The organism is Stenotrophomonas sp. KH_036_B (genome assembly GCF_057839485.1).
The window spans coordinates 3,883,134-3,940,804 of the sequence record NZ_CM174491.1; the positions used below are offsets into that span (position 1 = coordinate 3,883,134).

Sequence of the window (57,671 nt, forward strand, 5' to 3'; positions counted from 1 at the left end):
AAGAAGGAAGCCGCTGAACCGGTGAAGAAGGCCGCGGCGAAAAAGGCACCGGCCAAGAAAGCCACCAAGAAGGCGGCGGCCAAGAAGACCACCAAGAAAGCCGCCAAGAAGACCGTGGCGAAGAAAGCCTGAGGATTGCCGGCCCGCGGCCCGCAGTAGCGGTGCCGTGCGGCGCGGGCGGATAATGCAGGCCCATGCTGGACCGGCTGCCGTCATGAACGAACTCACCCTGGACACCGCCCTGCCCGCGCTGCGCGCCGGCGGGGTGATCGCGTATCCCACCGAAGCGGTCTGGGGCCTGGGCTGCGATCCCGGCCATGAGGCGGCGGTGATGAAGCTGCTGCGGCTCAAGCAGCGCCCGATCGAGAAAGGCATGATCCTGGTCGCCGCCGACCTGTCCCAGCTGGACGACTGGGTGCGGCTGCACGCGTTGCCGCCCGAGCGCCAGACCGATGTGCTGGCCAGTTGGCCGGGCGCGCATACCTGGATCCTGCCGGCCGGCCCGCGCGCGCCGCGCTGGATCACCGGCGAACACAGCGGCATCGCGGTGCGGATCAGTGCCCACCCGCTGGTGGCCGCACTCTGCCGCGCGTGGGGCGGCCCACTGGTCTCCACCAGTGCCAACCTGGCAGGCAAGCCACCGGCACGCACCCGTGCCGAACTCGACCCGGCGCTGCTGCCCCTGCTGGACGGCCTGATCGATGGAGCCACCGGCGGCCTGGCGCAGCCCACGCCGATCCGCGATGCGCTGAGCGGCCAGGTCCTGCGTACCTGAGCGGCAGCGCGCGCTGCTTTTGCGCGCGCGCCGGCAAAGCCGCACACTGGCCCCATGCGCCGACCCACTGCTCCCTGGCTGATCCTGTTGCTGCTGTGTGGCAGCGCGCCGCTCGCTGCCCAGGACACAGGCAGCGTGCGCATCTATCGCTGCGTAGGCAGCACTGGCACCGTGTCGCTGCAGGACGCCCCCTGCCGCGACGGACGCCAGGAAGTGCGCGAGATGCAACGCCCGCGCGATCCTGCGCCGCGGGTCGTGCGCAGCGACCGCGACCCGGCCACGCCCGCGGCGGCACCGGCCGAACGTGAGGTGCGCTACGTCCACGTGCAACCGCCGCAACCCATCTACGAGTGCATCCGCGACGATGGGAGCCGCTATACCAGCGATACCAGCGAAGGCAATCCACGCTGGGTATCGGTGTGGACCAGCGCCTGGCTGCCCGGACGCGGGGCCGGCGGCGGTCACGGCGGCGGTCATTCCGGGCCACGCCCGCTGCCGCCGATCATGCCGATGGGCAGCGGCAGTGGCTCGGTGGCGTCCAGCGGCGGCTCGCTCACGGTCTCCGGCGGCGGCTCGCGGGTGGGCGGCAGCCTGACGGTCGGCGGTGGCAGCTCGCAGTGGCAGAGCGAGGGCTCTGCATATCCAGGCACCTACCAGGACGTGGTGATTCCCGCCGGCAACGTGCTGGTCCGCGACCAGTGCCACGCGCTGCCGGCCAACGAGGTCTGTTCGATCCTGCGCGACCGCCGCTGGGAACTCGGTCGTCGCTACAACAACGCGCTGCAGGGCGAGCGCGACGCCATCAACCGCGAGCAGCGCGGCATCGATGCACGGCTGGATCGCGACTGCCGGTAGCGGTCCCGTTGTATCCTGCGCCAATGAAACCCTGGTGGCTCCTGTTGCTGTGCGTGGCGTTCCCGGCGATGGCCGACGACGCGATCGTGTTCCGCTGCACCGATGCGGACGACAACGTGACGGTGCAGGGCAAGCCCTGTCCGGCCGGCAGCCACCAGGTCATCCAGCGCATGGATGCAGCCCCTTCGCGCACGGAAGTGTCGGTGTCCACCAGCGCCACGCCCACGCCACCCGCAGCGCCGGCACCGCCAGTGCAGCGCCCCGCGCCGGCCGCGCTGCCGCCGCAGGTGCCGGGCAAGGCGCAGCCGATGGAACGCATGATCTCCGAGGCCTACCAGACTCCCGCCGGCACCGCGATCCTCGACAGTGCCACCCTGCCCAAGCCTGGCGATGTCAGCACGACCGGTGCGTCGGACAAGCCCCCGTTGCCGGACATCTACCAGTGCCAGGGCCGCGATGGCGGCCGCTACCTGCACGAGCGTGAGCCGGCGCCGCCGCATTGCGAGCTGATGTCGGTCACCGGGTTGGGGGGCGTGACGCCGGTCAATGCGGCCAGCTGCGAAGTGATCCGCGACGATTGCCAACCGCTGCCCGAGGATCAGCGCTGCAGCGCCTGGCAGCAACGCTTCCGCGACGCCCGCGGCCGCGAGCGCTTCGCATCGCCGGACAGCCTGGCCGCCGCCAGCACCGAGCGTACGCGCCTGCAGGCGGTACTGTCGGACAGCAATTGCGCGGTACCGCAGTAGCGCGTGCGGACCAACGATCCGCACCTACCCGTTACGGGTTAGAACCCGTACCTTAGAAACCCGCCGTCCACGGCGATGCATTCGCCGGTGACGTAGCTGGCCGCCGGCAGGCACAGGAAGCCCACGGCGGCAGCCACTTCCTCGGGCTCACCAATACGGCGCATCGGCGTGCGATCGATCACCTGCTCGTAGTAGTCCGGGTCCGACAAGGGACCAGAGGTCCGCCGGGTACGGATGTACCACGGTGCTACCGCGTTGACGCGGATGCCGTCCTCGGCCCACTCCACCGCCAGGTTGCGGGTCATCTGGTGCATGGCCGCCTTGGTCATGCCGTAGACCGCGCCACTGCGCACATGGGTCAGGCCGGACACGCTGCCTACGTTGACGATGGCCGACGCGGCGTGCCGCGCCAGCAGCGGATGCGCGTAACGCGACAGTTCAAAGGCCGAGAACAGGTTGGTCTCGAAGATTCCGCGCCATTCGTCTTCGGTGTATTCGGTGGCCGGCTTGCTGATGTTGCCGCCGGCATTGTTGATCAGCAGGTGCAGCCCGTCGCTGTGGTCTTCCACCCAATCCAGGATCTCGCGGCGGTCCTCGTCATCGGACACGTCCGCCGACAGCCCATGGATCTCGCGGTCGGGGAAGGCGTCGGCCAGCTCATCGCGGGCCACCTCCAGTGCGTCGGCATCGCGGCCGACGATCAGCAGGTCGGCACCGAAGCCCAACAGTTCGCGGGCGATCGCAAGGCCAATCCCGGCACTGGCACCGGTGATCAATGCGGTCTGTCCATCCAGTCGCCAACGCTGCGCGCTCACCTGTTTCTCCTGCCGTGGGGCACTGCCCCGTCACCGTGTGCAGGGCACCGTGCCCTGCGCTGCGGGCAGGATAGCCCGCATGCGAGTGTGGCGCACGCCATCACACATCGGGTGGAGCAGCGGTGCGACACTGCGCTTCCCTTGGGCTGTGCCTGCGAGGTTGCCATGTTCATTCGTATTGCCCTGCCATTGGTGGGCCTGCTCGCGTTGAGCGGCTGCAGCCGCCCCGTGCCCCCGGCCCCGGACAAACCGCCGGAGCCGCAGGCCACCGCGCTGCGCGACGCCATGCAGCAGCCGCTGGACAAAGCCAAGGCTGCCCGCGACACGCTGGAGAAGGCGCCGGATACCAGTGCTGTGGACGACGCCGAATCGGGCCGGTAGATCACGCCGTAACCAGTCAGCATGTCGCGACGTCGACTTGAGAAGCGAGTGGCGCGGCCCGGTGGTGGCAAGCGCGACGGCTACCGAACCCTGCTTTCGGCCCGGATCGGTAAGCGCTATGTGTTTCTGCACGGATTCTCCAAGAGCGACAAGGCGAACATCACGCAGGAAGAGAAGCAAGCGCTTCAGTTCGCCGGCACAACGTTACTGGAGCTAAGTCCAGCAGCGCTGGCGAAGGCGCTTCGGGTTGGCGTTCTATTGGAGGTGCGATGTGAGCAAGATTATTCAATCACTGCGTGACGACTTTGCTGCTCTTTACGAGGCGGGAGCGATCAACAAAGTCACGATGCGTGAATTCGATTCCCTGTGCCCCCCCTCCGTTCGTGAGTTCAGTGCAACTGACATCAAGCGCCTGCGCGAAGGCCTGAGGTTCAGCCAGCCCGTATTTGCACTTCATCTGCACACCTCAGCGTCGACGGTTCGCAAGTGGGAACAGGGTGAGACGCACCCCACCGGTCCGGCACTCAAGCTTCTGAACATCATCGCTGACAAGGGGCTCCAGGCAATTCTCTGACCCGGCGCGCAGCGCAACAAAAAAACCCGGCCTTGGCCGGGTTCTTTGTTGAAGCGCGTCACCACCCACGGTGGTGACCTACCGGGCCGGATGTGCGGTAGATCACCACCGTTGGTGGTGATCGTGCGTCATCAGAAGCCGCAGAAGCAGTACGCCAGCGCCTTTACGGGCGCGCTGCCGCGCGGATCGCGGGCGGCGTCTTCGACGAAGCGCAGCTGGGTGTCCACTTCCGGCATCGAGCGGGCCAGCATCATCCGCGCCATGCCCGATTCGCCCAGCATCCACGCACCGGCATGGGAGCCGGCGAAGCCGCTGAGGAACTGTGCGAACGGCGTGGCGGGCTTCTCGATGTAGCGCACGCGCACCTTGTCCGGGCCGCCCAGCTTGGCGCGGTTGGCGGCGTCGGCAACGGCGGCCTTCAGCCCACCGAACGCATCGACCAGACCGCGCTCCTTGGCCTGCGCGCCACTCCAGACGCGGCCACGCGCCACTTCGTCCACGGCCTCGACCGGCTTGTTGCGTGCATCGGCGACCTTGCCGGTGAAGTCGGCGTAGCCCTTGTTGATCACCGACTGGATGACCTGGCCCACGGCCGGGTCCATCGGACGGGTGATGTCGAAGGCACCGGCGAAGCGGGTGGTGCCCACGCCATCGGTGTGCACGCCGATCTTGTCCAGCGAACGCGAGAGGTTGGGGATCATGCCGAAGATGCCGATCGACCCGGTGATGGTCGACGGGTCGGCGTAGATGCGATCGGCGTTCATGCTGATCCAGTAACCACCGGAGGCGGCCAGGTCGCCCATCGACACCACCACCGGCTTGCCGGCGGCCTTCAGCGCGACCACTTCGCGACGGATCTGCTCGGAGGCGAACACTTCACCGCCGGGCGAATCCACACGCAGCACCACCGCCTTCACGTCCTTGTCGTCGCGCGCTTCGCGCAGCAGCGCAGAGGTCGATTCGCCGCCCACGCGGCCGGCCGGCAGGTCACCACCGGCGATTTCGCCGGACGCCACCACCACCGCCACCTGCGGACGCGAATCCACCGGCGAACGACGGCCGTCGAGCTGGGACAGGTAACCGTCCAGGTTGATGCTGCGGAAACCGCCGTCGGCGTCTTCGTCCGCCACGCCGCGATCGGCCAGCAGGTCCTCGACTTCCTCGCGGGTCTTCAGGCCGTCCACCAGCTTCTGCTGCAGCGCGAACTTGGCCAGGTCGCCACCGGCAGCGGCGATGCCTTCAGGCAGGGTGTCGATGCCGGCGGCCAGCTGCGCGGCGTCGAGCTTGCGTGCCTTGGCGATATCGCCCAGGTAGCGCTGCCACACATCGTTCATCCAGAACAGGTCCGCTTCCTTGGCCTGGGGCGACGCCGCGTCCAGCACGTACGGCTCGGCCGCGGACTTGTACTCGCCCACCTTGAACAGGTGCACGTCAACGCCCAGCTTGTCCTGCAGGCCGGTGCGGAAATACTGGCGGTAACGGCCCAGGCCTTCCAGCACCACGCCCCCCATCGGGTCCAGGTAGATCTCGTTGGCCTGCGCGGCCAGCAGGTACTGCCACTGGCTCATGTTGTCGCTGTAGGCCACGATCTGCTTGCCCGACGCGCGCAGCTCCTGCAGCGACGCCGCCACTTCACGCATCGAAGCGAAGCCACTGGGCTGCAGCTTGTCCAGCTGCAGCACCACGCGCTCGATCTTCTTGTCCTGACGTGCCGCCTCCAGCGCGCGCACCAGATCGCGCAGCTGCACTTCATCGGCGCTGTTGTCGCCCACGGCCTTGGCCAGCGCGCGGCTGACCGGGTCGGCACTGAACTGTTCGACCAGCCGGCCTTCCGGCGCAATGACCAGCGTGGTGCGGTCCTCCAGCGCCTTGCCGGCACTGGCGCCCTTGCCCATCGCAATGACGAACAGCACCAGCACCAGGAACAGGAAGCCGAAGAACAGCAGGTTGAGGATCAGCCTGCGGGTAAAGTTCATCACATCCCACAGCCCGGTGAAGAAGCTGGCCACGGGGTTGCGACGCGCGGGTTGGTTCATGGGGAAAACTCCAGTTGGCATCTTGCCGTGGTACCAGCATAGCCGGTGCCGGAGGCCCCGGCATCGGACACAAGTCAGGGGGTCGTCAGGCAGCCGTGGTGAGGCTGTTTCCGACACGTCGGCTGCTGACATGCAGCCGCCATGCCATCAGGATCGCCGCGGCGGTCAGACCGAGGATGAGGCCCAGCCACATGCCCTGCGGGCCCATGCCCAGGCCCAGGCCGAGCCCGGCGCCGAGCGGCATGCCCAGGCCCCAGTACGAGAACATGGCGATGAACATGGGCACGCGGGTGTCCTTCAGCCCGCGCAGTGCGCCGGCCGACAACACCTGGATACCGTCGGGGAACTGGAAGGCGGCCGCATACAGCAGCAGGGTCGATGCCAGCGCGGCCACGCCCATGTCGGCGGTGTAGACCCCCACGATGGCGTCGTGCCCGAACAGCAGCACTGCGGCAGACAGCGTCTGCGTGCCCAGGATGATCACCAGCCCGGCGATGGCCGCTCGGCGCACGCCAAGCCCATTGCCGCGACCCACCGCATGACCCACGCGCACGGTGGTGGCCTCGGCCACGCCCATCGGGATCATGAAGCACAGCTGGGCCACGTTGATGGCGATCTGGTGCGACGCCGCTTCGGTCGCGCCCAGGCGGCCGATCAGCAGCGCGGTCACGATGAACAGACCGCCTTCCATCAGTACGGTGATGCCGATCGGCAGGCCGGTGCGCAGCAGGTCCCAGATGGCCGACCAGCGCGGCAGCTCCAGGTGCGAGAACAGCTCCAGATGCGCGAACCGCTTGGTCTTCCACAGGTAGCCCGCGAAACACAGCGCCTGGATCCACATCATGGTGGCCGAGGCGATACCCAGGCCTTCGGCGCCCATTTCAGGGAAGCCCAGCCTGCCGTAGCACAGCACATAGCCGAGCGGCGCCAGCACCAGCAGGCCGCCGAAGCCCAGCAGCATGGTCGGCAGCGTCCAGTGCATGCCTTCGCTGAGATAGCGCATGCAGAAGTACAGGGTCAGCGCCGGGCCGCCCCAGCGCACCGCGTGCAGGAACCCGGTCGCGCCCGGCACGATGTCCGGGGCGATGCCGAACGCCGGCAGCAGCGGCGGCACCACCGTGAGGAAGGTGAACATGATCAGCCCAAGCCCCAGCGCCAGCCACAGGGCCTGGCGGAACAGCGGGCCGATCTCGCGCTCGCGGCCCGCGCCGTGCAGCTGCGACACCGAGGCGGTGAGCGAGATCAACGTGCCGATCGGGATCAGCATCGGCAGCCACAGCAGCGCGGTGCCGATGGTGACGGCCGCCAGCGTCTGGGTGCCGTGGTGGCCCGCGATGACGTTGTCGACGAAGGAGATCAGGCCGGTGGAGATATGGCCCAGGACCAGCGGCAGCGCGAGCAGGCCGGTGGCGCGCACTTCCCGGGAGAGGCGCGGCGTGGAGGTAGCGGTAGACATGGGATCACGGACGGCAACTACGGCAGCGCGCGGAGGGCACAGGCACCGGGTTGCGGCCGGTCATCTTACGCGCGCGGCGTGGCAAAACCCACGACCGCGGGTAAATGCGCGGTCGCGCCTGTACTCAGTGCCCCACGTGCTCGCGCAACCACGCATCACGCCCGGCGGGGGCCAACGCCAGGAACTGGTTGCGCACCTGGTCGCGTTCCTGCGGTGGGGTGCGCTGGGCCACCAGCGTGAGCTGGGCCAGCTGGTCCACGTTGAGTTGGCGCAGCACCGCCAGGGCCGGCTCACGCTGCTCGGCGGGCAGGAAGCCGAACAGGCCCTGCAGCTTGGGGAACAGCTGGCCAAGCTGCGGCCCCAGCAGCCAGCCGTCGCGGAAGCGCTGGTCCTGTTCGTTGAAGGTGGCGCGCAGGGTCTGCTGCTGCGCGGCCGGCAGCGCGGCCACACGGCGGGCCGCCTCGCGGATGCGGGCGCGCTCGGACTCGGGCAGCGCCTGCCACTGCGCATAGCGGCTGCGCAGCTCGCGCAGCTGCGCCGGGTCGAGCGCGGCGGCAGTGGCGGGAATCGCCGGCGCGGTGGTCGGGGTCGGGACGGACACCGGTGCGGGCAGCGGCTGTGGCGCGGCCTGCGCGGCGCCGGCCAGGCCCAAGGCAAGCAACAGGATCGACTTATTCATCGGCGGCAGCCGTCTCCAGGCCGGCGGTGGCGGGTTCGGGGCGGCTGGGCTGCGGCTGCGACTCGTCGACCGGCACCGGGCCACCGGCGGCGAACCAGGCATACAGATCGGCATCGCGGGCCAGGGTCAGCTCGGGGTCGGCCAGCATCGCCGCATCGCTGGCCGCATGGACCGGGTCGGCGGGCGCCGCCACGGGCACATCGTCATCCGACAACGCCTCGACCTGGACCGGATTGTCGGTGGACACCGCCCCGTCGGGCACGCTGGCCGCCGGATCCGGTGCCTGACGCTGGTGTTTCCACCATGCCGCGCCGCCCAGCAGCACGCCCGTGGTGACGACCAGGATGAGCAGGCCGCGCCACAGCGGGCGGCGACTGCGGCCACGGGCCGCGCTGCGCCGCGCCGCGGCCTCGGGTGCCGCAGGCGCCCGCCAGGAGGTCGCGTCCTTGCCCGGGGCCGGCGCGGGGGCCGGCTGGTGCAGGCGTTGCAGGCGCGCCGCAGGCAGGTCGCGCAGGCGCTGCTGCACCTGTTCGGCCAGCGCCCGCCAGCCGGCCGCATCCGGCTGGCCATGGGCGTCGCGCGGGCAGGCCTCGGCCAGCGCCTGCTGGTACTCGGCCACCGGCATGTCGAGGATCTGCGCGGCAGCCGCTTCGTCCAAGCCACCACCGATGCGCAGCAACAGGGCCAGCCGGGCCGGCGGTGACAGCGTGGGCAGGTGCGCCAGGCCGGGGGACCACACACCGCCGGCCGCCGGCACCCGGATCGGATTGCGGTGGGCCAGCAGGATCCAGAACCGGTCCGGCCACTGGGCCATCGGCACATCGCTGGCGATCCCGGCAAAGGCACGCATCACCGCCACCAGCGCCTGCTCGGCAAGGGTGGGGTCGCCGCATTGCAGCTCGGCCACGACCAGGGCACGGCGTTCAACGCCGCGCAGGAAGGCGGACAGCGCGCCGGCTGCGGTAGTGGAAACAGGGGCGTTCGCAGCCGTCATAGCAACTCCATCATTTGCAGAAATGATAGCGATTGCGCCATCAGTCGGGCGTGCCAATGTGGGTGGTCCGTGAAGACGATCCACCCGTCAACCGTATGGCCGCCGCGCAGGTTGTGCACAGCACCAACAAAAACGGCAGAAAACCGGGTGTGAAGCAGGGGTCATGCATGTGTCAGCTTTGTTTCACAGCCATCTAGTTGATTTATATCATTTTTATTGTGTGGCTATTTTTTGACCAACCCAGCCTCCAGTACGGAATGCCCTGACAAACAGCTCAGAGTTCGACACTGGCACACAGACTTATCCACAGAAGATGTGGATAAGACTGAATCTCCCTTCCACACAGATATTTAGCCGCTATTTAGGTTCCGTCTGCCGGCCCGGCGATAGATTCCATGCGCTGAACAGGCGGGTGCCCGACCGCTACACTGGACCGATGCTGCCCCCCGATCCAGCCCCCCCGCTGACCCTGGAAACCGCTCCGGCCCCATTTCCGGATGCCGCCAGCCTGCAGGTCGCCCTGCCCCTCCCGCTGCCGCAGTGGTTCGACTATGCGCCGCCCCCGGGCGAACCGCCGCATGCCGGCATGGTGGGCCGCCGGGTGCGGGTGCCGTTCGGGTCGCGCGAGCTGGTCGGGGTAGTTGCCGGTATCGGCACGGTAGCCGACGGCAACGCCCTGCGCGCCGCGCTGGCCTGGCTGGACGACGCACCGCTGCTGGCCGGCGAGCTGTGGCGTTCGCTGCAGTGGCTGGCGCGCTACACACACGCGCCGCTGGGTGAGGTGGTCAGCACCGCCCTGCCCGGTCCGCTGCGCCGCGGCGAACCGGTGGCCGACACCCACCGCTGGGGGTGGCAGCTGACCGCCGCCGGGCACGAGCAGCGTGCGCGCCTTCGGGCAGGCACGCGGCCGCAGCGCGTTGCCGGGCTGCTGGTGGACGGCGGGCTGGACGAGGACGCCCTGGACGAGGTCATGGAGGACTGGCGCAGCGCCGCCCGTGCCCTGGCCAAACGCGGGCTGGTCGAGCGCATCGCGCTGGCGCACAGCGCCGCGGTGCCCGGCATCCGTCCCGGTCCCACGCCCAACCCCGAACAATCGGCTGCCATTGCAGCGATCACGGCCAGCCCCGGCTTCGGTGCGTTCCTGCTCGACGGCGTCACCGGCAGCGGCAAGACCGAGGTGTACCTGCAGGCCATCGTGGCCTGCCTGGCACGCGGGCGGCAGGCGCTGGTGCTGGTGCCCGAGATCGGCCTGACACCGCAGACGCTGGCGCGCTTCCGCACCCGTCTCGGCATACCGGTGCATGTGCTGCATTCGGGCCTCAACGACAACGAGCGCGCGCGGGTATGGGCGGCCGCCGCGCGGGGCGAGGCACAGGTGATCGTCGGCACCCGCTCGGCGGTGTTCACCCCCTTGCCCAACGCCGGGCTGATCGTCATCGACGAAGAGCACGACGGCAGTTACAAGCAGCAGGACGGCATCCGCTACCACGCACGTGACTTCGCGCTGGTGCGCGCCAAGGCACTGGACGTGCCGGTGGTGCTGGGCAGCGCCACGCCGTCGCTCGAGTCGCTGCACAATGCGCGCGCTGGCCGTTACACGCACCTGCGCCTGAAGCAGCGCGCGGGCGAGGCGCGGCCGCCGCAGGTGCGGGTGCTGGATGTGCGCAAGCGCCCGTTGAAGGACGGGTTGTCGCCCGAGGTGATGGACGGCATCGCCCAGCATCTGCAGGCAGGCCACCAGGTCCTGGTGTTCAAGAACCGCCGGGGCTACGCACCGGTGCTGTTGTGCCACGACTGCGGCTGGACCGCGCCGTGCAGGCGCTGCGACGCGCCGATGACCGTGCACGCCGGCGGGCGGCGCCTGCAGTGCCACCACTGCGGCGCACGCCAGCCGGCGCCCATGGCCTGCCCGGACTGCGCCAGCCTGGCGCTGCAGCCACAGGGCATCGGTACCGAACGGCTGGAAGAGCGCCTGGCGGAGGCCTTCGCCGACTACCCGGTGATCCGCATCGACCGGGGCACCACCCAACGCCGCGACGCGCTGGAAACCCAGTTGGCCACGCTTGGCGATCGCGCCGGCATCCTGGTCGGCACGCAGATCCTGGCCAAGGGCCACGACCTGCCCAAGCTGACCCTGGTGGTGGTGGTGGGCATCGACGAGGGCCTGTTCTCGGCGGATTTCCGTGCCAGCGAGAAGCTCGCCCAGCAGTTGATCCAGGTGGCCGGCCGCGCCGGCCGCGCCACCGATGCCGGCGAGGTCTGGCTGCAGACCCACCATCCGGGTCACCCATTGCTGGACACCCTGGTCAACGGCGGCTACCACGCCTTCGCCGACGCCGAACTGCAGCAGCGCGAGGCCGCCGGCTTCCCGCCGTTCGCGCACCTGGCGCTGCTGCGTGCCGAGGCGCAGCAGGTGGAGCATGCCAACGCCATGCTGACCGCGGTGCGTGAGCTGATCGTCGATGACATCGCGGTGGAACGCTATGGCCCGATGCCGGCCCCGATGCCGCGCCGTGCCGGCTACCAGCGCACCCAGCTGCTGCTGTCTGCCCCGTCGCGACGGCCGCTGCACGCGGTACTGGACCTGGTCACACCGCAGATCCACGCGTTGCCGCAGGCGCGCAAGGTGCGCTGGTCGCTGGATGTGGATCCGACGGATCTTTATTGACGGCGTGCGGACCCACGGTCCGCACCTGCCTCGCATGGATACCGCCCCGGCAGGTATGGACCGTTGGTCCATACACGTGAGGCACGCGGATCAGGTCAACGCGGTCATGACACCACGCTGGTACGCAGGGCGCTGCTTCAGCCGTTCGTACCACGCCGCCAGGTGCGGCAGGTCCGGCCGCTGGATCGGCATTTCGAACCACGCGTAGGCGAATGCGCCGAGCGGAATATCGCCCATCGCGAAGTCATCGCCGGACAGCCATGGCTGCTGCGCGAGCGCGTCGTTCGCCAACGCCAGCAATTCGCCCGACCGCACCAGCGCCGCAGCGATGCGGGCCTCGTCGCGGTCGGACGGTGCCGTGCGCAGCGTGCCCCAGAACAGGTCGCGGAACGTGCCGGCGAACGTCGAGGTGGTCCAGTCCATCCACTTCTCCGACTGCGCGCGTGCCACCACGTCTTCCGGGTACAGCGTGCCCAGCGCATAGCGCGCGGCCAGGTAGCGCACGATGGTGTTGGACTCCCACAGCGGCAGGCCGTGGTCTTCGATCACCGGCACCAGCCCGTTGGGGTTCATGGCGCGGTACTCCGGCGACTGGGTGCCGCCGAACGCGCCGCCCACTTCGATGGACGCATACGGCAGGCCGATCTCCTCCGCGCACCACAGTACTTTGCGCACGTTGCTGGAATTGTGCCGGCCCCAGATCTTCAGCATGGTGGTGTTTCCTGTGTTAGGAGAGCGGCGATTACGATACGCCTCTGTGGTGGGTTCGGCGCTACCGCGCCTTCTTGGGGAGTGCGCGCACGTAGGTGGACTTGCCGTCCTTCTTCATTTCGAACAGTCCCGTGGCGGCCAGCAGTTCGCTGAGTTTGCTGTAGCCGTAGTTGCGCGAGTCGAACGAGGCCTGGTTGCCGATCTGGCTGCCCACCGGGCCCAGATGCGACCAGCCATCTTCGCCTTCGGCCGAGGTCACCGCACGGCGCAGCATCTGCACCAGGCGGGTGTCGTTGCGCAGTTCCGGGCCGCTCTTGCGCGGGCGGGTCTCCTCGCTGTCCTGCTCCACCTCCGGATCGGTGGCGTGCCCCTGGCCCAGCGCTTCCAGATAGGTGAACTTCGAGCAGGCATTGACGAACGGCTCGGGCGTCTTCTTCTCGCCGAACCCGTATACCTTCACCCCGTCGGTCAGCAGGCGCATCACCAGCGGGGTGAAGTCGGCATCGCTGGAGACGATCGCAAAGCCGTCCAGGTTGCGCGCGTACAACATGTCCATCGCGTCGATGACCATCGCCATGTCAGACGCGTTCTTGCCGCGGCTGTAGGCGAACTGCTGGATCGGTCGGATCGCGTATGCGTGCAGCACCGATTCCCAGCCCTTCAGGCGCGGACTCTTCCAGTTGCCATAGGCGCGGCGCACGTTGGCCACGCCGTAGCGCGCCACTTCGGCCAGCACCACGTCGATCTTCGACGACGGCGCGTTGTCGGCATCGATCAGCAACGCGATGCGCTTTTCCGGTTCGGTCATGTCAGCCTCCAGAGCGGTAACGGGACGCCGCCGGGCAAGCGCGACGGCTGCTGAACCCAGTATCTGTCATCCGCGTGAACATCGTGCTTCACGTGCGACGATAGGTCGCGTCGACCATGTTCCCATGGGGTCGGAAGGCCGACCCCCGCCAAGGAGTCATTGCATGACCCGCGATTCCCTGCCCCACCTGGTCATCATCGGTGGTGGTTTTGCCGGCCTCTGGGCCACCCGCGCACTGACCAGCGCGCGCGTCCGCATCACCCTGGTGGACCGTCGCAACCACCATCTGTTCCAACCGCTGCTGTACCAGGTCGCTACGGCGGGGCTGTCCGCGCCCGACATCGCCGCCCCCCTGCGGCACATCCTCGGCCACCAGCGCAATGTCGAAGTGCGCCTGGGCGAAGTGACCTCCATCGACAAGCACACGCACCAGATCACCCTGGCAGACGGCAGCCAGCTCGGCTACGACACGCTGATGCTGTGTACCGGCGCCACCCACGCCTATTTCGGCCACGACGAATGGGCCGCCGATGCGCCCGGCCTGAAAACCCTGGACGATGCCATCGCGCTGCGCCGCAAACTGCTGCTGGCGTTCGAGCGCGCCGAGGCCGAGCCCGATCCCGTGCGCAAGGCCGCCTGGCTCAGCTTCGCCGTGGTCGGCGGCGGTCCCACCGGGGTTGAACTGGCCGGCACGCTGGCCGAAATCGCCCGTCACACGCTGCGCAACGAATTCCGCCATATCGACCCGGCCAGCGCCAAGGTGCGGCTGGTGGAGGCCGGCCCGCGGGTGCTGTCCAGTTTCCCCGACGTGCTCTCGCTGAAGGCGCGCCGCCAACTGGAGAAGCTGGGCGTGGAAGTACTCACCGGCACGCCGGTAAGCAACATCAACGGCGAGGGTTTCCAGCTCGGCGACCAGTTCATGGCCGCGCGCACCGTGGTGTGGGCCGCCGGCGTGGCCGCCTCACCGCTGGCGCGCACGCTGGACGTGCCGCTGGACCGTGCCGGCCGCGTACCGGTGCAGCCGGACCTGACCCTCGACGGCCACCCCGAGATCTTCGTCGCCGGCGACCTGGCCGCACTCAGCCAGGCCGACGGCAAGCCGGTGCCCGGCGTGGCACCGGCGGCCAAGCAGATGGGCAAGCACGTGGCAGCCATCATCCGCGCGCGGCTGGACGGCAAACCGGCACCGGGGGCGTTCAAGTACCAGGACTTCGGGAATCTGGCCACGATCGGGCGCATGGCCGCCATCGTCCATCTGGGCCGGCTGCAGCTGTCGGGCGTGCTGGCCTGGTGGTTCTGGCTGGCGGCGCACGTATTCTTCCTGATCGGCTTCCGCAACCGCCTCGTGGTACTGCTCAACTGGGCCGTGGCGTACTGGAGCTACCAGCGCAGCGCGCGGATCATCTTTGGGGATGACCGCGAGGATAGGCGACCCGGGCGCTGACGGAGGCAGCGACGCATGGCGTCGCGCTACCGGTCATGGGTCGTTGCCGCGGGCCAGGTGCACGTCCCAGGTACACAGGTAGTCCGGGTTGGTGATGGTCAGTTCCATCGAACGCAGGGTGTAGTCACCGGGTGCGGCCGGCGTGTAATGGTCCAGCGTGGGCGGCAGGAACAGCTCCTCGCCGTCGACCGCGCTGGCCAGCACCACGCCTTCGTCGTCGTTGATGCGCAGCACCTCGCCGGCGAACTGGCGATGCTCCAGCGCGTTGCCGTCAGCATCGAGGTAGGTGATGCCCGCCAGCACGGTCTTACCCAGCATGGCCTGGGCTTTGTCGCTGCCGTCCAGGGTCATGGCACGCTGTCCGGGCTCAGTCCTGCACCATGCAGCCCCAACCGTCGATGCGCCCTTCGAACCTGGCCGCCTCTGATTCCAGCAGCGCTTCGAAGCCCGAAATGTTGCCGTGGGTCGGCACCATCAACGGATGTGCCAGGACCTGCCAAGGGAAGTCGTCATTGCCTTCGTAGGCGGAGAACGAAACCTTCTGCTCGTTCCGGAGCAGGTGCACCGAGAAACGGAGGGCGGCGTCCTCGTCCGGGAAGATGACCGCGAAATCCACCTCCCGCGCCACCGAGAGATCATCGCCGTCCTGCAGCATCTTCCACAGCACATCGCCGTTCTCGTCATCGGGGTACAGCGCGGGATCGCGTGACATGGCAGTCCGGTGGTCGCAGGGGATGGGGCAATCTTCCCACGCCGCCGCGCTCAGCGGGTGATGCGCCGGCGCCGTGAGTGCCCTGCCGGGCACGTTCACCCGGCAGGCTCCATAGGCGCCTGCAGCCACGCCAGCTTGCGCGCGCGCGGCTGGCGCTTTAGCGCGCATTCGGCCTTCAGTGCCGCCGAGCGGTCGGGGTAGGCGCGCATGGCCAGCACCCGCAGCGGCGGATTGGCGCGGGTGTAGCGGGCACCCTTGCCGGCCAGGTGGGCCTGGAAGCGGGCGTCCACGTCGTTGCTGATGCCGGCGTAATAGCTGCCGTTGCGGCATTCCAGCAGATAGACGTACCAAAGGGCGGGTTCAGCGGGCATACCGGGATTATCCACCGCCACGGGCGTGCTGGCTGCTAGAATCCGCCCCGGATGCAGGAGAGAGGCGCCGCGCTGGCGCCCGCCGAAGGCGCAGGCTCCCATAATCGCTCAGGCCGGTGGCTCGATACGCCACCAACCATGCATCCAACACGCCGATCTGGAGAGAGGTCTTCAATGACCCGCCGAAGGGGCACGTGGCCTGGCCACTGAACTCTCAGGCAAAAGGACAGCGGGAGCGGCAACGGAATCCCACCCTGCGACAGTGCTGCGGCGCTGGCGTGGTCCGTGCGTGTTTCCGTCCCCGCCTGTGCCCTGCCCGGAGCCGCCCCATGCTGCTGTCCCTGATCTACCTCATCGCCATTTCCGCCGAAGCCATGACCGGGGCGCTGTCCGCCGGGCGGCGGCGCATGGACCTGTTCGGCGTGGTGATCATCGCCTGCGTCACCGCACTGGGCGGCGGTTCGCTGCGCGACATCGTGCTGGGCCACTACCCGCTGGGCTGGGTGAAGCACCCGGAGTACCTGGGCTTCACCATCTGCGCGGCGTTGATCGCCACCTGGGTGGCACGCTGGATGCACCACTTCCGCCGCACCTTCCTGGTGCTGGATGGACTGGGACTGATCTGCTTCACCCTGATCGGCTGCGCGGTGGCGCGCGATGGTGGCCATTCGGTGCCGATCGTGCTGATCGCCGGCATGCTGACCGGCGCATTCGGTGGCGTGCTGCGCGATGTGCTGTGCAACGAAGTGCCGCTGATCTTCCAGAAGGAGCTGTACGCGGTGATCACCCTGCTCACCGGTGCGGCCTGGCTGGGCCTGCTGGAACTGGGCGTATCGCTCAATGCCGCCACCCTGTGGTGCCTGGGCGGCGGCTTCGCGTTCCGCCTGATGGCCATCCACTTCAAGTGGGAAATGCCGAAATTCGTGTACCGCGACGAGGTGCATTGAACGGTACGTTCAATGCACCGGTAGCGACCAACCGTTGGTCGGGCGACCTTCGTTACCGACCAACGGTCGGTACCTACCGCAGAGAACCGTGGTCGTTACCTGCCGCAGTTGGCGCGCGAACGCGCCGATCAGGTGCCGTTGAGCGACAACATCACCGTCATGTCGTTGATGGGCGATGCGATGAAACCGTGCTTCAGATAGAACGACTTGGCGGCGTCGTCGACGGCATGGCACAGCATTGCGCGAGCGCCGATCTGACCACTCGCTTGAACTGCGCGCATTACGGCGTCTTTCAGCAGACCTTTACCGATCCCCTGGCCCATCCACTCCACGTGTACCGCCAAGCGTCCCAACACGATGACCGGGATCGGATTCGGCATATTGCGGCGCACCCTTCCCGGTGCAGTCTCGTGTGACATCGCACCCGCTGCCAGCGCGTAGTACCCCACGACGTTGCCATGCTCATCGCAGCAGACGAAGCACCTGGACGCCCCGGACAACTGATTCTGGTATGCACGATCGATCAACCATCGGGTCAAACCCGGCGCGCTGCACTGAAAGCCATCCAGTCGGTGCAGAGCAGTGAGCGCGGCCGGTGCTGTGAGCCGCAACGCTCAGCGCTCCCAGGGTGCCGGGGTGTTCAACAGGCGGCGAATGGCCGCGTTGTCTTCCAGGGGCGCTTCAAGGGCGGCGTTGAAGCGCCGCAGATTCTCTGCGCTGAGCAGGAACTGGGTCTGGTCCGCGAGCACTTCGCGCGCCCTCTCGCAGGCCGCATCGAGAATGAACTCGGTGCGGTTCACGCCACTGATCTCAACGGCACGATCGATGAGCGCCTGCTTGTCAGCGGGCGCGCGGAAATTAATGACTTTGCTGGGCGTGCTCATGGGAAGGTCTCGCAGCACAATTGCATGTGTATACATTGTACATACACCCCGTCGAGCACTCAAGGAAGGTCGACAGAGCGCGTGAGAACTGCGGATTCAACCAATTGATTTTATTGGCCAAGTTGGTCGTATCCGGTAGGCGCGGCGTTGTGAAGCGGGGCAGAGCCCCGCTCTATCGGCGACCCGGGTCAGGCCGCTTCGCTCAGCCGATGCGCGCGGCGGGCGCGCACCGCTTCGGCCAGCGATTGGAGCACGGCCAGGGAACTGTCCCAGCCGATGCAGCCGTCGGTGATGCTCTGCCCGTAGACCAGCGGTTGGCCGTCCACCAGCTCCTGCCGGCCAGCCACCAGATGGCTTTCCACCATCACGCCCACGATGCGGTCTTCGCCCGCGGCGAGCTGCGCATTGATGTCGGCGATGACCTTGGGCTGGTTCTCCGGGTTCTTGCTGCTGTTGGCATGGCTGGCATCGATCATCAACCGCGCCGGCAGATGCGATTTGACCAGCGTCTGGCTGGCCGCCTCCACGCTGGCCGCGTCGAAGTTCGGCACCTTGCCGCCCCGCAGGATCACGTGGCAATCCGGGTTGCCAGCGGTGGCGACGATGGCGGTGTCGCCCTGCTTGGTCACCGACAGGAAGTGATGCGGGTTGGAGGCGGCGCCCACCGCATCGGCGGCGATCTTGATGTTGCCGTCCGTGCCGTTCTTGAACCCCACCGGGCACGACAGGCCCGACGCCAGTTCGCGGTGCACCTGGCTCTCGGTGGTACGTGCACCGATCGCGCCCCAGGCCACCAGGTCGGCGATGTACTGCGGCGAGATGACATCGAGGAATTCCACGCCGGCCGGCAGGCCGAGCTTGTTGATGTCGCGCAGCAGGCCGCGCGCAACACGCAGGCCCTTGTTGATCTGGAAGCTGCCATCCAGGTCCGGATCATTGATCAGGCCCTTCCAGCCCACGGTGGTGCGTGGCTTCTCGAAGTACACGCGCATGACGATTTCCAGCTCGTCCGCGTAGGCATCACGCAGCGGCTTGAGGCGCTGCGCGTACTCGATCGCGGCGACCGGATCGTGGATCGAACAAGGGCCGATCACCACGGCAAGGCGGTCGTCGCGACCGTGCAGGATCTCGTGCAGTGCCGCGCGGGACGCGCTGACCGTGGCCGATGCTTCATCGTCGCAGGGCAGCATGGAGAGCAGCTGCGCCGGCGGCGTGAGCGGCTCGATGTTTCGGATGCGAAGGTCGTCGGTGTGGGGGGGCATGGGGGGGTGTCTCCTGGAAGGTAGGGGTCCCCAGCGCGGCGGCAACAAAAAAGCCGCCAGGTGCGCTGGCGGCTTTCGGGAATGCGTCTGAAGGTTTCTTCAGGGTGAACGCATGCCTTCCTCCGCCGGTGGCTTCGGAAAGTAATACCAAAAGTAGGAATTGGCGTGGCGTGCGTTCATTGGAGAGTATTGATAACACAGGGGTTTGGGACTGCCAACTGTTTCATTCGCAACTGCGCAACAAAAAACCCCGCCTTTCAGCGGGGTTCTTCGTTTGCAGTGCGACAGGTGCGGGGACTTAGAAGTCCATGCCGCCCATGCCACCCATACCGCCCATGCCGCCGCCTGCTGCGCCGGCGCCGTCATCCTTCTTCGGCGCTTCAGCCACCATCGCTTCGGTGGTGATCATCAGGCCGGCGATCGAGGCCGCGTTCTGCAGTGCCGAACGGGTGACCTTGGTCGGGTCCAGGATGCCGAAGGCCAGCATGTCGCCGAACTCGCCGGTGGCGGCGTTGTAGCCGAAGCTGCCGGTGCCTTCCTTGACCTTGTTGACGATCACGGACGGCTCTTCGCCGGCATTGGCGACGATTTCGCGCAGCGGAGCTTCCATCGCGCGCAGGGCGATCTGGATGCCATGGTTCTGGTCTTCGTTGTTGCCCTTCAGGTCACCCAGCGCGCTGACGGCACGCACCAGCGCGACGCCGCCGCCCGGAACCACGCCTTCTTCAACGGCCGCACGGGTAGCGTGCAGGGCGTCGTCGACGCGGTCCTTCTTTTCCTTCATTTCGATTTCGGTCGAAGCACCGACCTTGATCACGGCAACACCGCCGGCCAGCTTGGCCACGCGTTCCTGCAGCTTCTCACGGTCGTAATCGGACGAGGTCTCTTCGATCTGCGCCTTGATCTGGGTGACGCGCGATGCGATGGCATCCTGCTCGCCGGCACCGTCGATGATGATGGTGTTTTCCTTCGAGACCTGGACCTTCTTCGCACGACCCAGGTCGGTCAGGGTGGCCTTTTCCAGCGACAGGCCGACTTCTTCGGAAATCACGGTGCCGCTGGTCAGCACGGCCATGTCCTGCAGCATCGCCTTGCGACGATCGCCGAAGCCCGGTGCCTTGACCGCCACGACCTTCACGATGCCACGGATGGTGTTGACCACCAGGGTGGCCAGCGCTTCGCCTTCGACTTCTTCAGCGACGATCAGCAGCGGCTTGCCGGCCTTGGCCACGCCTTCCAGCACGGGCAGCAGGTCGCGGACGTTGGAGATCTTCTTGTCGTACAGCAGGATGAACGGGTCATCCAGGTCGGCGGTCTGCGCCTGCTGGTTGTTGACGAAGTACGGCGAGAGGTAGCCGCGGTCGAACTGCATGCCCTCCACGACGTCCAGCTCGTTTTCCAGGCCCGAGCCTTCTTCAACGGTGATGACGCCTTCCTTGCCAACCTTCTTCATCGCTTCGGCGATGATGTTGCCGATCGACTCGTCCGAGTTGGCCGAGATCGTGCCGACCTGGGCAATGGCCTTGTCGTCAGCGGTGGGCTGGGAGATGTTCTTCAGCTCGGCAACGGCGGCCACGACGGCCTTGTCGATACCACGCTTGAGGTCCATCGGGTTCATGCCGGCAGCAACGGCCTTGGCGCCTTCGCGGATCAGGGCCTGGGCCAGCACGGTGGCGGTGGTGGTGCCGTCGCCGGCGTCGTCGTTGGTACGCGACGCGACTTCCTTCACCATTTGCGCGCCCATGTTCTCGAACTTGTCAGCCAGCTCGATTTCCTTGGCGACGGACACGCCGTCCTTGGTGATGGTCGGGGCGCCGAAGCTCTTTTCGAGCACGACGTTGCGGCCCTTCGGGCCCAGGGTAGCCTTGACGGCATTGGCGAGAATGTTGACGCCGCGCACCATGCGCGAACGTGCGTCTTCACCGAAACGAATTTCCTTGGCAGCCATTAGCGTTTACCTTTTCTGTAGAGCCGGACGATGCCCGGCTGATCAATGTTGGGGACACGAAACGCCGGGCCAGGCCCGGCGGCGCCAAACTCAGCCGACGATGGCGAGGATGTCGTCTTCGCGCAGGACCTTGTATTCCACGCCTTCGCTCTTGTAGCTGCTGCCGGCGTACTGGCCGTAGATGACCTTGTCGCCCACCTTCAGGGCCGGCGCGCGGACGCTGCCGTTGTCCAGCGGCTTGCCGGTGCCCACGGCCACGACTTCACCCTTGGTCGACTTTTCCTTGGCGGAGTCGGGGATGAAGATACCGCCGGCGGAAACTTCATCGGCTTCGATCGGCTTGACCACGACGCGGTCGTGAAGCGGCTTGATGCTCATGTGGGGCCTCTTAAGTTGTTGATTGGGCTGAAAAAGTCCGGCGATATTAGCACTCACCCAGGGTGACTGCCAGCAACGCTCGTGAAAAAACCCGCCAGTGCGGGACAAGGCAGAGATGGTGCTGCCCCGCGCCCTTTCAAGGGGCCTGCCGGGAATTTGTGAGGCGCGACCTGTCCCCGCCATTCATCCGCCAAAATCTTGACGCACGTCCCAGTGTTGAGTGCCGATCACGACATATCGATAGATGTGTCATCTGGATTGACTAGATTCACGCGGCAAATCCCAATCACAAGGAGCCGTAGATGAGGTTGCTCACACCGCTGTCGCTGGGGTGCCTGCTGGCATTGGCTGCCAGTTCCGCCCAGGCCGAAGTCTTCATCAATGAACTGCACTACGACGACAACACCCCCGCCGGGGACGTAGGCGAGGCCATCGAGGTGGTCGCCACCGGGGGCGAGGACCTCAGCAGCTACCGCCTGTACCTGTACAACGGCAGCACGCCGTCGGCAGCCACGGTCTATGCCAACAACCCGGTCCCGGCCGGCACCGCCGCCAGCTGCGGCAAGGCCAGCATCGCCACCGTCACCTACCCCACCAATGGCCTGCAGAACGGGTCCAACGACGGTATCGCGCTGGTCGACGCCAGCGGCAAGGTGGTCCAGTTCATCAGCTACGAAGGCACCATCACCGCCTCCGGGGGCCCCGCCGCCGGGCTGACCAGCCAGAACATCCCGGTCAGCGAGAGCAACAGCACCGCCCCGGGCACCTCCCTGCAGCTCACCGGCAGCGGCAGCCAGTACAGCCACTTCACCTGGGCCGGCTCGGCCGCGCAGACCTTCGGCACCTGCAACAACGGCCAGACCTTCAGCGGCGGCGGCAGCACCGGACCGAACACCCCGCCCTCGGTCAGCACCACCACCCCCGAACAGGGTGCCACCACCTTCCCGGCCGCCGCCGACCTCGCGGTGACCTTCAGCGAGACCGTCACCGTCACCAGCGGCGCGTTCACGCTGAGCTGCGGCCAGTCCGGCACGGTCCCGCTCACTCATGCCAGCAGCGGTACCCGCTTCACCCTGTCCACCAACACCGCACTGGTGGCCGGTGAAGCGTGCCGGTTCGACATCCGCGCCGCCCGCATCAAGGACGCCCAGGGCGCACGCCCGGCCGCCGACACCCGTATCGCCTTCACCGTGGCCAGCGGCGGGACCGATCCCGGCCCGGGCCCCGATCCGGATCCGGGCACCTACTACTCCAGGGTCAACACCTCCAGCCCCAGCCAGCTGCGCTGCTCGCTGCACGCCACCATCAAGGGCCACACCTCCTACCCCTACAGCGGTTCGGGCACCAGCACCTGGACCATCCTGGAGATCGCCGACGAGGACCCCAACAACAGCGGCCGCATCCTGGACGCCTACCGCAACCGCAGCTACGCCAAGGTCAGTGACCGCGCGGGCACCGGCAGCGGGCTCACCTACAACCGCGAGCACACCTGGCCCAACTCGCTGGGCTTTGCCAGCACCACCGGCGACAAGGGCCTGCCGTACGCGCCCTACACCGACACCCACATGCTGTACCTGACCGATGCGCAGTGGAACGCGGACCGCGGCAACAAGCCGTTCGCCAAGTGCGACAGCAACTGCGGCGAGCGCGCCACCGAGGCCAACAACGGCCAGGGCGGTGGCAGCGGCGGCTATCCGGGCAACTCCAACTGGGTGCGCACCCCGGACGGCAATACCGGAACGTTCGAGGTGTGGGGCCGTCGCAAGGGCGATATGGCGCGTGCGGTGATGTACATGGCCATCCGTTATGAAGGCGGCAAGGACGCGGCCACCGGCCAGTCCGAACCGGACCTGGAGCTGACCGACGACCGCAGCAGGATCGTCAAGACCTCCGCCTCGCCGGCGTACATGGGCCTGCTCTCGACCCTGATCGACTGGCACCTGTCGGACCCGCCGGATGCGGCCGAACGCGCCCGCAACGAGGTGATCTACAGCTTCCAGGGCAACCGCAACCCGTTCATCGACCACCCCGAGTGGGCTACCCCTGGCCTGTTCACCTCGGCGCAGCCGGCTACCTGCCAGTTGGCGAATTGAGGTAGTCGTCGGTGGTGCCGGCCAACGGCGGGCACCACCGGGTTTGCCTGGAGCCGGCCAGCGGCCGGCACTACCAGGTCTGGGATGCCGGCCGGTTCCGTTGGGACCGGCCGGCATCCGCATTACAATCGGCGGTCATGCCTACCGCTGATCCCGTATTCATTCTTTTGACCACCTGCCCCGACGCGGCGACCGCCGCGCGGCTGGCACATGCGTTGGTCGAAGAGCGCCTGGCCGCCTGCGTGACCCGCCTTGACGGCGCGCACTCGACCTACCGCTGGCACGGCGAGGTCACCGAGGACCACGAGGTCCAACTGCTGATCAAGACCACCGGCAGCCGTCTCGACGCCGCCATCGCGCGCGTGCAGGCGCTGCATCCGTATGAACTCCCCGAGTGCATCGCGGTCGAAACCCGCGCCGGCCTGCCGGCGTACCTGGATTGGATTCGGGCGCAGACCCGTGAGGAAACTGATTGATGTCGCTGCTTCGTCGCATTGCCGCGCTGTGTGCGCTGTTCGTGGTGTCCCTCCCGGCGCTGGCCGTCAGTGAAAAAGACCTGCTGCCCGTGGACGAGGCGTTCGGGCTGACCGCGCAGGCGCGCGACCGCGACCGCATCGAGGTCAGCTGGAAGATCGCGCCGGGGTATTACCTCTACCGTCATCGCACCACGGTGAAGTCCGATGCCGGCTTCAGCGCCGAGGCGCTGCAGATGCCGGCCGGCAAGAAACACCACGACGATTTCTTCGGCGAGGTCGAAACCTACCGTGACCGCCTGGTCGCCGTGCTGCCGGGCAAGGCCGCGGACGATGCCGGCACGGTCACGTTGGAAGTGCGCTACCAGGGCTGCGCCGATGCCGGCGTGTGCTACCCGCCGCAGAAGCGCAGCGTGCAGGTGAAGCTGCCCGGCGGCACCGCACGTGGCGACAGCGCCGTGGTGCCGGCCGTCAGCAGCGGCGCGGCGTCTCCGTTCAACAACCCGCTGGCCGGCAACACCGCCTCCAGTGGGCTGCGCCTGCCCGGTGCGGCGAGCACCCAGTCGCTGCCGCTGCCGTCCGAACGCGCGTTCGGCTTCGACGCCATCGTCGGCGACGGCAATACCGTGCTGCTGCGCTTCAGCCCAGCGCCAGGCTATTACCTGTACCGCGATCGCACCACGCTGAAGCTGGAAGGCGCGGCAGGCATCCGTGCAGACAAACCGCTGTGGCCGGCCGCCAGCGCGCATCGCGACGAACACTTCGGCGATGTGTCGGTGTACTTCGACCAGGTGGACGTGAAGCTGCCGCTGCGCCGCAGCCGCGCCGAGGCCGCCGAGGCGACCCTGGTGATCACGTTCCAGGGCTGCCAGACCGATGGCATCTGCTACCCGCCGATGACGCGGCGGGTGAAGCTGGCACTGCCGGCCGGCAAGATCAACGCCAGTGCCGATGAAGTGGCGCGCCGCAGCGAGGTGATCGCCCCGCTGCCCACGCGCGAAAAGCGTGCGCAGGCCCGCGACGCCACAGGCATCGCGACCCAGCCGATGCTGATCCGCCCGAACGAACCGGCGCTGGCCCCGACCGATGTCGGCAGTGCCGATGCCACCGCAGGCAACGCGCAGCGCACCCGCCCGCCCGGCACCGAAGCGGCCCCGACCACGCTGGTGGCTGCACTGCTGCTGGCGCTGGCGGCCGGCCTGATCCTCAACCTGATGCCGTGCGTGCTGCCGATCCTGTCGCTGAAGGTACTGGGCGTGGCGCAGAGCGGCGAGAGCCGCCAGCGCGCGCGCAGCCATGCGCTCTGGTACACCGCCGGCGTGCTGGTGGCGTTCGCCGCGATCGGTGCGCTGGTGCTGGCCCTGCGCGCCGCCGGCCAGGCGGCGGGTTGGGGCTTCCAGCTGCAGCACCCGTGGTTCATCGCGGCGCTGGTGTACCTGATGTTCACCGTGGGCCTGAGCCTGTCCGGCGTGTTCACGCTGGGCGGCAGCCTGGGCGGCGTGGGCCAGTCCCTGGCGTCGCGTTCGGGACCGGTCGGCGACTTCTTCACCGGCGTGCTCGCCTGCGTGGTGGCCAGCCCGTGCGTGGCACCGTTCATGGGGGTGCCGCTGGCGTATGCGTTCACCGCGCCCGCGTTGCCGGCCATGCTGGTGTTCCTGGTGCTGGGCCTCGGCCTGGCGCTGCCGTTCCTGCTGATCGGCTTCGTGCCTTCACTGGCCAGGCGCCTGCCGCGACCCGGCGCGTGGATGGAAACACTGAAGCAGGTGCTGGCCTTCCCGATGTATGCCACCGCACTGTGGCTGCTGTGGGTGTTGGGCAAGCAGCGCGGCGTGGATGCCATGGCGCTGGTACTGGGCGGGCTGGTGGTACTGGGCCTGGCGCTGTGGTGGTTCGAGCGCAGCCGCTGGCGCAGCCAGCGCGTCGGCGCACTGCTGTCCAGCCTGCTGCTGCTGGGCGCACTGGTGCCGGTGTGGGGCGTTACGCGTATCGAGGCGCCGGCCAAGGCCGCGCTCAGCGCCACCGACAACGTGGTGGCCTATTCGCCGCAGATGCTGGACCGGCTGCGCCAGGACAACCGCGTGGTGTTCGTCAACATGACCGCCGACTGGTGCGTGACCTGCAAGGCCAACGAACGCGCGGTGCTGGGCACGCACGCGTTCCAGGACACCCTGCGCCGCACCAACGCGGTGTACATGCGGGGCGACTACACCAACGTGGACCCGGAGATCACCGCGTTCCTGGATGAGCACAAGGCGGTCGGCGTGCCGCTGTACGTGGTGTACGGCCCGGGCGCACCGCCCACCGTGCTGCCCACCGTGCTGACCCAGGCAATCGTCGAAGAAGCCCTGCTGCGCACCGCACGATGAGCGCGCCGCCGCCCCGCATCTCGTTGATGGCCGTGGCGGCCGTTGCGGCGGTGCTGGGACTGGTCGCTGGCGTGTACTACGTCGCGCGTACGCCGCAGGACCTGCGTTTTCCCGCCGTGGACCGCCCTGCGGCGGTGCCGGCGAAGCCGGGTGAAGCGATGCCGGCGATCACACTGCCGGACGTGGATGGAACGCCGGTGGTTTTCACCCGCTTCCGCGGCCGCCCGCTGCTGATCAACGTGTGGGCCAGCTGGTGCGGCCCGTGCGTGGAGGAAATGCCGATGCTGGCCGCATTCGCCGCGGCGCAGCCGGCCGACGGCGTGCAGGTGGTGGGGTTGGCCATCGATACGCCAGACGGCGTGCGCGACTTCCTTGATCGCGTACCGGTGAAGTACCCCATCGTGGTCGAACAGCCGGCGCCCGACGATGCCAGCGTTCGCCTGGGCAATGGGCAGGGGCTGCTGCCGTACACGGTGCTGGTGGGTGCGGACGGAACGATCGTCAAGCAGAAGCTGGGGCCGTTCGCGCCGGGAGAAATCGAACGGTGGGTGGGCGGTACCGACCAACGGTCGGTACCTACGCGGTAGCTGCCCACCGTTGGTGGGTACGGGCGCCGGGGATCACGCGAAAAACCGCCGCAGATATCCAGCCGTCTTCCCCCCCGTCGAGCGGCTCACCTGCTCCGGCGTCCCGGCCGCCACGATCCGGCCACCCTCTTCACCGGCGCCCGGCCCCACATCGATCACCCAGTCCGCATCGGCCACGGTGCGCAGGTCGTGCTCGACCACCACCACTGTATTGCCCGCCTCCACCAGCCCGTGCAGCTGCGCCATCAGCTTGTCCACGTCGGCCGGGTGCAGCCCGGTGGTCGGCTCATCAAGCACGTACAGGCTGTTGCCCTGCTGGCTGCGCTGCAGCTCCGTGGCCAGCTTGATGCGCTGCGCTTCGCCACCCGACAACTCGGTGGCCGGCTGGCCCAGCCGCAGGTAGCCCAGGCCGATGTCGCGCAGCAGTTGCAATGGACGCTGCACCACCGTTTCATCGGCAAAGAACGCCAGCGCCTCGTCCACCGTCATCGCCAGCACCTGGGCGATGTTGCGGCCATTCCATTCCACCTCCAGCGTCTTGGCGTTGTAGCGCTGCCCGTGGCAGGTGGGGCACGGCGCGTAGACGCTGGGCATGAACAGCAGTTCCACATGCACGAAGCCTTCGCCCTCGCAGGTTTCGCAGCGGCCCTGGGCAACGTTGAAGGAGAAGCGGCTGGCGCTGTAACGCCGTGCCTTGGCCATGCGGGTGCCCGCGAACAGCTTGCGCACGTGGTCGAACAGGCCGGTATAGGTGGCCAGGTTGGAACGCGGCGTGCGGCCGATCGGCTTCTGGTCCACGTTCACCAGCCGCCGGATCGCGGTGTGCCCGGCATGCAGACGGCCGCGCGTGCGCTCGATGCGGCTCGGCTGCGGCAGCTCGTCGTCCACCTCGGCAACGACCGGTTCGTGGCCGAGGTGTTCGCCCACCAGTTCCACCAGCGCCTGGCTCACCAGGCTGGATTTGCCCGAGCCGGAGACGCCCGTGACCGCACAGAACGCGCCGAGCGGGAAGCGCGCATCCAGCCCATGCAGGTTGTTGCGGTGGATCCCGCGCAGCTCCAGCCAGCCCGATGGCGTGCGCGGGGTGCGCCGCGCAACGGTGGCATCGGCGAACAGGTAGGCGGCCGTGGCCGATGCCTTGATGCCGCGCAGGCCTTCCGGCGGGCCGCTGTAGAGCACCTGCCCACCGTGCTGGCCCGCGCCGGGCCCCACGTCCACCAGCCAGTCGGCACGGCGCAGCATCTCAAGATCGTGCTCGACCACGAACAACGTATTGCCACCGGCCTTGAGCTGGTCCAGCGCGTGGTACAGCGCCTCGCCATCGGCCGGGTGCAGGCCCGCCGTGGGCTCGTCGAGCACGTACACCACGCCGAACAGACTGGAGCGGATCTGCGTGGCCAGCCGCAGCCGCTGCAGCTCCCCTGGCGACAACGTGGGCGTGGCACGGTCCATCGACAGGTAGCCCAGGCCCAACGCCTGCAGCGTGCCGATGCGCTCGACCAGATCGTGGGCAATGCGCTGGGCAGCGATGCGCTTCTCCTGGGACAGGTCCGGGGTGCGGCGTACATCGCTGCTGCCGGTGTGCGCATGGCCGCCGCCGGCGACGCGCTGCTGGTCGGCCTTGCGACCGGCGGCACGGCTGCGGGTGGCGCGTGCGGCGGGTGCGTCGAAGCGGCCTGCCGCCGCCGGGCGCAGCACCTCGGCCATCGCCGCCAGCGACAGCTGCGACAGCGCGCCGATATCCAGCCCGGCAAACGTCACCGCCAGCGACGCACGCTTGAGCCGCTTGCCATCGCACACCGGGCACACGGTACCCACCATGTAGCGCGCCACGCGCTTCTTCATCATGGCGCTCTGGGTGGTGGCGAAGGTATGCAGCACGTAGCGCCGCGCACCGCTGAAGGTGCCCATGTAACTGGGTTCTTCCTTGCGACGCAGCGCGGCGCGGGTCTCGGCCGGGGTGAAACCGGCGTACACCGGCGCCACCGGCTGTTCTTCGGTGAACAGGATCCAGTCGCGCTGCTTCTTCGGCAGGTCGCGCCAGGGAATGTCCACGTCGTAGCCCAGCGTGACCAGGATGTCGCGCTGGTTCTGGCCGTGCCAGGCGGGCGGCCATGCCGCGATGGCGCGCTCGCGGATGCTCAGCGACGGGTCGGGCACCATCGACTGCTCGGTCACCTCGTACACATGGCCCAGGCCATGGCAGTTCGGGCACGCCCCCTGCGGCGTGTTGGGCGAGAAGTCTTCCGCATACAGCATGGGCTGTTTTGCGGGATAGGTGCCGGCGCGCGAGTACAGCATGCGCAGCATGCTGGACAACGTGGTCACGCTGCCCACGCTGGAGCGCACGCTGGCCGTGCCGCGCTGCTGCTGCAGGGCGACCGCCGGCGGCAGGCCCTCGATGGCATCCACGTCCGGTACGCCCACCTGGTCGATCAGCCGACGCGCGTACGGCGACAGCGACTCCAGGTAGCGCCGCTGCGCTTCGGCGTAGAGCGTGCCGAACGCCAGCGACGATTTGCCGGAGCCGGAGATGCCGGAGAACACCACCAGCGCATCGCGCGGGATATCCACGTCGACGTTCTTGAGGTTGTGCTCGCGTGCACCGCGCACGCGGACGAACGCGTCACCGGAGCGGGTGGAGGACGGGCGGTTTCGGCGTGTGCTCATCCAGGAAGGATACCTCCGGCACCCAACTTCGCTGCGCGCCCCTCGTAGACGCCGTTATCACGGGTGCATCACGCGCCCACCGGAATCAACGGGCGCATCGCCGATGGCCGCGCCATTTCAGCTGTCGAATGTTGGCTCGCGCCTACATTCCTCTTTCCACTGCAATGCCTTTGGGTAAACGACTTGATGCCATGACGACGGCGCCGGGTGCATCGTGCAAGCACACGACCTGGAACCGGCAATGCCCGCTCGCGATGCATCCCCTGCCCTGCTGCCTCCCTCGCGCTGGCGTACGCTGCCGCGCGGTTTCTACCGCCGCCACCCCACCGAGGTGGCGCCGGATCTGCTCAACACGCTGCTGGTGCGCGACGACGGGCGCGCCGGGCGGATCGTGGAGGTGGAGGCCTACGCCGGGGACCAGGATCCGGCGGCGCATTCCTTTCGGGGGATGACCGCGCGTACTGCCAGCATGTTCGGCGAGTGCGGTCACCTGTACGTCTACTTCACCTATGGCATGCACTGGGGCTCGAACGCGGTCTGCGGCGAGGTTGGACAGGGTTGGGGCGTGCTGCTGCGGGCGCTGGAGCCCGTGCACGGGCTGGACCTGATCCGCGCCGCGCGCCCCGCCATCCGCCGCGACCGTGAGCTGGCCAGCGGACCGGGGCGCTTGTCGCAGGCGATGGGCATCACTCGGTTACTCGATGGCGCGGACCTGGTGAAAAATGACCGTGGCATCCGCATCGTGTCCGATGGCACGCCGCCGCCACTGGATCCGGTGGTGGGACCGCGCATCGGCATCCGGCGGGCAATGGATTTCCCGTGGCGCTGGCACGTGCGTGGGCATGCGCATGTGTCCGGGCCGGTATCGGGGCGCGGGTAGGCCGAAGGGTGTCACGACCAACGGTCGTGACCTACCGGGGTGGTAGCGCACGGCCGTTGGTCGTGCGGTGCTCCTTGAGCAGCGGCAGCGGATCATATGCGCCGTTGGCGCCGTAGATGCCCCAATGCAGGTGCGGCGGCGTCCCGGCGGCGTTGCCGCTGTCGCCTACATACCCCAACACGGTGCCTGCCTGCACCACCTCGCCTTCCATCAGATCCGCACGCCAATCCTCCAGGTGCGCGTAGTAATAGCGCTCGCGTGCAGGACCCACCACCCAGACCTGGCGGCCGCCCAGCCCGGTGTCGCGCACCGAGACCACCACGCCCATCGTCGCACTCACCACCGGCGTGCCGCGCTTGGCGAAGATGTCGATGCCAGCGTGGGTGCGGTCACGCCCGCGCGGTGCACCGAAGGTATCGGCGATGCGACGCGCGGCCACGCCCTCCACCGGCACCGGCAGCGAGGCGGGCGGCGGCATGCGCGACAGCGCCCACATGGCACGTGGCGCCTTGAGCCAGTCGCTGTTCCAAAGCGCAAAGGCCCCGACGGCAACCACGCCCAGCACCAGCAGGCGCCACAGCCAGCGCCGTAGCGTGAACGCCACGGAACGCCGGTGCGGCGTGGCAGCGGACGCAGTGTCATCGTGCTCGTCGGACGTCGAAGGCGTGTTCATGGATTCCAGCATGGCAGAGGTGATGTCCAGAACGCATGCAGGGCATCGCCGCTGCATGCGTATTCGACACGGGCGCTACGGAGTGGTGCCGCCAACGGACGTCGCCACACGCAGCGGAATACGCAGCACGCTGTCGGTGTGCCAGTCGATCTTCAGCGGCACACCCGCGTCGGCCACGGACTCGTCGCTGACATCGCGGCCGGTGCCGTGGTTGACCTGGTGCTGGGCATCCTTGAGCACGTCCACGATCACCAGCAGACGGCTGCCGGCAGCCACCTGCCGCCCGGTCATGCGCGTGCGCTGCAGGGGCAGCGTGGTCCAGCGGCCTGGCGTGAGCAGCTGGCGATGGGTCATGTCGCGGGCGTAGCTGGCGCGGCCGACGAAGTAGGAAAGCTGCATCACCCGCCCGTCCTGCATCAGCTCGTACAGCGTCACCGTCAGGTCGACGTCGCGTTTGTTGATGCGGATCTTGAGATCGCCGGTGAAGCTGCCGACCACGTCGACCGGCGTGGAAAACGCGTCGCTGACGAAGGCCAGGCCACCATCGGTCGGCGCTCCGTCACGCACGATCGGATAGGGATAGTAGGAATGGCGCTGGGTGCTGCGATCCGCGAAGTCCACCGTCTGGCTGATGGCATCGCGCTGGCGCGACGCTTGGTCGCTCAGACGGTAGCGGTCGCCGTCGCGCACGCTGGTGAGGTGGAACGCGCGGTACGCGCCTGCCGCCGCGTCCAGCGAGCGGGCGTGTTCCCAGCGGTTGGCGCCCATCAACTGGTAGTTGACCCGATCCGACAGCAGCGCAGGCAGCGGCGCGCCGCGCAGGACGTGATCGAACCACTGAAAGGTGATGCCCTGGGTGTCAAACTGCGCCGCCGGGTCCACCGCATAACCCCGCAGCTCCATCGCCTTGACCGGGGCCTGCGAACCAAAGTGGTCATACGGCCCGATGAGCAGGCGGTGGTCGGCACCGGGCACGCGACGGGTGTGCTGCTTGACGTACTCCAGCGCCGATATCTGGCCATCGTCGTAGTAGCCGGTGACCGACAGCACCGGGATGGTGATGCGGGTGAAGTCGTCGCCATAGGGCACCATCGCCTGCCAGTAGGCGTCGTAGTCCGGGTGCGCCAGCCAACGCTGCAGCCAGGGGTTGGGCGTGCCGTCCACCTGGTCGATCTGCCGGTAGGGGCGGCCGGAGCGGTACCAGCGTTCGGTCAACGCATCCCAGCGCGCGCGTTGGTTGTAGGTGTCGTTGTCGAGCAGACGGGTGTTGGCCACGTAGAACGGCCACGCATAGTTGGCCGACAGGAACACGTTGTTCTCCATCGGCAGCCCCAGCCCGGGGATGGCCGCGACGTAGGGGGCGATTGCCTTGAGTGCCGGGTGCGCGTGCTTCGCTGCGGCCCACGCCGCAAAGCCGCTGTAACTGCCGCCGTACATCACCACCCGGCCATCGTTCCAGGGTTGGCGGCTGATCCAGTCGATGGCCGCGTTGCCGTCGTCGCCCTCGGTTTCGTAAGGTGCCACCGCGCCGGTGCCGAGCCGCTTGCCGCGCGCATCGACCACCACGCCGACATAGCCGCGCGCCGCCGCCAGCGCGGCCTGGCTGCGGTTCTTCCGCGGGTTGGTGTAGATGGTGAACATCATCGCCGCCGGTTGGGGATCGCGCACGCCGCGTTGGCGGACCACGTGGGCCGACAACACCACGCCGTCGGCGGCGGGAATCAATACGTTGTCGTCGATCTCGAAGCGTCGGTTCTCGTCCTCGTCGACCAGCGCCGGCGCGAGCGTGGCGGCCGCCGCGTAGGTCTGCACGAAGGCGGCCTGGCGCACGATTTCCAGCGCCACCTCGCGCGTGATCGCCGGTTTCCCGGCCTGTGCGGCCAGGGCATCGCGCAGCTCGGCCTCCGCCGAAGGCAGGTTGGTCACGAACCAGTAGTGGGTCTGCAGCGCGGCCAGGTCGTCCAGCAGGGCGAACCGTTCTCGGAAGGCGCGTGCGTAGGCCGTGTCGAAGGGTTCGCGGGTGTTCGTGCGTGACAGGGCCTGGAGCTGATACGGCACCCAGCGCTGCGCCCGCCCCTCATCGCCAGCCTCCCGGAACGACTGCTGCAGGCGCGCGATGGCGGCGGCTGCATCGGCGTGGCGCCCCGCCACCAGCAGCAGCTGGCTGCGCTGGGGATCGGTCAGGGAATCGGCCGGACGCGGGTCCAGGAGGCCTGCCGCCAGCGTGGCCAGTGCGGCGTCGCGCTGCGCAGGCGTGGCCTCGGCAGAGAGCGACCACGGCAGCGTCGAGCCATCCGCCGCAGAGGCGACCAGCGGCAGCAGCATGACCCACAGCACCGCCAACAAACGGAACATGCCCCGCCAACGGCGCGCGGCAACATGCAGGTCAGGTGCGGCCACGGTGCAGCCCTTGCGAAGTGTCGGGTGGCAGGCAGCTTACCCTGCCCGGCGCCCATGCCATACTCGGCGGGCAAGCGGTGTATCGCCCCACTCCACCAAGGTCCGTGCATGTCCGCCATCGCTACCTGCCCCCGCTGCGCAACGACGTTCAACGGCCGCAAGGCGCTGCTGTGGGGCGGCGTTGCGCCGTTCTACTCGCCGTTCTCCAGGCGCACCGTCGCGCTCAAGGTGCGTTGCCCGTATTGCCACCATGAGTTCGCCACGCCGGACATCGAACTGTTCGGCTTCCTCTCGCCCAACGGCTACCGCGTGGTGGTCATCGGCATACTGGTGGTGTGCGTGGTGCTGGCCAAGTACCTGCCGCACTGAGCGGCCTGCGTTACGACGCCGGCACGGCCTCGGGGAAGGTCCAGCGGCCTTCCAGGATCTCCGCCTTTGGCCGGTACAGCCGCACCATGTAGTTCCAGCCGTCCACGATGGGCAGGCAGTTTGGCACCTTGCCGTCGCAGCCCCCGAACTGGATGTCCACCGCACCGTCCTCATTCTTCTTCGCGGTCACGTTGTTGAGGGTGTATGCGTTCTGCGCGTTCTTCTCGTAGTAGCCCTTGCCGTTGTACAGACTGACCGACCAGAAACCATCCACGGGCACATCGGCGACGTGGAGTCGGTAGACGGTCCTGCCATCGTTCTTTGCCGGGGTGACATTGAGGTACATCGCATCCGCATCGGGGTTGCCGCCCCACGCCGATGCCGAACCGATCAGCCGACGCACCGGATCCACCGCGTCACGGGTGCCGAACATGTGCCGGGTATCGGGGAGGGTCGAGGCCAGTGCAAGCAACGCGTCGCGCACCTTGGCCTGGCTTGCCGCATCCCACTTCGGCACGTCGAAGCTGCCTTTGGACGCCTGCTGCACCTTGATCGCGTCCTGCAGGGCATGCACCTGTGCCACGTCATCGGGTTGGGTGGGGTCCACCAGGGTGCGCACGGCGACGATGACGTAGCGGGTCCCGTCCTTGCCGCGGCTCAAGGTGTACGTGCCCGCGTTGTAGGCGACCTGGGTGGTGTACTGGTCCTCATCGATGACCTGCATGGACATGAAGCGCTTGCCTGCATCCGGCAGCGTAATGGTCACCGGCCCTGCGTCCAGATCGAACACCGCGGCGGAGTACAGCGTGTCGCGGTTCATCCGGATCACCGTCTGGTTGTCGATCGCGGTGGGTTCGCGACGATGGACGAACGCCCCAAGCCCGCCATCCTTGACGGTGGCGGCGAAGTAGAGGTCGCTCTCGGCTCGCGGAAAATTATCGGCCGTCACCGGCAGGCTGCCGGGCTCGGGCACCGGCGCCACCGGCGTGGGCACGGCGGCAGGTGCGGGCGTGGCGGCTGCGGCAGGGGCCTGTGCAGCGGGCGCGGGCGGCGCCTCGGGCTCGCGCCGGCAGGCCGTCAGCGCCAGTGCAGCGGAGAACAACAGCAGGCCCGTACGGGCAATGCGCAGTGTCATCGTGTTCACGGCGATGATCTCCAGGGAGGGGTTCCACACAGGTCAGGGAACGCGTTGCAGGGCCGGGGCCTTCCATTGCCCGTCCAGCGCAGCCGCCTGCGGCTGGTACAGGCGCATGACCACGAAGAACGGTCCCGCCGGTGCCGGCAACCAGTTCGACTCACGTGCCGCACCGGGCGAGGCATGCTGGATGTACAGGGTGATGCCGCCGTCGGCATCCTTCTGCAGGCCGGGCAACATGCTGGAGTTGATGAGGTAGCGGTTGAGTGGATTGGCGCTGAGCAGGCTGGAGGGCAGCTCATAGAGCGTGGCCGACCAGAACGCATCCACCGGTGGCAGTTGCCCGGGCGCGAAGCGCAGCGTGTAGCGTTGCGTGCCATCCAGCTTCTGTCCCGTCGCATCGACGAAGTACACCGGGTACAGCGCCTCGTCCTTCGAGTTTCCGTAGATGCCCAGCACCGCGCCACTCATGCGCTGCAGGTAGTCGTTCTTCAATGCGTCGCGGGTGCCGAACGAATCGGCACTGCTCACCTTGCCGGTATCGATGTCGTTGGTCTTGTGGTCATTGAAGGCCTTCCAGGCATCGGCCATGCCCGCCTCGAGTGCCTGGCGGCGGTCGGCCGGCATGGCGGCAACATCGAATGGCTTTCCCGCCTCGATGCCGATGCTCGCAAAGCGCTTGCGCAGGTCGACTTCACTGGGATGGACCGGTGCGAACTGGAGCAGGAAATTGAGCACGCCGAAGAACGCTGGCGAGGTCTTCTGCTCTTCCGGACTCAAAGGCGCGACGAAGGCGATCGGGGGTGCGGGCGGCGGCGGTGGCGTGCCCAGGAAGGTCGACAATGGCTGCACGGTATAACCGGCCTGGATCTTCTTCACGTTGGCGATGTCGTCCGGACCCAACAGCTGGGTGCGGAACAGCACAAACGCCAGCTCTGTCTCCGAGCGGATCACCTCCTTGATGCCGGCCGGCGTCTCGCCCTGCCAGCCCGGCCCGGCAAGCAGGAAGCTGCCGCCGCCGTTGCCGGTGGTCCGTGTGCCGACGTACGCGAAGTTGAAGGTGTACATGTCGATGAACTGCGCCGAGAAGTAGCGCCCGGCAGGCACCACCGGCACGGTGATCACCAACGGTTCGGTACGCAGGTCCGCGCCCAGCATCGAGTAGGGCGTGTCCGAGTTGGGCGTCTGGGTAGCCTTGTCATCGGGCGTGAACACCCGCGCGTTGTTGTGGATCTCGTTCCATGCACCTTTGTATTCGGGATTGGCGCGGTCCACGAAGTACGCGTATTGGATGCGGTAGTTGTCCACCATGGGGAAGCCGTAGATATAGGCCTCCTTGGCAATCGTGCGGACGTCTTCCAGTGACGGTCCCGCCGAGGCGGCAGGGGTCTTTCCTGCCGTGGACTGGACCTGCTCGTCAGCCGGTCTGCGGCATCCGGTTGCAATGACGAGCAGGGTCAGTGCCACCAATATCCAACGCCACCCGCGCAGCGGGAGGCGAAGGAAAGCAGTATCAGTGTAGTCGACGGGCGCAATGCGATGCGAAGACATGGCGGTGATCCTTGAGGGCCGACGCAGCGGCATCGGCAGGCCGTGTACGAGGATGTCGACGCGGATGGTAGCAACGGAAATGCGCCGCCAGTACCGTAGTTCTACGGAGCCGGATCACCAGTTCCAGCGCATGCCGAGCTTCCCGTTCCAGGCGGTTTCATCGCCGTTGAAGGCCCAGCTGTAATCGAGGTCGGCAAAGAGGTAGCCGGTCTGGCTCACCTGCCACGTGCCGCCCAGTCCCAGCTCGGCCCAGCTCCCACCCATATCCACCGCGAACGGCAGATAGCCGCTCTGGGTGGCAAACGATGCGCGCGGCTGGCCGCGGAACTCGCGCCACACGTTGGCGCGCAGCCAGGCAGTGCTGCTGCGCGCATCGCCTTCCGCGGTGGCACGCTGTCCGGTGCGATTCAATCGCGCACCGATGCGGCCCACGAGCGAGTCACCCTGGCTGAATCGAACCTGCGCGGTCCCGTCGTCCAGGTCGTCCACATCCACCTGCTGCCAGATCACCTGCGCCTGTGGTTCCAACCGCCAGCGCCCGTCCTCGACCGACGCACCATCGCCGTCGTTGAGGATGAACGGCCAGCCGCCTTCCAGTGACAGCACCAGGCCATCGGCATCGACGAAGTTGTCGGCCGCGCGTGGCGACTGGATGCGCAGGTCGTACCAGGTGTACTGCGCAACCGCATCCAGGTACGCGCCCTTCTCGGCAAAGGCGGTCCAGTAGCCACCGATGGAACCGGCCGTGAAGCGATCCGTCCCCGCGTGGAAACGGTAGTCCACGAAGTTGTGGCGCACCTCGCCCCGTCCCTTGCCGTAGGCGAGATACATACCCGCGTGCTGACGGCTCAGATCCTCGGCATCCACACGGCGGTACAGGTCGGTACCGATCTGCAGCGCGTCGAAGCGGTAGTCGAAGTCGGGGCCACGGGTGCCGTAGATGCCTCGGCGTCCCCCGTCATGTTCGCCGTCATGGCCCAGATAGCGCACCCAGGCGCCATTGAACCCGCGACGGTCGGGATCGATATCCGTACGCTGCCGCAGCAGCTGCTCATCGCCCACCCGCTCGTGCAGCGTGTCCACCAGCGTGCGCCCGTAGACCTGCGCCATGGCCGGTACAGCGGCGATCAACGACACCTCCTGCCGGTACGCCGGGACGAAGGGAACGGGGGGCGTCGGCGGATCGGGTGACGGTGGTGATGGTGGCGTCGGGGGTGTTGGCGGAGGCGGCGGAGGCGCAGGACACGGCGGAACCGGACCGCCCGGCACCGCGCAGTCGATCACCGAGCGAAGGTACCAGCTGTTCTCGATGTCTGGTCCCGCCTGCGTCGCGCTGCCACCGCGGTAGAGGAAGTACTCGTAGGGGCCTGCCACGACTGGCGCCGCCAGTGCGAAATTATCGGCGGTCGTGGTGGCGTTGACGGCCTGGACCACGCGGATGCCATCCGCCACGGTCAGATCGCCCAGGCCGCCGGTGTTGTGGATTTCGATGAAGCCCGGGCCGCTGCTGGTGCCGTCCACGACCACCAGCTGGTCCGACGGTGCGTCGTCGCCGGCCAGCCAGGTGTTGAGCGACAGCGTGCCATCGCCGCTGTAGCGCGACACGGTCAGCGTCAGGTAGTTCGACGCCAGCGTGGGATCGCCGCTGGGCGCTGCAAAATCGATCCGGCTGGGATCATTCACCAGGGTCGTGAGGTTCGAACTGCCGGTCATGTTCCAGCGCGTGTCCTGCAACACCAGGTTCGCCACGCTGCCAGGCAGGGTGAGCGCGGCGCCGGTGAGTTCACTGCCGGTCGCGGTCACGTTGGCCACGGTGGGCACGTCGGCGGCGGGCTGTGCGACGAACGCCATCGGCAAGGGTATGGCCGGGTCGTCCGGCGGCAGATCGGGCAGGGTCTCGGGCACCACCGCATCCAGTGCATCGAACTCGCCGATCGCCGCGGCCTTGAACCACAGCACGTTGCCCTGCACGGTGCTGCCCACAAGCACGATATCCGCCGCGCCGACGGCGCCCACCGCCGGGCCATCGCGGCTGACGAGCGTGGATCCGCTGGCCTGCGCAGAGGCCGGCGCGGGGTCGCCACGGACCAGCAACGCGGCGGCACCGGCGCCGCTGGAGGACAACCGGCTGTTGCTCATCTCAACCCGGCCACCGTTCCACGCCACCGACGCATGCGCCTGCGGACCACGGGTTTCGACCTGGCTGGTGTCCAGCAGCAACCGGCTGTTGGTGGACCACGCCAGCAGTCCGTGTGCCTGGGTACCGCCCGTGGCGATGGTGCTGCCCGTAGCGGTCAGCAGGCTGTTGGCGTACGCAGCCAGCCCATAGCCGTGCAGGCCCTGCGTGCCGACGTTGATGCCGGTCGCGCGGATCTGCCCGGCGGCGGCCGCGCGCGCGCCGATCGAGTCGGTACCGCGTGTGGACACGGTAACGTTGGCGAGGGTCGCAAGCGCATCGACGCCTTGGATATTGAAACCCTCGCTGATGTCGCCGAGCGTGGTGATGCTGCTGCGCGCGCCATCCGGACGCCCGGTGAGCGGATCGACATTCATCCATACCCGGCCGCCCGGCGTACCGACGAAGACGCCGTGTCCCGGATTTCCAGACGCCAGATACCGACTGGGCTCGCTGACCGGGTTGCCACTGGCGTCGATCGGCATGCCGAACGTGGGCGCCGCCAGGTCCGTGCCCAGCAGCACCCCGGTGTACACCGTGTCGCCGCTGGAGATCAGCGTACCGGCGCTGCCACCACTGGCATTGAGCGTCAGTGCCGGCCGGCCCGCGTTGATGATGAGCGAACCGGCGCTGTCGATCGTGCCGCCGGTTGCGTTCAGGCCGGCACTGCCCGCACCGCCGGCGCCGATATACAGATTGCGTGCGGTGACCCGCGTGGCCGCACCGTCTGCACGGATGCCGGCGCCTGTGCCGGACGTGGTCAACCGGCTGTCGGCAACACCCACCTGCGCACCGGCCTGGCCATAGATCGCATTGGCGTTCAGCGCCGTGGTGCGGATATCGACCTGCGCAAGCGTGGCGGATGGCCCGGTGCTGCCGTTCGTACCCTGCACCAGCACGCCGTTGGAGTTGACGCCATGGGTGGTGATGAGGGTATTGGCCGCCAACAGCTGCGAGCGTGCGGTCGCCGACTGGGCCACCAGGATGCCGGTGCTGTTGTTGCCGTAGGTATCAATGCGGGTGGCGCTGCCCAGCGGCGTTCCGTCGGCGGCCACGTCCACCCACAACACGCCGCCGCTCGCCGATGCCTGCATGCCGTTGGCGCCGGTCGTGCCACTGGCGACGAACGCGGCGGGGTCGAGGGTGGGAGCACCGCCTGCATCGACGGGGAGGCCGTAGCCGGCCGACGCAGGATCGGTGCCGAGCTGCACGCCGGTCACGATCTGGTTGCCACGACTGAGCACGCTGCCACCGGTGGCCGCCTGCAGGCCCACGGCGGCGTTGCCCCCGTTGATGCCCGACGTGAACACCTGGCTGTTGGCCAGCGTGACGCTGCCGCCATTGAGCGCCTGTGCGCCGATGCCGGCGTTGAGCAGCGTGGACAGCCGCACTCCCTGGCCGTCGATGACACTTCCCGCGCCATCGGCGCGCAGCGCATTGCCGCCCTGCCCGGCGGCCACCACCACCGCCGTGCCACCACCGAGCGCCACCGCGCTGCCACCGGCAGCCAGCACGCCGTGGGCGTTCTGCCCCGCGACGCGGATGTCCAGGTCCTGCACCGTCACCGTGGAACTCCCGCTGGCAGACAGGCCATGGGCGGTGATGCCGCGGGTGCTGATGCCCACTCCATCGAGCGTGCCGGAGGCGTCGATGAATGCAAGGCCCGTCGCCGCCGTACCGGTGGTGTCGATGTCCAGCTGCGAGGCACGCAGCCGGGAACCGGTGGCGAAGCGTGCGCCCATGTTGTTGTTGCCGCGGGTGACGATGCGCAGCGCATGCACGTCGAATACCGCGCCGCTGCCGGCATTGAGGCCGTGGCTGCCGTTGCTGGCCCCGGCGCCGGTACCCAGGATGTAGATGCCGGTCGTTGCGGCCAGCGGGTTGCCCGCGTTATCCACGTTGACCCGCACGGTACCGTCGGTAGCACTGATGCCGTGCGACGAAGTGGCTGCCCGTCCTACGAAGTCATTCGGATCGGTGACGCGGTTGCCGGCGGCATCGACCGGGAGCCCATAGGTACTGGGGTCGCCCGCCTGCGTCCCCAGCACGATGCCGGTGGCGATGAGATCTCCCTGGCCGGTGAAGCTGCCGCCGGCGACCTGGATGCCTTCGCTGCTGGCCAGCGAGGTGAACAACGCGGTGCCGAGGGTGCTCAATGCAGTGCCCGCTTCGCTGCGTGCGGCAGGGCCCCCTGCACCCAGGCGGCTGATGGTGGAGCCGGCCGCGAGGAACCGGATCGTGCCACCGCTGCTCGAACACACGGTCGCGGTATTGGCCGCGCTGGTCACCAGTGTGACCGCGCCCGTCGCATCGATCATGCCGCCGTTCACGGCGTAGAACGCGGGCGCGCCGGTCTGCGCGGGCGCGTAGGTGCCACCGGCCACGATGAGGGCATTGCCATTCGCACGCACCTGCTGCCCGGGCACGGCGCCGGGCACCGTGGTGCAGCTGGCCGCGTCGACCGACTGTGCGCGCACCGCGGCGGGGGCCGCACCCAGCACCCCGAGCACCAACAGCAGCGATGCCTGCCGGCGATGAAGCGGGCAGGCGGACGTCAACGGTGACGAAACCATGCGGCGGGACCCTGTCCATTCGTCCGCGCACAGGGTGGGCGCTCCTACAGCGCTGCACCAGCGCAATAGGTGCAACCGGGGTGAGTAAAACTACTTACCCCGTGGCATCGCGACGGCTGAATGAGCGCATGCACCCGTCGCAGGTCCATGCGCGCCGCCTGCACCTCAGAAGGCTGCCCGCACCGTTATCTGCGCGCCCTGGTCCTGCACACCCGAACCGAACCGGCCCTGATAGTCCGCCTTCAGTTCGACCGCCGGCGTGAGCTGCGTACGGAAGCCGAATTCGGCTACGCCCGCATTGCGCGCCAGCGGCATGCCGCTGATGTCGAATGCATCACCGCCCGCCGCGAACCGCTGCGTCAGCCCGGCATTGGTGTCACCCCACACGTGCTGGTAGCCGACGTTGAGCACCAGCGCGGTGTTGAAGCGCGAGTCCAGGTGCCAGTGCGTGCGCAGGCCTGCCGTACCGATATCCAGCGCGCGGGTCTGCGCCTCACCGGCAAGCGCGGCATCGCCGCCCTGTTCGGCGAACGCATCCTGGTCGAGCTCTGCACGCGCGTAGTTCAGATAGGGCTCCAGCCGCAGGCGGCCGATGTCACTGCCATGTGCGACTTCGACGAAGCCCTGCCACAGGTCGGCATCGTCGTGCGACTTCAACGTCTGGTTGCCGCCCACGGTGCCGGTGCTGCGGGTGAACCGGCTGTCGCTGCGTCCGGCTGACAGGCCGCTGCGCACGACCCACTGGCCAAACGTGCCACCCGCATACAGACCGGCGTACGTGCTGTTGGTCTTCGCATCCGATCTGCGCGCGCCCACCTCCAGCGTGCTGCGTGCCTGGCCCACCGCCACGCCCAGCACCACCTGGTTGTCCAGGGTCAGGTCGCTACCCGCCATCCAGCCGGTGCCCTGCTGGCGCGAACGGGCCGTGTTGCCGTTGTCATCCGTGTGCCCGCGGTGGCCCCACGCAGACGCCCACGCGTGGACGCCACTGCCCTCTGCCGCCGCGTCTGCCGGCTGCCCACTGACCAGTCGATCGGCCAGGGTGCGGCGCACCCGTGCGGCATCGTCGAACAGCGACACCTGCGCGCTGGCGCGCACCTCGCCGGAATAGGCCTCGAAGGCCTGCCGTGCCGAATCACCATCGAGCGTCAGCACCCGCGCATACAGCGGCCCGCTGCCCACGCTTTCAAGCGCGGTGGCCGTGCTGCGCTGGTTGTCGGTCTGCCCGACCGACGGGAAACTCGCCTCGTTGCGGGCCAATGACAGCGTCACGGCGGTGGGCGCGTACTCCAGGGTCGGGGTCAGGAAGGCCAGGTTGCTGCTGACCGCGTTGAACTGCCCGCTGATGCCGCCCTGCGAGGTCAGGATGGTGTAGCGCGTCAGCGGATTCCAGCGCGCGCCGTCGGCCAGCCCCAGCACCGAGCCGCCCAGGATCGTGGTGCGCCCGTCCACGGCCAGCAGGTCATGCCCGCCGTCGGCATCTACCTCGACCTGGTAGCGCGCCGATGCCTGGAAGGTTGCGTTGCCGCTCACGTGCAGCGTGCCGATGGAATTGCCCGGTGCGAGCGTGCCGTACAGATCCAGGACGCCCACGCGTCCAATGCCCTTGAGCAGGGCGTCCTCACGGACGATCACCGCTCCGTTGATGGCTGCCCCGCCGAAGCCGGCGTCACCCATCACCAGCGTGCCCTGCTGCACGTCCGTGCGGCCGCTGAAGGTCTGCGCCTGGCGCACCACCAGCGCGCCGGCGCCGGTCTTGACCAGGCTGCCGGATCCGCTCAGCGCGGCAGAGAGCAGGCCGTCCCCGGCCTGGTCGATCACCAGCCGTGCATTGTTCTGGATGTCACCCTGGAAGGCAGCCGCGCTGCCCTGCAGCGTGCCCGCTTCGATCACGGTGCCACCGCTGTAGGTGTTGGCGCCGGTCAGCACTACGCTGCCGGTGCCTCGCTTGGTCAGGCTGCCGCTGCCGGAGATGTTGGCGGCCAGGCTGCCATCGATGTCCTGCGCCACCAGCACGGCGCCGTTGTTGACGATGTTGCCCTGCAGACTGGCGGAGCTGCCCTGCAAGGCACCTTCGGCCACCAGCGTACCGCCGGTGTAGCTGTTGGCACCCTGCAGCGTGAGCGTGCCCTGCCCCTGCTTGGTCAGTGTGCCGCTGCCGGACATCGCACCGGCGTACACCCCGTCGGCGGCCTGCTCGAACACGACGCGCGCATGGTTGGTGATGGGACCGGACAGGCTGCTGCTGTTGCCCAGCAGTGTGCCCTGCTGCACCGTCGTACCGCCCTGGTAGCTGTTGTTGCCTTGCAGTTCCAGGGTGCCTGCACCCGCCTTGAGCAGTGCCCCGCTACCGGTGAGCGACTGGCCGACTACCAGCGTGTGCGCCGCCTCAGCCACGTCGAAGCCACCGCCGACACTGCCGAGCTGTATGCCGCGCGCCAACGTGCCTACCGCGTTGCCGGTGACCTGCAGCACGCCGCCATCCAGCACCAGGGTGGACGACAGGGCGCCCAGCGACGCCTCCGCTGCAACAGAGAGCGTGCCGCCGCTGATGCGGGTGTCGCCCGTCCACGTGTTCACGCCGTTGAGCACCAGCGTGCCGAGGTCGGTCTTGTCCAGGCCCGCCGTTCCGCTGAGCACGGCATCGATGGTGGTCGTATAGGCGGCGCCAGCGGCACTGCCATCGCCCACGCGGATGACCGGTGCGGCGCCCTGCGGGTCGGCCAGCAGGGTCAGCGCATCGCCGTTGAGGCGGTAGCCGTCGCTGGCGAACTGCAGTCCGTAGGCCGTCACCGCGCCGCCGGTGTTGTCCACCGTGACCACGCCCGGTGCGCCCGCAAAGATGGCGGTGCCCGGCATGGGCGTCATCGCCGAGGTGATGGCGCCGGTGGCGTCGGTCCAGCTCGGCGCGCTGGTTGACCACACACCGCTGCCGCCACCGGCCGTGGTGGGCGATGCCTGGCCGTTGGCATTCCAGAACTGCAGCGTGCTGTTGCCGGTGGCGAGCAGGTTGATCTGCCCGGCACCGCTGAGGTACTGCAGCGCATAGCTGTTACCGGCGGGCACCTGGCCGAACGTGATCCCGCCATTGCTGAGCGTGAGGGCGCCACCGTAGCTGAAGAGCCGGTACAGTCCTGCGCCGAAGCCACCGTCGTCGCTGATGTCGAGCACCGCGCCGTTGAGGCTGAGCGCGCCGCCCACCACCACGCTGTCGCCCTGCCCCACCGCCCCGAACGGATTGCCGGATGCCGGGCTGCCGAATTCAAAGTCCAGCACCGCGCCTTGGTCAAGCTGCAGATCGCCTGCAACGTGCAGGGTGCCGATGCTGTTGCCGGGCGAGAGCGTTGCGCCCTGCGCGATGACCACATTGCCCAGCAGCGTGCCATGGCCGGCCAGCGCCGCGCCTGCCGCCACCTGCACGACGCCGCCCAGCTGCGCAGCAGCATCTGCGGCGGCGCCTCCAATGACCAGGCGACCGTCGACCACCTCGGTCACCCCGGCAAAGGTGCCGCTGGTGCCATTGAAGATCAGCGCACCGCTCCCGTCTTTCAGCACCCGCCCGCTGCCGGACAACGTGCCCGCGTAGGAGCCTGTGCCTGCCTGGTCGAACACGACCGTTGATGAAGTCCCCACCGCGATGGCGCCGCGCAGCGATGCTGCGTCACCCAGAACGGTGCCCGCCTGCACGTTGATGCCTCCCGCGAAGGTGCTCGGCCCGTTGAGGTACAGGGCGCCGGTGCCTGTTTTGGTCAGCTGGCCAGGCCCGGACAGGGCGCCATTGAGATGAACGTCCTCCGGCCCGCCGAGCGAGGCGTTGCCTGAAAGTACGACGGCGTTGGCCAGATTCAGCGGCACGTAGGCCAGCAACGCGCCTGACGCCAGCGAAAGGGTGCCGCTGCCCAGGGCATTGGGCGCCGTCACCGCCACGGTGCCGGCGTTGACAGTGACGCCACCGAAGGCGTTGTTGACGCCGGAAAGCGTGAGGGTTCCCACGCCCTGCTTGATCACTCCGCCAACGCCGGTGAAGGTACCTGCGAGGGTCAGGTTGCTGCTGCCGCCGATGGTGAGGTTGCCGGCGCCCAGCACGATGCCACTGGCCAGGGTCAGGCCATTCGCACCTGCTTCGAGCATGCCACCGTCGGCGGTGACGGTGTTTCCCAGCAGCCACGGATTGGTGAACTGCAGCGTTCCGCCATTCAACGTCGTCGCAACGAAGGGATTGCTGCCCGACAGCGCCCAGGTGCCGCTGTTGACGCGCAGCGAGGTGAAATTGAGGTACTGGTCCGTATTGAGCGCACCGTTGCCGGACGTGCCACTACCGGTCCATGTCGCGGCGTTCTGCAGCAGCAGCGTGTTGATGCCAGCGGCACCGCCATCGACGTAACCGGTGGGCGCGAAGTTCATCGTGCCGCCCGGCCCGGTCAGTCGTTGCCCCAGCCCGGCCGCGCCGTTGACGGTGCTGCCGGTCACCGCGGTGAAGCTGTTGCTGCCGAGATCCCCGAGTGAGACGCTGCCGTTGATCGTGCCGGCATTGACGAACGTGTTGCCGCTCCCCGAGCGCTCGAATCCAACGCGCCCATTGATGGTGCCGGTGTTGATGGCGTTGACGGCGCCGCCCCCGGTGACCGCGATCACCGGGGCATCCGATGTCAGGGTCGACATGGCCAGCAACGAGCGCGAGCTGATGGTGCCCTGGTTGTCGATCGTCACGGTGCCGCCGCTGCTGCTGCGCAGGTCCAGTGCCATGCCATCGAAGCTGGACAGCGTTGCGCCGAGCAGTCCGCCGGTGCCGTAGATCGAACCGAAGACCAGGTTGTTGACCGCGACCAGCGTGGACGACGCGTTGCCGAGCTGCACCCCTGTCGACGGGGCGGTGAGCTGCCCCAGGGCAGACGGGTCGATCGTGCCGGCGTTGTTGAGCGTGCCGTTGGTGCCGCTGAGGCTGAGCGCAGTACCGCCCTGCTGACCAGCGGTCATCTGGGTCCCCGCGGCCACGTTCACGGTCAGGTTGTTGGCCGCGCTGGAAAAGCTGTTGCTGGTGATCGGCAGGCCGGTGCAGGTGACCAAGTCGCCTGCCGCCGGTAGCGCCGGCGTGCATGCACCCCAGGCAAGTGCCGGTGCAGCGCCCGCCGTCAGCAGCACGGTCAGGCGCAGTACGCCGCGCCGCGCGGAACCGCCCTTGCGGCGCTTGCGCGCCAGTTCATGCGTGACCACCCAGGCGCCGAGCGCCACGTTCCAGACCAGCGCGAATGCACGGTTCATCCCACTTCCCTATGAAGGCGAGGGCCAATGCACGCAGGAAGCGACCCGCCCGGCAGCACGCGGGCATGGCGGGGCTGGCGCCCCCTGTCGCCTCCCCTACGCAGAGCATACGGCCTGCAGCGCCCGCTACAAAACCTTCGCCCACAGCTGCGACACCTGCGGTTTGCCGAACAGATGCTCCTGCTGCTCGGTCAGCAGTTCAAAGCCACTCCTGGCATACAGATTGCATGCGTCGGTCAGCACCGCGTTGGTCCACAGCACCATGCGCTTGTAGCCCACCGCGCGCGCGAACGCGATGGCTTCGTCCACCAGCCGCTGGCCGATGCCCAGCCCGCGCGTGCTGGCGTCCACGTAGAGCAGCCGCAGCTTGGCGGTCTGCGCATCGTGGCGGACCACGAAGATGGAGCCCACCGCCGCACCGTCGTGCTCGGCGATCCAGCAGCGCTCGGTCTGCGGGTCGTGCTCGCGCACGTAGCGCGCGACGATGTCGGCCACCAGCGCTTCGAACTCTGCATTCCAGCCATATTCGCGCGCGTAGAGCGCGCCGTGCCGGTGCACGATCCAGCCCATGTCACCGGGCCGCGGGTCACGCAGTACAAAGCCACTGCCCGCGCCGTCCAGCAACGCCTGGATCTGCCGCATGGACTCCACCAGCTGATGGCGCCCGCTGTCGGTGAGGGCCCCGATCATCTCGCCCACGCTCTGGCTCGCGGCGCGGTCCAGGTCCTGGACGACCGCGCGCCCGGCATCGGTCAGGCCGAGCACACTGGCGCGTGCGTCCGCCGCCGAGGGCTGCCGGCTCACCCGTCCGCGCGCTTCCAGTCCGCCCAACAGCCGGCTGACATAGCCCGCGTTGAGGCCCAGCACCCGGCACAGGTCCGCGGCCGTCACCCCCCGACGGTCGGCAAGTTCAAACAGCACCCGTACTTCGGTGAGCGCCAGGTCGCTGCACAGCAGCGCCTCGTCCAGTACGCCGAGGCGACCGGTGTAGAAGCGGTTGAATGCGCGGACATGCGCGATATCGGAGGCGGTTGGCTCGGCCATGGCGGTGTCACTTATGTGCTTATGGCAAGTATTGATTGCCTATAACAACCATACAAGCCCTTTATGTGACCTGTTTCGCAGCGCATATCGTGAAAACGAAAGATTCGTTGCAGTACGGTTTACGTTCTGTTAATTCTTTGTGCAGCGCGTCAGGGGGATACCGAAGCGCAGGGAGAACCAACTGGATGAACACCTAACCGAACGACAACTCAGACTCTGACTGCAAGGTGCATGCATGAACTACGGCATAGGCAAGTGTGTTCACGCTCCAACCGCATTTTCGCCATTGGCCTCTGCAGTGAAGGTGGCCCTGGCCACTGCACTGCTGGTCACCAGTTCCGTCGCAGTCGCCCAGGACAGCAGCCCGCCGGGCAGCGCCGAGACCTCCACCCTGGACACGGTGTCGGTGCTGGGCAGCCGCACCAAGCCGCGTACCGTGTCGTCGTCGGCGGTGCCGATCGACATCATCAGCGGTGAGGAATTCCGCAACCAGGGCGCCACCGATGCGCTGGACCAGCTCAAGGTGCTGGTCCCCTCGTTCAACGTCAGCACCATTCCCATCGACGATGCCGCCAGCCTGATCCGCCCGGCCAACCTGCGCGGCCTGCCGCCGGACAACACCCTGCTGCTGGTCAACGGCAAGCGCTTCCACCGCGCGGCGGTGATCACCTTCCTCGGCCACGGGCTGTCCGATGGCGCGCAGGGACCCGATCTGTCGGTATTCCCGTCGCTGGCCCTGGAGCAGGTGGACGTGCTGCGCGACGGCGCGGCAGCCCAGTACGGCTCGGATGCCATCGCCGGCGTGATCAACTTCGGCCTGAAGAAGCTGCGCGAAGGTGGCACCGCCGAAGCCTTCGTCGGCCAGTTCTATGAAGGCGACGGACTCACCACGCAGTACTCGGCACAGATCGGTTTGCCGCTGACCGAGCGCGGCTTCGCCACCTTGACTGCCGAGTGGCGCAACGCCGATGACACCTCGCGCAGCGTGCAGCGCGACGACGCCGCCGCGGCCATCGCCGCCGGCTACCCGGGCGTGGGCCAGCCCGCGCAGGTCTGGGGCTCGCCCAAGGTCGACGACGACCTCAAGCTGGTCGCCAACCTGGGCCTGACCACCGACAGCGTGGACTTCTACCTGTTCGGCAACTACGCCAAGCGCGACGTCGACGGTGGGTTCTACTTCCGCGATCCCACCGCCCGCTCGGGCGTGTATTCCAATGACGGCGGCGAGACCCTGCTGGTGGGCAACCTCACCGGCGCCGGGGCCTGCCCGACCATTCCGCTGCGCGACGGCGGTGGCACCCTGCTGCCGTACACCACGGTGAGCGGGGCGGTGGCCGCGCTGCCGGCCAACTGCTACACCTTCCTGTCCAGCCTGCCGGGCGGCTTCACCCCGCGCTTCGGCGGCAAGCTGGAAGACGCGTCTGTGTTCGCCGGCGCCAAGGGCAACCTGGGCGAGTGGTACTGGGACGTGAGTGGTTCCTGGGGCCGCAACGATATCGAGTTCATCATCTACAACACGGTGAACGCCTCGCTCGGCCCGGCCCAGCCGGCCGGCCTGTACTTCCGTCCCGGTGGCAACACGCAGACCGAGAAGAGCGTCAACGTCGATGTGAGCCGCGACATCGCCACCAGCTTCACCAGCCAGCCGCTGCGCCTGGCGGCCGGTGCCGAGTGGCGTGAGGAGAGCTTCAAGATCAGCCCCGGCGATGGCCCGTCCACGGCCATCGGTCCGCTCACCCAGCAGGGCTTCGCACTGGGCTCCAACGGCTTCAACGGCTTCAGTTCGCGTACTGCCGGCACGTTCGACCGGCGCAACTGGGCCGCCTATGCCGACCTGGAGGCGCAGGTGACCGAGCGCCTGCTGCTGGCCGGCGCACTGCGCTTCGAAGACTACGATTCGTTCGGCAGCACCACCAACGGCAAGGTCACCGCGCGCTTCGACTTCAACGAGCACTTCGCCCTGCGCGGTGCCTACAACACCGGCTTCCGCGCGCCGACCCCGGGCCAGGCCAACATCAGCCAGATCAGCACCGTGTTCGGCGGCACCGCACTGGAAGACATCGCCACCCTGCCGCCCACCAATCCCATTGCCCAGCTCAAGGGCGCGCAGCCGCTGACCCCGGAAGAGTCGAAGAACATTTCGTTCGGCGCGGTCTGGACCGAGGGCGACTACCTGCTCACCCTGGACGGCTACCAGATCAAGGTGGAAGACCGCATCGCGCTCAGCACCAGTTTCGCGGTCACCCCGGAAGAACGCGCCGCGCTGGTGGCCGGCGGCAACCCGGAAGCGGCATCGATCTCGCAGGTCACCTATTTCGGCAATGCGTTCGACACCACCACCACCGGCGTGGACCTGGTCACCAGCTACCGCAGCGATCACTTCGGCGGCACCACCACCTACTCGCTGGCGGCCAACTGGAACCGCACCAAGGTGGACCGGTTCAACCCGGACTTCATCGACGAGGCCCGCGTGTACAAGCTGGAGAAGTCGCTGCCCAAGACCAAGGGCTACTTCAGCATCAACCACCAGCGCCAGATCTTCCACGCCAACCTGCGCTTCAACTACTACAGTTCCTGGTACGAGGACCACCTGGACAGCGGGGTGATCTCGGCCGACGACGGCGGCCTGCCGATCTACGGTGGCAGCGCGTTGATCGTCGATGCCGAAGTGGGCTGGAAATTCGACTCCGGGCTGTACTTCAGCCTGGGCGCGCAGAACCTGTTCGACCGCGTGCCGTCCGACAATCCGTGGGGTGGAGTGGCAGGTGCCCAGTACCCGGTGCACTCGCCGTACGGCTTCAACGGGGGCTTCTACTACGCCCGCGTGGGCTGGAAGTTCTAGGCAACAACGTTCCAGGCAGCACAGTGGGGAAACAGGCGGCGGGCCCTCGGGGGGCCCGCCGTCTTTTTTTGTGGAGGTCCGGCATGCTCCACTGCACGTTCAGCCATGCGTCACGAGAATCCAAACGATTCAGCAACATCCAGTACCACGCGCCCTGCATCCCGCCCCGCGCATACGCCACCGACACGGCTCGCGGCGATAATCGGCGTTGCCCTGCCCCGCCAGCCCCTACCACCGCGAGATCACCTTGAACCCATCGGATTCGCTAGACCCCCACGCCGAGCGCGACAGTGAACGCGTCAAGATGGCGCTGGCCGCCGGTGCGATCATCGGCACCTGGTTCTGGGACGTCGCCAAGGACAGCCTGACCATCGACGATGCGCTGGCGCGCGCGTTCGGGCTGGACCCGTCGGTGGGGCGCAGCGACCTTCGCCTGGACGAGGTGGTGACCGGTGTGCACCCGGCCGACCGCGCCGGGCTGCAACGCGCCATCGACGATGCCGTGCGAAGCGGAGGGCGCTATGCACACCAGTTCCGTACCCGCGGCAGCGACGGCGAGTACCGCTGGATCGAGGCCATCGGCCGGGTCGATCTGGACGCCAGCGGCAAGGCGGTCGAATTTCCCGGTGTCCTGATCGACATCGACGACCGCCTTCGCATCCAGGCCGAGCGCGACCAGGCACAGACGCTGCTGCGTTCCTTCGTGGAGGCGGCGCCCGGGGTGGTGTATGCCAAGGACCGGCAGGGGCGGATCCTGATCGGCAACCGCGGCACCACCGAACTGATCGGCGTACCGCCCGAGGCCTACGTGGGCCGCACCGACGCCGAGCTGCTGCAGGACCCGGTGCAGGCGGCGGCGGTGATGGCCACCGACGAGCGCATCATGGCCACCGGGCAGGTCGAGCAGCTCGAAGAGGTCGTGAGCTTCCCCGATGGGCGCCGCGCCACCTGGCTGTCCACCAAGGCACCGCTGCGCGATGCGCAGGGAACCGTCGTGGGCCTGGTCGGCACCTCGCTGGACATCACCGACCGCAAGGCCGCCGAAGCGCGCCATGCCGAAGTGGAAGAACGCTACCGGCTGGCCGCCCGCGCCACCAACGATGCGATCTGGGACTGGCGCATCTTCGATGGTCATGTGATCTGGAACGAGGCATTGACCACCCTGTTCGGCCACACGCACGTCGAGACCAGCGCGCAGTGGTGGCTGGATCACATCCACCCGGAGGAACGCGGACGCGTTGAAGCAGGCATCCATGCGGTCATCGAGGGCACTGACCTGTCCTGGTCCGACGAATACCGCTTCCTGCGCGCCGACGGCAGTTACGCCTCGGTGCTGGACCGCGGCACGGTCCTGCGCGGCACGGCAGGCGAACCGATCCGCATGATCGGCGCCATTCTTGATCTGTCCGGTCGCAAGGCGGCCGAAGCGGCCCTGGCCGAAAGCGAGGAACGCCTGCGCCTGGCCACCGAGGCAGGCGACATGGGCTTCTGGGATGTGGACTTCGTCCAGGATGTGCTGATCTGGCCGGCGCGGACCAAGGCGATGTTCGGCATGTCCTCCGACGCTGACGTGACCCTGGACGATTTCTATGCAGGGTTGCACCCCGATGATCGCGAGGCGACCAGCGCCGCGTTCGCCGCCGCCGCCGATCCGGTGCTGCGTGCCCTCTATGACGTGGAGTACCGCACCATCGGCAAGGAAGACGGTGTCGTGCGCTGGGTGGCCGCGAAGGGCCGTGGCCTGTTCGAGGGCGATCGCTGCGTGCGCGTCCTCGGCGTGGCCATCGACGTCACCGCGCGCAAGGCGGCCGATGCACGCCTGCAGGAATTGAACGAGCGCCTGGAAAGCCGCGTGCTCGAAGAAGTTGCCGAACGCTCGCGCGTTGAAGATGCCCTGCGCCAGAGCCAGAAGATGGAGGCCGTGGGCCAGCTCACCGGCGGCATCGCGCACGATTTCAACAACATGCTCACCACCGTGATCGGGCCACTGGACCTGCTGGAAACGCGGCTGGGCGACAGCGACCCGCGCACGAAGCGCTACATCCAGATGGCGCTGGACGGCGCACAACGCGCCGCGCTGCTCACCCAGCGGCTGCTGGCCTTTTCCCGCCGCCAGCCGCTGCAGCCGGTACCGGTGGACGCCAACCGCCTGGTGGCCGGCATGTCCGACCTGCTCACGCATTCGCTGGGCGGCAGCGTGCGCCTGCAGACCGCACTGGCCGACGGTCTGTGGTGGACGTACGCCGATGCGAACCAGCTGGAGAACGTGATTCTCAACCTGGCGGTGAACTCACGCGACGCCATGCCCGGCGGCGGCCGGCTTGCAGTGCAGACCACCAACTGCCAGGTCGATCCACGCACCGCCGACGCGCACCCCGGCGTCCCCGCCGGGCAGTACGTCCTCATCGCCGTGGCGGACACTGGCACCGGCATGACCCCGGACGTCATGGCCAAGGCATTCGAGCCTTTCTTCACCACCAAGCAGGTCGGGCAAGGCACCGGGCTCGGGCTCTCGCAGGTGTATGGCTTCGTCAAACAGTCGTCCGGCCATGTGAAGCTGCATTCGGAGGTCGGTAAAGGCACTACGGTGAACATCTATCTTCCCCGTCATACCGCCGGCCTGGATGCGGTGGGAAGCGAGGATCCGCGCACCACGCCGGCCAATCCCGGCCAGGGTCGCGAGCGGATCCTGGTGGTGGAGGACGAACCGGCGGTGCGCCAGTTCTCCGTCGACGTGCTGACCGAGCTGGGCTACCCGGTGCTTGCCGCTGATGGTGCCGCCGCCGCTCTGGCCCTGCTGGATGCGCATCCCGACGTCGCGCTGCTGTTCACCGACGTGGTCATGCCCGAGGTCAATGGGCGGCAGCTGGCCGACCAGGCGCTCCAACGGCGCCCGGACCTGAAAGTGCTGTTCACCAGCGGCTACAGCCGCAATGCGCTGGAAAGCGACGGCGTGCTGGACCCGGGTGTACAGCTGCTCGCCAAGCCCTTCACCGTGGAAGCGCTGGCAACCCGGATACGCGGGATGCTGGCGGATGCCGCATGGCCCAACGCCGCACCATAGGGCGGTCGGCGGCCATGGGTGGGTCAGCGCACCCGGTTGCCGGCCGGGTCGATCACCACTTCACCGTCTTCCTTGGTGAAGGGCGCGCTCACTGCGGGAAGAATCTCCAGCACCTGCTCGGACGGGCGGCACAGGCGGGTGCCGAGATCGGTCTGCACGAACGGGCGGTTGATCAGGATCGGATTGGCCAGCATCGCGTCCAGCAGTGCATCGTCGCTGAGCGTGGCGTCGTCCAGACCCAGCGCGGGGTACGCGGGTTCCTTCGCCCGGATGGCATCGCGCACGCTCAATCCGGCCGCTGAAATGAGTGCCGCCAGCTGGGCGCGCGTGGGCGGGTTGGCCACGTAGTCGATCACCTCCGGCTCGATGCCCGCATGGCGGATCAGTGCAAGCGTGTTGCGCGAGGTGCCGCATTTCGGGTTGTGGTAGATCACGGCGTTCATGCGCTTTCCTTCTGCGTAACGGTTGCTTCCACGACACCGGCCGCGGCGGCGAGCGCCGCAGCCTCGACCGCGCCCTTTCGTTCGCTGTAGCGGTCCACCAGGTACTCACTGCGTCCTCGCACCAACAGGGTGAACTTGACCAGTTCCTCCATGACGTCCACAACACGATCGTAGTACGGCGAGGGCTTCATACGCCCATCTTCGTCGAATTCCTGCCAGGCTTTCGGCACCGACGACTGGTTGGGGATGGTCACCATGCGCATCCACCGCCCCAGCACACGCAGCGCGTTGACTACATTGAAGGACTGCGAACCGCCGCTGACCTGCATCACTGCGAGCGTGCGTCCTTGGGTCGGTCGTACGCTCCCTTCCTCCAAGGGCAGCCAGTCGACCTGGTTCTTGAACACCGCCGTCAGCGTGCCGTGGCGCTCCGGACTGATCCACACGTGCCCCTCCGACCAGAGTGAGGCCTGACGCAGCTCCTGCACCTTGGGGTGCGTGGCCGCTACCGAGTCGAGCATGGGCAGTGCATGGGGGTCGAACAACCGCGTCTCCGCGCCGAGGTGCTCAAGTATCCGCTGCGCCTCCAGCGCCAGCTTCCTGCTGAAGGACTGAGGACGCAGGGAGCCGTACAGGATCAGAATCCTCGGGCGGTGCTGCGGAGCGGCCGCCGTTTCAAGCATGGCCGTCGAGGGAACGTCCACGGCGTCAGGGCTCAGGTTGGGATTCGCGTGCATGTACTTGTCCTGCGACTTTTGTTCCACTATTCTAGAATCATGGAACATTTAAATGCAACGCAGGCGCTTGCTGCGCTTGGCCAGGCCACCCGGCTCTCCATTTTTCGTCTCCTGGTCCAGGCTGGATCGGGCGGCAAGCTCGCAGGCGACATCGCCCATGCGCTGGTGTTGCCTGGCGCCACCTTGTCCTTTCACCTGAAGGAATTGCTGGCCGCAGGCCTGATTACCGCCGAGCAACGCGGCCGCACCATCTGCTACCGGGCCGAGTACCGTGCCATGAACGCGCTGCTGGCCTATCTGACCGAAAACTGCTGCGCTGAGGATCAGGCCTGTGATCGCCCCGGCTGCTGATCGCCCACCGGCGACTCCCGTGGCGGCGAAATCTCCACGCCTGTCCTTCCTGGACCGCTACCTCACGCTGTGGATCTTCGCGGCAATGGCTCTCGGTGTGGGCCTGGGCGCGGCATTCGATGCAATCCCCGTGGCACTGGAGGGAATGTCCATCGGCACCACCAACATTCCCATCGCCATTGGCCTCATCCTGATGATGTATCCGCCGCTGGCCAAGGTGAAGTACGAAGCCCTGCCCAAGGTATTCGCCGACAAGAGAGTGCTGGCGCTCTCCCTGGTGCAGAACTGGGTCATCGGACCGTTCCTGATGTTCGGCCTGGCCGCCCTGTTTCTGCACGACCATCCGGACTACATGACCGGCCTGATCCTGGTCGGCTTGGCGCGTTGCATTGCGATGGTGCTCGTATGGAACCAGCTGGCACGCGGCGACAGCGAGTATGTGGCGGCATTGGTGGCATTCAATTCAGTCTTCCAGATCGCTCTGTTCAGTGTCTATGCCTGGTTCTTCCTTTCCTGGCTGCCGCCCGTGTTCGGGCTTCAAAGCAGTGTCGTCGACGTGAGCTTCGCTCGCATCGCCGAGGCGGTGTTCATCTACCTGGGTATTCCGTTCGCAGCCGGGGCTGCCACCCGGCGCTGGTTGAAGGCGCGCAAGGGTGAGCGATGGTACGAAGACCGCTTCCTGCCATCCATCAGCCCGATCACCTTGGTGGCGTTGCTGTTCACGATCGTGGCGATGTTCAGTCTGAAGGGCGCGGATGTGCTGCGCATCCCGCTCGACGCGGTTCGCGTCGCCATTCCGCTCGCGCTCTACTTCTTCATCCAGTTCGGGCTCAGCTTCTGGATGGGAAGGCTTGTCGCCAAGGACTACCCGCGCACCACCGCCATCGCCTTCACTGCTGCAGGCAACAACTTCGAACTGGCCATCGCCGTCGCCATCGCGGCATTCGGTTTAGCCTCGCCAGTGGCGTTTGCCGCTGTCATCGGCCCGCTGGTGGAAGTACCTGTGCTGATTCTTCTTGTGCATGTGGCGCTTGGATTGGGTAGGCGCTGGTTTACCGCGCCTGCACCGGAGCGTTGAGGCCGCGCGCCCCTGCTCAATAGCATATCTGGCCATCTTCGAAATGGCCGGTGTAGACCACCGGCAATCCGCAGCGCAGCGGATGCTTCCGCCGGTCTTCGCCACGGTCCCGCAGTACGAGGAAGGTCGCGTAGCTGCGGCCATCCACCACGAAACACGGGCGGAAGACCCGGTTTGGCGCCGCCAGCTGGAAGGCCCCTGCTGCGTTGGTGACCACCGCCAGCTCACTGCCCTGCCTGCAATCGCGCGCATCCAGATCGGTTGATATCCAGACCTGCACACCGGCGCGCGGAACGCCCTCCACCGTAAAGGTCCCCTCCATCATCGATTGGGGAGACGGCGCGCAGCCCACGATGGCCGCGCACAGGGCACACAGAAGCAACGCCTTCGCCACCATCAGTTTCCTCTGTTCAATGGAGTGCCGTCTCGCTGCAGCGCACACCTATCTGGACGGGATCAGGAACGGGCGCTGCAACAAACGACTGCCGATCCTAGCCGGTCGCCGTGGGCGGTGTCGGCCCCTGGTCGAAACAGTCGATCAGCAACTCGGTCAGTGCGCGCACCTTCAGCGATGGATGCGGGCCCGGTGGCCGGATGACATAGATGCCGGCCGGCGGTGGCGGATAGCGCGGCATCACGTGGACCAGTTCACCCGCTTCCAGATGCGGCTGGGTGAGACCGTCCGGCAGCCAGGCGATGCCAAGCCCCGAGAGGGCCGCCGCCAGCAGCGCTGTGCCGTTGTCGGCCTTGAAGCGCCCTCGCGGATGCATCGTGACCACGGCGTCGCCATCCATGAACTGCCATGGCTCGGTTCCCTGCATCAGTGCCTCGTGAGCGGGCAACTCATCCGGGGTGTCGGGCGACCCATGCGCGTTCACATAGTCCGGGCTGGCGACAAGCCTTCCGTAGAGCGGCCCCACGCAGCGTGCCACCAGGTTCGAGTCCTGCAGATAGCCAACGCGCACGGCGCAGTCGAAGCCCTCTGCGACCAGATCGACGAAGCGGTCGCTGTAGGCGGCATGCACATGCAGTTGCGGGTGGCGCCGTGCCATCTGGGCGAAGACCGCGGCAAAGTGCGTGGGCCCGAACGTCAGCGGCGCCGCGATCCGTAAACGGCCGCGCAGGTCGCCGTTGGGCAGGATGGCCTCGCGGGCGGCGTCCATCTCCGCGCACGCGCGGGCGGCGTGTTCGCGAAACGTGGCCCCGGCTTCGGTGAGCGCCGCCCCGCGCGTGGTGCGTGCAAGCAGCTGCACGCCCAGCGCCGCTTCGAGCCGGGCAAGCCGGCGGCTGACGATGGACTTGGCCACGCCCAGCCGGCGCGCTGCAGGCGAAACACCCCCGGCGTCGGCCACTTCCACGAACGTGCGCAGGTCTTCGATATCCATTCTGGCCTCCCGGTACGTGGCACAGCCTGACACAGCCGCGGCCAGTTCAGCGTTCCGCATTCTGCGACACAGCAT

The 57,671-nt window shown here is 67.7% G+C and carries 46 protein-coding genes, 1 pseudogene and 2 riboswitches (1 of these 49 only partly in view); of the genes and pseudogenes, 20 read left to right on the forward strand and 27 right to left on the reverse strand.

What is annotated here, in order from left to right:
* The 4 genes in view from AC3ITN_RS17250 to AC3ITN_RS17265 are tightly spaced (at most 54 nt apart) and all read left to right on the forward strand, a layout consistent with a single transcriptional unit that may run on beyond the window.
* Positions 1 to 132: the final stretch of a DNA topoisomerase I gene (locus AC3ITN_RS17250; RefSeq protein WP_489391297.1), read on the forward strand. It extends 2,367 nt beyond the left edge of the window; the window shows 132 of its 2,499 coding nt (coding positions 2,368–2,499); the start codon falls outside the window, past its left edge; its stop codon occupies positions 130 to 132.
* 52 nt (positions 133 to 184) lie between these two features.
* The gene (gene tsaC / locus AC3ITN_RS17255) at positions 185 to 775 is read left to right on the forward strand and encodes an L-threonylcarbamoyladenylate synthase type 1 TsaC (protein WP_313344498.1); all 591 of its coding nucleotides are present in this window, start codon (positions 185 to 187) and stop codon (positions 773 to 775) included.
* Positions 776 to 829: 54 nt separating this feature from the next.
* Complete coding sequence (locus AC3ITN_RS17260; RefSeq protein ID WP_313344495.1) at positions 830 to 1,630, forward strand: DUF4124 domain-containing protein; 801 nt, start codon at positions 830 to 832, stop codon at positions 1,628 to 1,630.
* Between the two features lie 23 nt (positions 1,631 to 1,653).
* Positions 1,654 to 2,376, forward strand: a complete 723-nt coding sequence (locus AC3ITN_RS17265) for a hypothetical protein (RefSeq protein WP_313344492.1) — start codon at positions 1,654 to 1,656, stop codon at positions 2,374 to 2,376.
* 38 nt (positions 2,377 to 2,414) lie between these two features.
* Here AC3ITN_RS17265 and AC3ITN_RS17270 read toward each other — a convergent pair whose 3' ends face one another.
* On the reverse strand, positions 2,415 to 3,191 hold the full coding sequence (locus AC3ITN_RS17270; protein ID WP_313344489.1) for an SDR family oxidoreductase: 777 nt from the start codon (positions 3,189 to 3,191) through the stop codon (positions 2,415 to 2,417).
* Between the two features lie 165 nt (positions 3,192 to 3,356).
* Here AC3ITN_RS17270 and AC3ITN_RS17275 point away from each other — a divergent pair, with 165 nt between their 5' ends.
* The 3 genes from AC3ITN_RS17275 to AC3ITN_RS17285 are packed head-to-tail and all read left to right on the forward strand — an operon-like array spanning position 3,357 to position 4,146.
* Complete coding sequence (locus tag AC3ITN_RS17275; protein WP_489391298.1) at positions 3,357 to 3,572, forward strand: hypothetical protein; 216 nt, start codon at positions 3,357 to 3,359, stop codon at positions 3,570 to 3,572.
* Between the two features lie 21 nt (positions 3,573 to 3,593).
* Entirely contained in the window at positions 3,594 to 3,872 is a 279-nt protein-coding gene (locus AC3ITN_RS17280; protein WP_489391299.1) for a type II toxin-antitoxin system RelE/ParE family toxin, read from the forward strand.
* Positions 3,844 to 4,146, forward strand: coding sequence for a helix-turn-helix domain-containing protein (locus AC3ITN_RS17285; RefSeq protein ID WP_489391300.1), 303 nt, complete (start codon positions 3,844 to 3,846; stop codon positions 4,144 to 4,146). The genes AC3ITN_RS17280 and AC3ITN_RS17285 overlap by 29 nt, the downstream gene beginning before the upstream one ends.
* Before the next feature lie 131 nt (positions 4,147 to 4,277).
* On the opposite strand, the gene sppA is transcribed toward AC3ITN_RS17285, so the two are convergent.
* The 4 genes from sppA to AC3ITN_RS17305 form a co-directional block, all read right to left on the reverse strand.
* A complete protein-coding gene (sppA, locus tag AC3ITN_RS17290; RefSeq protein ID WP_489391301.1) occupies positions 4,278 to 6,182 on the reverse strand; it encodes a signal peptide peptidase SppA in 1,905 nt (634 codons plus the stop codon).
* Positions 6,183 to 6,267: 85 nt separating this feature from the next.
* Entirely contained in the window at positions 6,268 to 7,638 is a 1,371-nt protein-coding gene (locus AC3ITN_RS17295; protein ID WP_489391302.1) for an MATE family efflux transporter, read from the reverse strand.
* 124 nt (positions 7,639 to 7,762) lie between these two features.
* Complete coding sequence (locus AC3ITN_RS17300; RefSeq protein WP_489391303.1) at positions 7,763 to 8,317, reverse strand: DUF3106 domain-containing protein; 555 nt, start codon at positions 8,315 to 8,317, stop codon at positions 7,763 to 7,765.
* Entirely contained in the window at positions 8,310 to 9,311 is a 1,002-nt protein-coding gene (locus AC3ITN_RS17305) for a hypothetical protein (protein ID WP_313344474.1), read from the reverse strand. Before AC3ITN_RS17305 ends, AC3ITN_RS17300 begins: the two co-directional genes overlap by 8 nt.
* Positions 9,312 to 9,723: 412 nt before the next feature.
* Between AC3ITN_RS17305 and AC3ITN_RS17310 the strand changes: the two genes are divergently transcribed.
* Positions 9,724 to 11,979 (forward strand): primosomal protein N', encoded by a 2,256-nt coding sequence (locus tag AC3ITN_RS17310; RefSeq protein ID WP_489391304.1) that lies wholly within the window; start codon positions 9,724 to 9,726, stop codon positions 11,977 to 11,979.
* 90 nt (positions 11,980 to 12,069) lie between these two features.
* On the opposite strand, the gene AC3ITN_RS17315 is transcribed toward AC3ITN_RS17310, so the two are convergent.
* A complete protein-coding gene (locus tag AC3ITN_RS17315) occupies positions 12,070 to 12,690 on the reverse strand; it encodes a glutathione S-transferase family protein (RefSeq protein ID WP_489391305.1) in 621 nt (206 codons plus the stop codon).
* A 61-nt stretch (positions 12,691 to 12,751) separates the two neighbouring features.
* A complete protein-coding gene (locus tag AC3ITN_RS17320; protein WP_313344464.1) occupies positions 12,752 to 13,498 on the reverse strand; it encodes an NYN domain-containing protein in 747 nt (248 codons plus the stop codon).
* 163 nt (positions 13,499 to 13,661) lie between these two features.
* Between AC3ITN_RS17320 and AC3ITN_RS17325 the strand changes: the two genes are divergently transcribed.
* Positions 13,662 to 14,942, forward strand: coding sequence for an NAD(P)/FAD-dependent oxidoreductase (locus AC3ITN_RS17325; protein ID WP_489391306.1), 1,281 nt, complete (start codon positions 13,662 to 13,664; stop codon positions 14,940 to 14,942).
* A 33-nt stretch (positions 14,943 to 14,975) separates the two neighbouring features.
* On the opposite strand, the gene AC3ITN_RS17330 is transcribed toward AC3ITN_RS17325, so the two are convergent.
* The 3 genes from AC3ITN_RS17330 to AC3ITN_RS17340 form a co-directional block, all read right to left on the reverse strand.
* Positions 14,976 to 15,293 (reverse strand): hypothetical protein, encoded by a 318-nt coding sequence (locus AC3ITN_RS17330; protein ID WP_489391307.1) that lies wholly within the window; start codon positions 15,291 to 15,293, stop codon positions 14,976 to 14,978.
* Between the two features lie 16 nt (positions 15,294 to 15,309).
* Positions 15,310 to 15,654, reverse strand: coding sequence for a ribonuclease E inhibitor RraB (locus AC3ITN_RS17335; RefSeq protein ID WP_313344456.1), 345 nt, complete (start codon positions 15,652 to 15,654; stop codon positions 15,310 to 15,312).
* 95 nt (positions 15,655 to 15,749) lie between these two features.
* Positions 15,750 to 16,025: a GIY-YIG nuclease family protein gene (locus AC3ITN_RS17340; protein ID WP_489391308.1), complete on the reverse strand. Its 276-nt coding sequence runs from the start codon at positions 16,023 to 16,025 to the stop codon at positions 15,750 to 15,752.
* Between the two features lie 44 nt (positions 16,026 to 16,069).
* Positions 16,070 to 16,152, forward strand: a riboswitch (glycine riboswitch).
* Between the two features lie 20 nt (positions 16,153 to 16,172).
* Positions 16,173 to 16,263, forward strand: a riboswitch (glycine riboswitch).
* A gap of 91 nt (positions 16,264 to 16,354) precedes the next feature.
* Here AC3ITN_RS17340 and AC3ITN_RS17345 point away from each other — a divergent pair.
* The gene (locus tag AC3ITN_RS17345; protein WP_313344451.1) at positions 16,355 to 16,972 is read left to right on the forward strand and encodes a trimeric intracellular cation channel family protein; all 618 of its coding nucleotides are present in this window, start codon (positions 16,355 to 16,357) and stop codon (positions 16,970 to 16,972) included.
* Positions 16,973 to 17,100: 128 nt separating this feature from the next.
* Here the strand turns inward: AC3ITN_RS17345 and AC3ITN_RS17350 are convergent, their stop codons facing one another.
* The 5 genes from AC3ITN_RS17350 to AC3ITN_RS17370 all read right to left on the reverse strand — a co-directional run bounded on the left by AC3ITN_RS17350 (position 17,101) and on the right by AC3ITN_RS17370 (position 21,444).
* Positions 17,101 to 17,583: a GNAT family N-acetyltransferase gene (locus AC3ITN_RS17350; protein WP_489391309.1), complete on the reverse strand. Its 483-nt coding sequence runs from the start codon at positions 17,581 to 17,583 to the stop codon at positions 17,101 to 17,103.
* 3 nt (positions 17,584 to 17,586) lie between these two features.
* Positions 17,587 to 17,856, reverse strand: a complete 270-nt coding sequence (locus AC3ITN_RS17355; protein WP_489391310.1) for a type II toxin-antitoxin system TacA family antitoxin — start codon at positions 17,854 to 17,856, stop codon at positions 17,587 to 17,589.
* Between the two features lie 188 nt (positions 17,857 to 18,044).
* On the reverse strand, positions 18,045 to 19,118 hold the full coding sequence (locus tag AC3ITN_RS17360) for a 3-deoxy-7-phosphoheptulonate synthase (RefSeq protein WP_489391311.1): 1,074 nt from the start codon (positions 19,116 to 19,118) through the stop codon (positions 18,045 to 18,047).
* 298 nt (positions 19,119 to 19,416) lie between these two features.
* A complete protein-coding gene (groL, locus tag AC3ITN_RS17365) occupies positions 19,417 to 21,066 on the reverse strand; it encodes a chaperonin GroEL (protein WP_313344439.1) in 1,650 nt (549 codons plus the stop codon).
* A gap of 90 nt (positions 21,067 to 21,156) precedes the next feature.
* Positions 21,157 to 21,444, reverse strand: coding sequence for a co-chaperone GroES (locus AC3ITN_RS17370; protein ID WP_313344436.1), 288 nt, complete (start codon positions 21,442 to 21,444; stop codon positions 21,157 to 21,159).
* Positions 21,445 to 21,746: 302 nt separating this feature from the next.
* Here AC3ITN_RS17370 and AC3ITN_RS17375 point away from each other — a divergent pair, with 302 nt between their 5' ends.
* The 4 genes from AC3ITN_RS17375 (at position 21,747) to AC3ITN_RS17390 (ending at position 26,963) form a co-directional block, all read left to right on the forward strand.
* Entirely contained in the window at positions 21,747 to 23,537 is a 1,791-nt protein-coding gene (locus tag AC3ITN_RS17375; protein ID WP_489391312.1) for an endonuclease, read from the forward strand.
* 137 nt (positions 23,538 to 23,674) lie between these two features.
* Positions 23,675 to 24,013, forward strand: coding sequence for a divalent-cation tolerance protein CutA (cutA, locus tag AC3ITN_RS17380; protein ID WP_313344430.1), 339 nt, complete (start codon positions 23,675 to 23,677; stop codon positions 24,011 to 24,013).
* Complete coding sequence (locus tag AC3ITN_RS17385; RefSeq protein ID WP_489391313.1) at positions 24,013 to 26,376, forward strand: protein-disulfide reductase DsbD family protein; 2,364 nt, start codon at positions 24,013 to 24,015, stop codon at positions 26,374 to 26,376. The genes cutA and AC3ITN_RS17385 overlap by 1 nt, the downstream gene beginning before the upstream one ends.
* The gene (locus tag AC3ITN_RS17390) at positions 26,373 to 26,963 is read left to right on the forward strand and encodes a TlpA family protein disulfide reductase (protein ID WP_489391314.1); all 591 of its coding nucleotides are present in this window, start codon (positions 26,373 to 26,375) and stop codon (positions 26,961 to 26,963) included. Before AC3ITN_RS17385 ends, AC3ITN_RS17390 begins: the two co-directional genes overlap by 4 nt.
* A gap of 33 nt (positions 26,964 to 26,996) precedes the next feature.
* Here AC3ITN_RS17390 and AC3ITN_RS17395 read toward each other — a convergent pair whose 3' ends face one another.
* Positions 26,997 to 29,633: an excinuclease ABC subunit UvrA gene (locus AC3ITN_RS17395; protein WP_489391315.1), complete on the reverse strand. Its 2,637-nt coding sequence runs from the start codon at positions 29,631 to 29,633 to the stop codon at positions 26,997 to 26,999.
* A gap of 241 nt (positions 29,634 to 29,874) precedes the next feature.
* Here AC3ITN_RS17395 and AC3ITN_RS17400 point away from each other — a divergent pair, with 241 nt between their 5' ends.
* On the forward strand, positions 29,875 to 30,513 hold the full coding sequence (locus AC3ITN_RS17400; RefSeq protein WP_489391316.1) for a DNA-3-methyladenine glycosylase: 639 nt from the start codon (positions 29,875 to 29,877) through the stop codon (positions 30,511 to 30,513).
* A 31-nt stretch (positions 30,514 to 30,544) separates the two neighbouring features.
* Here the strand turns inward: AC3ITN_RS17400 and AC3ITN_RS17405 are convergent, their stop codons facing one another.
* On the reverse strand, positions 30,545 to 31,186 hold the full coding sequence (locus AC3ITN_RS17405) for a M23 family metallopeptidase (RefSeq protein ID WP_489391317.1): 642 nt from the start codon (positions 31,184 to 31,186) through the stop codon (positions 30,545 to 30,547).
* 75 nt (positions 31,187 to 31,261) lie between these two features.
* On the reverse strand, positions 31,262 to 33,541 hold the full coding sequence (locus AC3ITN_RS17410) for a CocE/NonD family hydrolase (protein ID WP_489391318.1): 2,280 nt from the start codon (positions 33,539 to 33,541) through the stop codon (positions 31,262 to 31,264).
* Positions 33,542 to 33,694: 153 nt separating this feature from the next.
* On the opposite strand from AC3ITN_RS17410, the gene AC3ITN_RS17415 reads away from it, so the two are divergent.
* A complete protein-coding gene (locus AC3ITN_RS17415) occupies positions 33,695 to 33,955 on the forward strand; it encodes a hypothetical protein (RefSeq protein ID WP_313344412.1) in 261 nt (86 codons plus the stop codon).
* Between the two features lie 10 nt (positions 33,956 to 33,965).
* On the opposite strand, the gene AC3ITN_RS17420 is transcribed toward AC3ITN_RS17415, so the two are convergent.
* From AC3ITN_RS17420 to AC3ITN_RS17440, 5 genes and pseudogenes are all read right to left on the reverse strand, one after another.
* A complete protein-coding gene (locus tag AC3ITN_RS17420) occupies positions 33,966 to 35,090 on the reverse strand; it encodes a DUF1254 domain-containing protein (RefSeq protein ID WP_489392962.1) in 1,125 nt (374 codons plus the stop codon).
* A 42-nt stretch (positions 35,091 to 35,132) separates the two neighbouring features.
* A complete protein-coding gene (locus AC3ITN_RS17425; RefSeq protein ID WP_489391319.1) occupies positions 35,133 to 36,557 on the reverse strand; it encodes a DUF1254 domain-containing protein in 1,425 nt (474 codons plus the stop codon).
* Positions 36,558 to 36,755: 198 nt separating this feature from the next.
* The gene (locus tag AC3ITN_RS17430; RefSeq protein WP_489391320.1) at positions 36,756 to 41,375 is read right to left on the reverse strand and encodes an autotransporter outer membrane beta-barrel domain-containing protein; all 4,620 of its coding nucleotides are present in this window, start codon (positions 41,373 to 41,375) and stop codon (positions 36,756 to 36,758) included.
* A 255-nt stretch (positions 41,376 to 41,630) separates the two neighbouring features.
* Positions 41,631 to 46,652: pseudogene (locus AC3ITN_RS17435) on the reverse strand (autotransporter-associated beta strand repeat-containing protein); the annotation flags it as partial.
* 126 nt (positions 46,653 to 46,778) lie between these two features.
* Entirely contained in the window at positions 46,779 to 47,696 is a 918-nt protein-coding gene (locus AC3ITN_RS17440; RefSeq protein WP_489391321.1) for a bifunctional helix-turn-helix transcriptional regulator/GNAT family N-acetyltransferase, read from the reverse strand.
* Positions 47,697 to 48,000: 304 nt separating this feature from the next.
* Here AC3ITN_RS17440 and AC3ITN_RS17445 point away from each other — a divergent pair, with 304 nt between their 5' ends.
* Positions 48,001 to 50,538: a TonB-dependent receptor plug domain-containing protein gene (locus AC3ITN_RS17445; protein WP_489391322.1), complete on the forward strand. Its 2,538-nt coding sequence runs from the start codon at positions 48,001 to 48,003 to the stop codon at positions 50,536 to 50,538.
* 247 nt (positions 50,539 to 50,785) lie between these two features.
* Entirely contained in the window at positions 50,786 to 53,602 is a 2,817-nt protein-coding gene (locus tag AC3ITN_RS17450; protein ID WP_489391323.1) for a PAS domain-containing protein, read from the forward strand.
* Between the two features lie 23 nt (positions 53,603 to 53,625).
* Here AC3ITN_RS17450 and arsC read toward each other — a convergent pair whose 3' ends face one another.
* Complete coding sequence (gene arsC / locus AC3ITN_RS17455; protein ID WP_489391324.1) at positions 53,626 to 54,045, reverse strand: arsenate reductase (glutaredoxin); 420 nt, start codon at positions 54,043 to 54,045, stop codon at positions 53,626 to 53,628.
* Entirely contained in the window at positions 54,042 to 54,782 is a 741-nt protein-coding gene (gene arsH / locus AC3ITN_RS17460; RefSeq protein ID WP_489391325.1) for an arsenical resistance protein ArsH, read from the reverse strand. The genes arsC and arsH overlap by 4 nt, the downstream gene beginning before the upstream one ends.
* Before the next feature lie 39 nt (positions 54,783 to 54,821).
* On the opposite strand from arsH, the gene AC3ITN_RS17465 reads away from it, so the two are divergent.
* Entirely contained in the window at positions 54,822 to 55,133 is a 312-nt protein-coding gene (locus AC3ITN_RS17465; protein WP_489391326.1) for an ArsR/SmtB family transcription factor, read from the forward strand.
* A complete protein-coding gene (gene arsB, locus AC3ITN_RS17470; RefSeq protein WP_489391327.1) occupies positions 55,114 to 56,211 on the forward strand; it encodes an ACR3 family arsenite efflux transporter in 1,098 nt (365 codons plus the stop codon). The genes AC3ITN_RS17465 and arsB overlap by 20 nt, the downstream gene beginning before the upstream one ends.
* Before the next feature lie 16 nt (positions 56,212 to 56,227).
* Here arsB and AC3ITN_RS17475 read toward each other — a convergent pair whose 3' ends face one another.
* A complete protein-coding gene (locus AC3ITN_RS17475; protein WP_489391328.1) occupies positions 56,228 to 56,608 on the reverse strand; it encodes a hypothetical protein in 381 nt (126 codons plus the stop codon).
* Between the two features lie 94 nt (positions 56,609 to 56,702).
* Positions 56,703 to 57,596: a LysR family transcriptional regulator gene (locus AC3ITN_RS17480; protein WP_489391329.1), complete on the reverse strand. Its 894-nt coding sequence runs from the start codon at positions 57,594 to 57,596 to the stop codon at positions 56,703 to 56,705.
* Positions 57,597 to 57,671 lie beyond the last annotated feature (75 nt).

Bases quoted from the DNA above. Each gene is read 5' to 3' on its own strand.
- AC3ITN_RS17330 (WP_489391307.1), bottom strand. From the start codon at position 15,293: ATGACCCTGGACGGCAGCGACAAAGCCCAGGCCATGCTGGGTAAGACC.
- AC3ITN_RS17420 (WP_489392962.1), bottom strand. From the start codon at position 35,090: ATGACACTGCGCATTGCCCGTACGGGCCTGCTGTTGTTCTCCGCTGCA.
- AC3ITN_RS17345 (WP_313344451.1), top strand. From the start codon at position 16,355: ATGCTGCTGTCCCTGATCTACCTCATCGCCATTTCCGCCGAAGCCATG.
- AC3ITN_RS17265 (WP_313344492.1), top strand. From the start codon at position 1,654: ATGAAACCCTGGTGGCTCCTGTTGCTGTGCGTGGCGTTCCCGGCGATG.
- AC3ITN_RS17325 (WP_489391306.1), top strand. From the start codon at position 13,662: ATGACCCGCGATTCCCTGCCCCACCTGGTCATCATCGGTGGTGGTTTT.
- AC3ITN_RS17400 (WP_489391316.1), top strand. From the start codon at position 29,875: ATGCCCGCTCGCGATGCATCCCCTGCCCTGCTGCCTCCCTCGCGCTGG.
- AC3ITN_RS17475 (WP_489391328.1), bottom strand. From the start codon at position 56,608: ATGGTGGCGAAGGCGTTGCTTCTGTGTGCCCTGTGCGCGGCCATCGTG.
- AC3ITN_RS17405 (WP_489391317.1), bottom strand. From the start codon at position 31,186: ATGAACACGCCTTCGACGTCCGACGAGCACGATGACACTGCGTCCGCT.
- AC3ITN_RS17410 (WP_489391318.1), bottom strand. From the start codon at position 33,541: ATGTTCCGTTTGTTGGCGGTGCTGTGGGTCATGCTGCTGCCGCTGGTC.
- AC3ITN_RS17260 (WP_313344495.1), top strand. From the start codon at position 830: ATGCGCCGACCCACTGCTCCCTGGCTGATCCTGTTGCTGCTGTGTGGC.
- AC3ITN_RS17295 (WP_489391302.1), bottom strand. From the start codon at position 7,638: ATGTCTACCGCTACCTCCACGCCGCGCCTCTCCCGGGAAGTGCGCGCC.
- cutA (WP_313344430.1), top strand. From the start codon at position 23,675: ATGCCTACCGCTGATCCCGTATTCATTCTTTTGACCACCTGCCCCGAC.
- AC3ITN_RS17415 (WP_313344412.1), top strand. From the start codon at position 33,695: ATGTCCGCCATCGCTACCTGCCCCCGCTGCGCAACGACGTTCAACGGC.
- sppA (WP_489391301.1), bottom strand. From the start codon at position 6,182: ATGAACCAACCCGCGCGTCGCAACCCCGTGGCCAGCTTCTTCACCGGG.
- AC3ITN_RS17305 (WP_313344474.1), bottom strand. From the start codon at position 9,311: ATGACGGCTGCGAACGCCCCTGTTTCCACTACCGCAGCCGGCGCGCTG.
- AC3ITN_RS17360 (WP_489391311.1), bottom strand. From the start codon at position 19,118: ATGCCCCCCCACACCGACGACCTTCGCATCCGAAACATCGAGCCGCTC.
- AC3ITN_RS17480 (WP_489391329.1), bottom strand. From the start codon at position 57,596: ATGGATATCGAAGACCTGCGCACGTTCGTGGAAGTGGCCGACGCCGGG.
- tsaC (WP_313344498.1), top strand. From the start codon at position 185: ATGCAGGCCCATGCTGGACCGGCTGCCGTCATGAACGAACTCACCCTG.
- AC3ITN_RS17390 (WP_489391314.1), top strand. From the start codon at position 26,373: ATGAGCGCGCCGCCGCCCCGCATCTCGTTGATGGCCGTGGCGGCCGTT.
- AC3ITN_RS17395 (WP_489391315.1), bottom strand. From the start codon at position 29,633: ATGAGCACACGCCGAAACCGCCCGTCCTCCACCCGCTCCGGTGACGCG.
- AC3ITN_RS17335 (WP_313344456.1), bottom strand. From the start codon at position 15,654: ATGTCACGCGATCCCGCGCTGTACCCCGATGACGAGAACGGCGATGTG.
- AC3ITN_RS17340 (WP_489391308.1), bottom strand. From the start codon at position 16,025: ATGCCCGCTGAACCCGCCCTTTGGTACGTCTATCTGCTGGAATGCCGC.
- groL (WP_313344439.1), bottom strand. From the start codon at position 21,066: ATGGCTGCCAAGGAAATTCGTTTCGGTGAAGACGCACGTTCGCGCATG.
- AC3ITN_RS17275 (WP_489391298.1), top strand. From the start codon at position 3,357: ATGTTCATTCGTATTGCCCTGCCATTGGTGGGCCTGCTCGCGTTGAGC.
- AC3ITN_RS17370 (WP_313344436.1), bottom strand. From the start codon at position 21,444: ATGAGCATCAAGCCGCTTCACGACCGCGTCGTGGTCAAGCCGATCGAA.
- AC3ITN_RS17315 (WP_489391305.1), bottom strand. From the start codon at position 12,690: ATGCTGAAGATCTGGGGCCGGCACAATTCCAGCAACGTGCGCAAAGTA.
- AC3ITN_RS17280 (WP_489391299.1), top strand. From the start codon at position 3,594: ATGTCGCGACGTCGACTTGAGAAGCGAGTGGCGCGGCCCGGTGGTGGC.
- arsH (WP_489391325.1), bottom strand. From the start codon at position 54,782: ATGCACGCGAATCCCAACCTGAGCCCTGACGCCGTGGACGTTCCCTCG.
- AC3ITN_RS17355 (WP_489391310.1), bottom strand. From the start codon at position 17,856: ATGAGCACGCCCAGCAAAGTCATTAATTTCCGCGCGCCCGCTGACAAG.
- arsC (WP_489391324.1), bottom strand. From the start codon at position 54,045: ATGAACGCCGTGATCTACCACAACCCGAAATGCGGCACCTCGCGCAAC.
- AC3ITN_RS17385 (WP_489391313.1), top strand. From the start codon at position 24,013: ATGTCGCTGCTTCGTCGCATTGCCGCGCTGTGTGCGCTGTTCGTGGTG.
- AC3ITN_RS17440 (WP_489391321.1), bottom strand. From the start codon at position 47,696: ATGGCCGAGCCAACCGCCTCCGATATCGCGCATGTCCGCGCATTCAAC.
- AC3ITN_RS17465 (WP_489391326.1), top strand. From the start codon at position 54,822: ATGGAACATTTAAATGCAACGCAGGCGCTTGCTGCGCTTGGCCAGGCC.
- AC3ITN_RS17320 (WP_313344464.1), bottom strand. From the start codon at position 13,498: ATGACCGAACCGGAAAAGCGCATCGCGTTGCTGATCGATGCCGACAAC.
- AC3ITN_RS17375 (WP_489391312.1), top strand. From the start codon at position 21,747: ATGAGGTTGCTCACACCGCTGTCGCTGGGGTGCCTGCTGGCATTGGCT.
- AC3ITN_RS17300 (WP_489391303.1), bottom strand. From the start codon at position 8,317: ATGAATAAGTCGATCCTGTTGCTTGCCTTGGGCCTGGCCGGCGCCGCG.